Genomic DNA, 57,671 nt, shown 5'->3' with positions numbered 1-57,671 from the left:
CTTCAACAGTGAGAATTTTTTCGATATCGATAAGGATGATGAACCTGTTTTCTTTTTTTCCAACACCTGTGATGTAACGAGAGGAAATCCCTTTTACAGAAGGAGGTGGTGGATCCACTTGGTTGGCTGGAAAATGTACGACATGGGACACTTTGTCCACAATCACACCAATCGATTTACCAGACACATTGATCACAATCGCACGGTCTGCAGACTCTGTTACATTTTTGATATTCAATCGTTTGGCAAGGTCAATCATTCTTACCACTTTGCCTCGGATGTCCATGATCCCTGCAAAGTAACTTTTCGATTGTGGAACGCGGATTAAATTTGTGATTTTAACAATTTCTTCAACAATTGTGATGGGGATGGCATACTCTTCATCTCCCAAATTGAAAATGATGTATTGCTCATGGATGAATTGGTTTGCTTGGGATGTTTCTTTGGCCATATCAATTTCTACTGCTACGTCTAAAAATAGACGTAGCCGTTGTAGAAAAAATATGAACCGAAACTGAGAAATGACAACACTTTTGTCATCAGTACAGAACGTTTTCTCACAAGAAAATCAAGTAGGCCAGCGATCATCCCTAAGACTGCTAAACTGAGTCCTAATACGACATAATCATAATATACATAATAGACCAAACAACCAAATCCAACGCCAAGACAAACATCCTGCAAATCTCCCCAGACCCTTCGTTTGAAACGCGTCCAGAGCGATCCTCGCGCTTCTCTTGCCTCTCTCCGTTCCCGTCTCCAACGTTGGAACCGAGTTTCACGAATAATGCCAAAAATGGAATCATACCGAGTGGAGGGAAATAATGCCGACTCCAATGGTCCACGCGAAGTCCTGGATTTTTCCGAAACCTCTGGTTGGAAAGGAGGGTAAATTTCATACGCTCCACCGATGCTAACCAACATGTCTTTGTCAGGGAGAGAACTGAAGTATTCCCGAAAGGGCCAGATCTTACGAAAGACGGGGTAGGCACGCCCAGAAGTAATATCCTTCTCAGTTTGTACGGTACCGTTTTTCACAGTGGCTCCGTACATACGTCCCTTCTCTTCTTTGATTTCGACAGATAGACGAACGAGTCGTTCGTGAAAGTTGAACTCAGCCTCCAGGACATCCCCGAGAGGTGTTTCCATGGTAAATGCTCGGATGAAACCGGGGGTGCGGGGTTTCTGTTTCCTCCAGACTTGTCTCATAACAAATCTATCGGAGGAAACATTAAGTCACTGAAGAAAGATTATTTCTTCTTTTTGTGTCTGTTGGCTCTGCGTTTTTTCTTACGTTTGTGGGTTGCGATTTTTCTACGCTTTCTCTTTTTTCCGGAAGGCATTCCTTCCTCCTTATATCAAGCCTGTTCTGTCAAATTTCTAGTCGAGGTACTTTTGTAAAACTTTATTTTTCCTCATATTGGATAACATCGCTTTGATATCACCCACACCTTCACGTGAAGTGATGAGGAGTACATCTGGTTCTTCCACAACGATCAGGTTCTTCACACCAAGAAATGTGATGAGCTCTTTTTGAACGGAAGAAATATTCCCTGATGCTTTGTGGTAATGAACTTCTTTTCCTTGGTGGTGGTTTTTCTCTTTGTCCCCTGGCAAAATGCGTTCGAGGGACATCCAAGATCCAACATCATCCCAATTGAAAGTAGCTTCCACCATACGGATACGATTGGATTTTTCCATGATCGCAGTGTCGATGGCTTCGGAAGGTAACATCTGGAATGCAGTTTTTAAATCCCCAAAGTTCTTAAATGGAAACCCGTTTTTTAAAGGACCTAGGATATGAGGGGCATGGCGTTCCAGTTCCGACAGAATGGTTTCCGTTCGGAAAAGAAAGATCCCCGGATTCCAATAAAAATTCTTTTTTTTGATGTATTTGAGTGCGGTTTTGAAATCAGGTTTTTCAAAAAATGCCTTTACCGTGTAACCTACATCAGTTGGTTTCCCTGTGCTAATGTATCCATAGCCAACTTCAGGTCGGTTTGGTTTTACCCCAAGTAAAACCATTCCATTTTCCGTTTCGAACAAGGCTTGTTCGATGGTTTTTGTAAACTCTTTGACAGGATCAATAAACGCATCTGCGGAGAGAACGATAAGGTTGGGATTTCCGTATTTTTTTTGGAAGTAAAGTGCAGAAAGGGCAATGATAGGTGCTGTGTTTTTTCCCTCTGGTTCGATGATAAAATTTCCAGATGGGAATTTAGGATCTTTTTTGAGAATTTCGGCCTTCAGAGTTGCATTGGTACCAATGTAAATACGATCCAATGAAGTGATGGTTAGGGCTCTGTCGATTGTCTCTTTGAGAAGGGTTTTGTTAGAATAAACTTTCTGGAGCTGTTTCGGGGAATTGGTGCGGGAACGAGGCCAAAACCTCTCCCCTTTCCCTCCTGCCATAATCAAAACAACAGGGGTTTCTTTTGGTAATTTTGCCATAGGGTTTGGAACCAGAATTTAGAAAGGGAAAGAGAGGAAAACTAGAAAAGAGTTATGCCCCACCTGCTTCTTTCGGAGTTTCCTCGCTGTGAAGTTTGATCGGTTTTGCAGGAATGATGGTCGAAATGGCATGTTTGTATACCAAATTCTGTTTGTTTTCATTTTCTAGAATGATGGTGAAATTGTCAAAACTGACAACTTTTCCTTTTAAAGGAACTCCATTTAACAAGTAGATGGTGAGATCAATTTTCTCTTTTCTTGCTGTGTTTAAAAGTTGGTCTTGGATGTTATTTTTTGCCGACATTGGAAATCCCGAGTGTTCTCTCTATCTTTGTTCTATATTTGTATACAATTGGACAGCGGCATCAAAAGAAATGGGCGAAAGGAATGATTCTTTTTTGAACCAAGTAATTTGCCTTTTTGCATAATTTCTGTGACTTTGCGCCAACTGTTCAATGAATGTATTAATGTCTATCGTTCCATTTAAGAATGCAAGCGCAAAATTGTAACCCAAGGTTCGTAACCCAGGACAGTTTGGTCCGTACTTCGAAATCACTTCTTTCGTTTCCTCTAACATACCACTAACGATCTGATTCACTCGGGCATTGATGCGTTTGTAGAGAATGTCACGTGGCCAATCCAACCAGTGCCCAATCATTTTCACTTCTGGATGGTCTTGTAAATATCCGCCTACAGTTTGTTTTGATACCTCTGACCACAAAACTCCTGTGAGTACAACTTCCAAAGCACGTTTGATGCGGTATCCATCTTGCATAGACAGACTTTCCATTGCTCTCGGGTCTTTTGTTTGGAGCATCATCCTTGCTTCTTCTAATGGAAGTTCCAAAACATAATCTTTGGTATCTTTTGGTACATTTGGTACGGGAAACATCCCTAATAGAAATGCGCGGAGATAAAATCCTGTCCCACCAATCAGAATGGGAATTTTCCCTCTGCCTTGGATATCGGAAATGGCTTCTCTTGCCAGCAGGGAGAACTGATTGGCATTGATGGATTCGTTTGCATTCAGAAAACCAACAAGCCAGTGACGGATATGGGAAAATTCTTCGGGAGTGGGTGCCGTTGTGCCTACCGGTAAATCCCGGTAGACTTGGCGAGAGTCAAAAGAAACAATTTCGAAACGTTTTGGGTCGAGGGCTTGGGTAAGCGAGGTTTTTCCGGAACCGGTAGGTCCACCAAGGATGGGAAGGATCACTCCTCTTCCTCGGCAACGACCTCCTCTTCTTCGGTCTCTTCCAATTCCTCAGTTTCTTCTAAGAGTTCATCATCTTCAATAACTGGTTCTTCCTCTTCTTCCACTTCATATTCCGAACTGCGAATGGCAGCCATACGAGATTTGATCGCTGGTTTTGCCAACTGGTCAGCTCCGCATTTCGGACATTTTTTTTCAGGTTTGTTCAAATCATAAAACTTCGTTCCACAGGAGTAACAGTTAAACTTCTTTCCGAGTGGGTTGTTCGGATCAATTTTCACAGCAGGGGCTTTGGCTTGTGGGGCCGGTTTGTCCTTTTGTGCTGTGGCTGTTTTAGGCGCAGGTACAACCTTCGCCTTCGTAGCCGGGGATTTAGACCCAGTTACGGCCTTTTTTTTGTCTTCCTTCGGGGAAGAGGACTTGGCGTCCTTACTTGGTTTTTCTTTGGCAACCGCTTTCTTTTTGGGCGGTGCTTGTTTCTTTGCTGCTTTTTTTGCGACCATAAACGTACTTTTGACAGTTTTGGAAATCCCTTCTCTGGGACAACCTTTTTGAAATTGGACGGTTTTCTCCTGGATGAAAATTAAAGGAAAGTTTTTTTTTTCCTATGACCCAATTAAGTGTCAATGTCAACAAGATCGCCACTCTCCGCAATTCTCGGGGAGGATCCATTCCAAATGTTCTGAAATTGTCAGAAATCATATTAGATTCTGGTGCCCACGGGATTACAGTTCACCCTCGATCTGATGAAAGGCATATCACCAAACAAGATGTATTCGAATTAAAGGAATTTTTAGAATCTTACAACGAAAAAATTACTAAATTAGGAATTTCTAAAAAAGAATACAATATTGAGGGCGAACCAAGTGAACGTTTTTTGGAGCTGGTCCTTGAAGCAAAACCAGACCAAGCCACTCTTGTTCCCGTGAAACCAGGCGAAATCACATCGGACCATGGATTTGATTTCAGGGATCCGAATACTTTTATGACGCTAAAACCGATCGTAGAAGCATTCCGAAAAGAAGGAATCCGAGTGTCTCTTTTTATGGAGACTGATTTTACATTTTATAACCAAGTCACTCTACTCGGTGCCGAACGGATTGAACTTTATACAGGTCCTTTTGCCAACGCATTTGACGCAGATGTACAAAAAGGCATTCAAATTTTTGAATCCTATAAACAGGCTGCGATAGAAGCAAATAAACTAGGGTTAGGTGTCAATGCTGGACATGACCTTGATACGAAGAATTTACAAGTATTTGCAAAACTTCCTTTCCTTGCAGAAGTTTCGATTGGCCACCGTCTTATGGCCCAAAGTTTGGTAGATGGATTAGGGAATACGGTACAAGAATATCTTAAAGTTCTTTCGCAAGGAAACGAATCTTAACGTAACTCGGGTCTTGTTCGAGTAATAATTTTGCTGCTCGCTCTAAGGCGGTTGCCATCATCGCTTCCGACTTACCTTTTGTTTTGGAGAGACGTACTTCGGAAATAAATTGTTTAAAGGCTTCTTTTGCCTGGGTTTCATTCCCTGAAAGAGAAGCAAGTTTTACCTTACGCCATGCCTCTGTCATTGGAGAGGGGTGAATGGACCCAGAAACGAGCGAAGGACTCACTTCTGAATTCGAAGAGACAGTTGCAGAAACTGCACCTTGTGTTCCACCCACCATTACCTTTCCCAATTCTCCTCGGTGGTAAGAGGAAGTATCCCAAATTTTGGTAAATGGATCCGACTTCATCTGGTCCGCATACAACCGTTCCTTATAGGATACATTTGGATTTCGGATTTGTTTTTGGAGAGAAATTTGTTCGTTAGGTTCTAATTTTTGGAAACAAGTCGAAAAACTACCACGTTTTAAGGATTCCTTGGTGAATACACCTCGTTCGATCAAAAATTGAAAGGTGGAAATGTTTGGGGATTTTTCCTCTTTGCATTGTTTATCCAATTCAGAAAGCGAAGCGAGCACTTCCCCATCATACGAATGAGCTTTTAAATCCGCTAGGTTTCCCGATTTTTCGGCGGATAAACGTAACATGTTTTTGTAAAGAGTGTCATTGGGATTTTTTTCTAAAGCTTTTCGAAAACCGGCATAACTTTCATTGTAATTCCCACGTTGGAATTCCAAAAGTCCCCACATGTAACATAAATAACCATCGTCAGTATCTTTTGTTCGACAAACATATCTTAGCCGAGACATTGCATCTTCTTTTGCCGATGGATTTTCCCAAACATCGAGTAATATCTCTTCCAAAAAAAGAAGGGTTTCCAAACTATATGGATCACGATTTGGGTTCTTTTCTGGCTCGGAGGAACAAAACCAGAGAGAAAGGGCAAAAATCAGGACAACGAATGAGCGCATGTCACCGTCTATGTTATGCATGTGTCCTGGATTTGTCCCAATTTTTTTTGTCTTGCCTAGGCTGGAAATTCGGAAATTCTTAGGATAATCTATCCACGAAACGAGAGATCCCTTGAAACGATTTGTTTATCTACTATCCTTTTTCACCCTTCTAAGTTTTGCTTTACCAGTTGGTTTTATTTCCTGCGAACCAGAAGCGAAAAAAGCGCAAAACCGCGAGACCAATTTCACTTATGTCGACTTTGAAACTGTCATTCGAACAGTAGACAAACTGTACATAGACAAACATATCAATGTAAATCGTGCTTATACCGATGCAGCAAGTTTTGCTTTTTTAAGTTTACCCCATCCACTTTACATTTACCCAGAAAGTTATTTCAAAGAGAGAGAGAAATATGATGATAAGGAAGATCTCTGGCCAGGGACTACTTTCAAAATCTCTCCATCTGACAAATTTGTCGTTTTTGATCCTGATTACACCCAAGTGGAAAAAATCCAAAAAGAGAAACGGAAAAAAAATGAAAATCGTAAGTTGTCTGATGCAGAACTCAAAAAACTGATCGAAAAAGAAAAATTAAAAAAATCAGTAATCTCTGCTCGTTGGGAAGAAATTAATTTTTCGAGAAAGGATTTTGATCGGGTTGTCACTTACATCCAAGACAATTTGGATAAATACAAAACTCCAGTATTAAAAGGACTTGTGGAACTTGATGGTGAACTTCCTGACGAAGAGGAAGAAGACAAAAAAGAATTCCGCATGGAACAAGTGTTTGTTGCTGCTGCGAATGGTTATTTAAACTCTCTTGACCCACACTCCAATGTCTTTTTGGAAGAAGTTTGGGAAGAATCCATGTCCAAAATCAGTGATGGATCTTTTGAAGGGATTGGTGCCATCCTTTCTGGTGGTGGAAGTCGTGAAGTCATCGTTGAAAATCCATTGGAAGGAAGTCCTGCACTCAAAGCTGGGATTCGCAGTGGAGACAACATTGTTGCCGTTGATGGTAAACTCATCAAAAACTTATCTCTTGATAAAGTAGTCAAAAAAATCAAAGGACCAAAAGCAACAAAAGTTGTCCTTACCATCTCACGTAAAGGGAATACAGGAAAAATTGATATTGAAGTGATTCGTGATAAAATCACAATCAAAAACGTAACCTATCACTTAGTAAAAGAAAATCCACAAGTTGCTTACATCAAACTCACTGGATTTGTAAAACCTGGAAACGGTGAACCACCGATTGATACACAAATAGCAGAAGCTTTAGCAGAAATGGAAAAAACTGCCAAAGAGAATGGCAAACCTCTAAAGGCAGTGATTTTAGACTTAAGAGGAAACTCAGGTGGATTTTTGGATTTAGCAGTGGATATTGCTGATATGTTCATCGAAAAAGGACTGATCGTTTCGACAAAAACTCCTGGTAGAAGTGATGATGAAAAATATGCAAAAATCAAGGACATCACAAAACTTCCGTTAGCAGTGCTCATGAATTCAAAATCAGCATCTGCTTCTGAAATTGTTGCCAGTGCGATCCAACACCATGGCCGTGGAATTTTACTTGGTGAAAGGACATTTGGAAAAGCAACTGTGCAAACATTAAAAAAATTGGACAACAATCCAAATTACCTTTTGAAAATCACAAATGCTAGGTATTACTCTCCTTCTGGAAAAACCATCCAAGTGGTTGGAGTTTCACCTGACATTGAAGTTTCTGAAGAACCAGATGGAACCTTCCCTTTCCGATACCGAGAAGAGGATATGTGGAATCACTTACCTCTCATTCCACATGAAGGGATTGTGAAATCAAAATTCAATTTGAATGCGATTAAGGATTATGCCAAAAAAAATGGCAAGGCTGATACGTATTTAAAAGAACATGCAAACGATGCAATCAAACCTGATTATATGTTAATTAGAAGTTTGGACTTTATCGAAGGGATGTTGAATGCGAAATAATGATTCTACATTTTAGAATCATTATTTTTGAAACTAATCATTAATTGGATGCAATGTGACTCGAATTAAATCAGATTTTCTGATCATTGGAAGCGGAGTGAGTGGTCTCTTTACCGCATTAAAATTAGCTCCGCTTGGTTCGGTTGTGGTTGTTACCAAAAAAGCAGACTACGAATCGAATACCAACTATGCACAAGGTGGGATTGCATCCGTTTTTGATGATAAGGATAAATTCGAAGAACACATCAAAGACACTTTAGAATCTGGAGCAGGTTTATGTGATCTGGAAGCAGTTCGTGTTTTGGTGGAAGAAGGTCCTACCCGAGTCAAAGAACTATTGGACTTGGGTGTTCCTTTCACAAGAAACCAAACAGGGGAATTGGATTTAGCACGAGAAGGTGGTCATAGCAAAAATAGAATCATCCACTCTCTGGATAGAACAGGAAGTGCCGTCGAACAATCGTTACTTGATCATGTTCACGCCAACCAAAACATACGAATTCTAGAAAACCATGCATGTGTAGATTTAATCACCAAACACCATTTAAAAAATAAAGAAAATTTACCCTTACGATGTTATGGAGCCTACATAGTCGATACAGAGACTGGTGAAGTATTTCCAGTCCTAGCCAAAAAAACAATTTTGGCAACTGGGGGTGCAGGCCAAGTATATTTGCACACAACCAATCCAAACATTGCCACCGGTGATGGTGTAGCTAGTGCATATAGAGCTGGTGCCATTGTCAAAAATATGGAATTTTACCAATTCCATCCTACTTCGCTTTTCCATGAACAAGGGAATAGTTTTTTAATTTCAGAAGCAGTGAGAGGCCATGGAGGCATCTTACGCGAGATAGGTGGCAGACCATTTATGAAAGACTATCATGAAATGGGAGAATTAGCACCTAGAGATATTGTGGCACGAGCCATTGATGATACGATGAAAAAAAGAGGGGAACCACATGTACTCCTTGATATCACTCATCGACCTGCCAATGACATCATAAGCCATTTTCCTTCGATCTATGAACGTTGTAAAAAACTAGGGATTGATATCACAACCGATCCGATTCCAGTTGTTCCTGCCGCCCATTATATGTGTGGTGGAGTTGCCACTGATCTCTTAGGTCGAACAAACATTGCAGATTTATATGCATGTGGTGAGACAACTTGTACTGGTGTCCATGGTGGTAACCGTTTAGCATCCAATAGTTTATTGGAATGTTTGGTATTTTCCCATCGGATTGCAAATGATATCAAATCAGAAGGGAAACTAGAGTATTCCTCTGAAACCGATTTGATTCCAGATTGGAACAAAGAAGGAACCACTAACACGGAAGAATGGGTATTAATTTCCCATGACTTAATCGAAATTAAAACCATCATGAGTAATTATGTTGGAATTGTTAGGTCTGATATGAGATTGGAACGTGCCCTTCGTCGATTAAAACTGATTTCACAAGAAGTAAAAGATTATTACAATCGAACCACAGTTTCTTTGGGATTATTAGAACTTCGTAATTTAGTAAAAGTTGCGGAACTCATTGTCAGATCAGCGTTATTACGAAAGGAAAGCAGGGGCCTACATTTTAGTACGGATTATCCTGAAGACCGAACTCCATCTAGGCAAGATACAATCCTTTCCCATCAATTGTAGCATTCCTGCGCCAGGGACCGAAGCGGAAATCCTTTCTCAAATTGAGAAAGATTGCAGCGTAGGGCCCGGTCCATTTTTGTATTTTGTTCTTTGATTGAATTGATTGGAGGCGCCCAAATAACTAGCGTTATCTGAAACTAACCCCTTAAACCTAAAATTGTGTACACAATTCCTAAAACGACTGGTAAGATGGAATAACTAAAAACATGGATGAAGTATCCTCTTTTTTCGCCCCATTTTTGTTTCATTGGTTCTAGTTTCCAAAAAAATCCTGGTTTGTAGAGACGTAAAATATAGGTAGTGATTCCATAAAGGATAAAAAAGATTCCTAATCCGACTGTGACTAAATTCATATAACTCCCAAAGATTTCAGTTTGTGTTATAGCATGAACTTTCCAAGAAAAAAAAATCCTTAAATTGATTTTCGTTTGTCCGTTGGCCTTGCTCGTGATAGAGGGAACGTATTGGGTGGCGGGTCTAGAACCCCACCCTAATCAGGGCGGGGATATTAGATTCTCCCCCCCAAGCCCTTTCCAATCACCAACATTTTCCTCTCATCCTGAAAAAAGCGAAGGAATCTCAGGACCAAAACTGTTAGCCCCCACCTATTCTATTGAATCAAACTAAGTTAGGTGTTTTATGATCAAACTCAAATACAAATCAATTGATAAACGATTCCATTTATATTTTCCGTATTCGGAATTGTATATCAAAATCGCAAAATCAATTCCAAAGGCAATTTACCACCCTGAAGATAAAAGTTGGTCCTATCCTAATGATGTTATTTCCATTAAACGCGTGTTACTTGATTTTTCAAATTTCGATATTCGGTATTTAGCAAATGAGATTCCTAAACAATGTGGGATTTTGGAAGATTTTTTCCGTTCGGCGAGGGAAAGGAATTTTTCATTTTTCACCACCAAAACATATTATTCACATCTATACAGGCTGTTGCTTTTCACAGAAAAATTGCCTATGAATATTGTTTCGAGGGATATTGAAAACTATTTGGACTTCCAAGTAAAAGAAAAATCATTACGTTCTGCTTCAATCCGAAGTGCAAGGCAAGCATTCATTTTCTATTTTCGGGAAGTCCGTAAGCAGATGAAAAATCTCAAATTCCCAAAAATGAAAACTGATACCAAATTACCTGAAGTATTATCGGCGGAAGAAACAAGAGCGATATTCAATGCACTTCCGAATTTAAAACATAAAATATTACTTCTAATTAGTTACTCAGCAGGATTGCGCGTTGGAGAAGTGATTCATTTACAATTAAAAGATATCGATTTGGAACGCAACATGATCCGAATCACCCAAGGAAAAGGCAAAAAAGATAGATACACAATTCTTGCCAATTCCCTCATACTCGAACTCAAAGAATACTTACAAGTGAGAGAATACAATTTACTCTTAAAATATAGTTTTAATGAGGTAAAAAACATAACTTGGTTATTTCCAGGAGCAGGAAAAAAACCTCTTCACATCAGAACTGCTGAATCCATTTTCAACCAAGCGGCCGCTAAAGCAAAGATTACAAAAAAAGTCACCTTTCATAGTTTGCGGCATGCATTTGCGACACATTTGTTGGAACTCGGAACGGATCTAAGAATGATCCAAACTCTACTCGGACACTCAAGTGTCCGAACCACACAAATTTACACCAAAGTTGCTAGGAGTCGATTGGAAAATATCAAAAGCCCTCTTGACCAAATGACAAAACCAAAAACTTAAAAAAAACTCAATTTTTTCCTCCTACAGCATAACTTCATCCATACATCCATCCCTTCCATCTTTTGCTTTTAAAATCGAAATTCAGTTCCAGGATTTCATTGACGAATCTCAAACTCTCCTATAAAATCGAACCCTGATTCAGTTACTAAAACGGAACACACAATGAAACAACTTCCCTCTCTAGTTCTACTTACATTTTTTTTATCCCATGTTTTTTTACAGGCACAAGTAAAACCTCAATTGGAAAATGAATGGGCAGTCGCAAAAAATTTAGGTCCTATCATTGATGGAACATCAGTTCGCTGGAGTTTTTTAGCGATGGTAAAAACTGATGAAATCAATTCAGTTCGTGGTTTTGAAAGGAATGGAGAAGACAAAAAGGAATACTTTATCCAAGACAAAAACATAGAAAAAGGAAAATTATACATTGAGAGTAATGCGTTAAACGAAGCGGAATACCAATGGATTTTTGAATCTGGAAATACTAGCAAATTTTTTACGATTGAATTGAAAAACAAAGAAGGTGAATTAAAATCCTTACACATACCAATCAATTTTTCCGAACAAAATAAAGAGAACTTACGTTTGGTTTTAGATAAAAATTTTGGAATCAAAAAAGAATTAACCAAAGTTCCTTTCCATCGAAATTTTGACGGAAGAAAATGGGTCATTGGACACTCAGAAAATGATGAGAACATTTCGATGATAGAATTGTTCCCAGGAGGTGTCACAAACCAAAGTTGGAAAGAACTCTATCGTTTTACTTTATTAAAAAAAATCGGCACTTCAAGACGTAATGTTTTTGTGACAGCTGTACAAACAGAGTTGGCAAAAGATTGTAGTGATTTATATTTTAATATTCTCAAAGAAACAGATTCGGAAATTATTTTTGAATGGTCACATGATGGATGTGGTGGATATCCGACAGGTTCCGAAATTAGTAGAATGGTATCAAATGAAGAACAATCATTTATATTTACATTTGCCTCTAACCAATCAAAACATTCTAAAAATCAAAAGGAAATTTATTTAAGTATTCTGGAAAATGAAAAGTAAAGAGTTGATAGGGCGTTCCTATTATATTGAAGCAGATGATGGAAAGAATCAAGGTCGGGCCAATCCGAGGTTCGCTTGCGCTTCCGTCACCTACCATTCCAATGGCAGGTGACCAAGCCCTTCTTGTCCCTAACGCAAAATAAAATTCTATAAGATTGCGTTAAGAAAAACTTTGAGTTTATTTACCTTTTTGTGCCCAAAAGTAAATCAATACCAATAATCCAATCCCTGTAAGGCCAATCAATTGCCACCAGCCACTCATTCCTACGTCATGTAATCTTCTTGCTCCAACACTAATACTTGGTAAAAAAACTGCCAAAGAAAACACCATTCCTAAGATGGGAAGGAACATCTGTAAGATAAAACTAACTACAAATGTAAATGCGACCCAATACCAGAATTCTGGACGTTTTGCATTTCCATTAAAATCGACATATTTTTGAAAGCAAACCTTGATTGCATCTTGGAATGACATAAATTGAACCTACCTAATTGAATTTGAGTATGGTAAAACCAAACTGGCAAAATAGGATTCTCATTCCTAAAAAAGTAAAGTAAAAAAGTGAATCAAATGTAATTTATTCATCAGCTAACAAATAAACGGTGAACCTGGTTTTTCCAACTTCACTTTCGAATTCAATTTTACCGTTCATTTTGTAAGTCACTTTTCGACAAATGTCCAATCCTAATCCAACTCCCTCACCCTTCGATTTCGTTGTAAAAAACGGTTCAAAAATTCGATCTTGGATATTTTTTGGAATCCCACTTCCATAATCTACAAAACTGACTTTGATCCAAGGGCCCTCATCTTCTACAAAAATTTCAATGATACCTTCAAATGAAATTGCATACAGGGCATTGTTCAATAAGTTAACCAAAATTAAATTTAAGTTATCCCGATTGCCTTTGCACTTCCGATTTGATAAAAAATGTTTTTGAACATTTACTCTGTGGTTGATATTATAATAATAAAGAGTTAGAATCGTTTCGATTTCGTTTGTGATATCAATTTTACTTTGATCTGAATTATTAAGATCATCAGAAATTAAGTAATTTTTTAATGATTTTAAAACATGAGATGATTTTTCAGATGCAATCGAAATAATCAAATTTGATCGGTAAACATTTGCGATTTTTGATCCCCACTGTAAAATTTCTTTATGACGAGGATTTTCTAATATCCAATGTAATCTCTCGCCTAGACGAAACGAATCAGATTCCAAAAGTAAATCCAATAATGTATCTTCCTCGTTTCCTTGATAATTGATTTGGTGAGTTTCTAATTTGAATTTTAACTCTTTTTTCAATTCCCTTTCTTTTTTCCCACTGTATAAAACAATTTGTGTCTCAGTATAATGTTTTACCAATGAATCAAAACATTCTTTGACTTCTGTAGATGATTGCTGCAATTGATCTAAAATAGATCCAAATTGATTTAGAAAAAAATCTTCTATCGATTCATTAGAGGAAACGATCGCACCAAGAGGTGTATTCATTTCATGTGCCATTGCTGCGGTAATATTCCCAACTGTAGCCAACTTTTCGGATATTAATAATTTTCCTTCTGCCTCCTTTAACTCCTTCAACTTTAATTCTAAAAATTGATTGGTCGAACCTAATTTGTCATTTATTTCTTTGAGCTCTACTGTTCTTTTGAACACTTCAGATTTTAGATTCTCAGAATATTGTTTATTCCATCGATATCTTTGAACCAACCAAGCGACTAACAAAAAACCGATTGCTGAAACTAATACGGAAACAATCCATACATAATTCCGATTTGGATTTGGATTGTACAAAAATCCATTTAAATTCAAATTCTGAGGAAGCATTCCAAAGTCAGCATAAACTTCTGATATATGTTTCCATCTTCCTTCATACATATATCCCATTTCTACTAAATTTGGTTGAATTAGAGGTTCCATTTGTTCTGCTTCATATAACAATTGTTCCTTTGTCACATTCTCAGAATATTTTTCATAGATGAGATCCACAATTTCCTCTTTGTGTTTCATCGCATAAGTCCAACCGCGAAGGCTTGCTTCTCGAAATCGTTTCACTCGGTCGGGATGGTTTTGAATTTCAATTTGACTTGTGAAAAGATTGTCACCATAAAAATCAATTCCTGATGTCCTTGGTGAATAAATCATCACGGGTATTTTAGATTTTTGGAATTCATACGTTTGTGTGGTGGAATAACCATCTATAACATCTGCTCGTCCTTCAATTAAATCTATGCTTCGAAAACTATGTGGGATTTCTTTGAAATCCTTTAACTCTAATTTTTCTTTCTTAAGATAGGCAAGAATCTCATAGACATGTGGTGTTAACATCAATCGTTTGCCCTTCAAATCTTGAATCCTTTGATAGGGATGTGTTCGTTTGGTAATCAAAACTGCGGGTGAATGTTGAAAGATGACAGCAATGACAACAATTGGTTTTCCAGCGTGCCATTGTAATAATACCTCGTTGGTTCCAACACCATAACGTGCTTCCTTTTCAGAAACAAGTTGGTGGAGTCCCTCCAATCCCTTCGAGCTATGATGAATGTTGACATCCAAACCTACATCTTGGTAGTACCCCTTTTCCAAGGCCGTGTAATAACCAGCAAATTGGAATTGATGATACCATTTTAAATATAGGTCTACCGATTCTTTGGCTTCCATCGGGTGAGAAAATAGGAGCCCTATCAAAACGAAGCAAAATTGGAAGAAGTATTGCATTTTCTTATATTGAATTGAAATAATTCCCACTCTTATTTCTCTACGAAGCTTTTGGTTCACCAAAGCATCTAAGATTCTATCGAGAAGAAAATTCCATGCAAGTGAGAAATGGAAATGTTTTCAAAATCTGATTTGATCTGAATGTAAGAAAAATGATTGATCAATGAAAGGAAACCAGGGTGTCAATCTTCGGATTATTTCAAATATTTAGATTTGCAATTCTTATGGAATGTTCGTTGCCTCCGATGGATTCCCAAGATCAAATTTAGAATTTATGAGAATTATTTTTTTCGAATCAACCACTCGGCAAATAAAAAGTTAATAAGCCATCCTGCTGCCATCATCAAATCTCTTGGAATCCCTGATGGTTCGCCTCCCACGAAAACAAACCAAGGAAGATGTGTGAATACTTGTGTGCCAGCACCTAATCCAATCGCATAACCTCGGATCATCCAATGGCTATGAGTGCGGAATTGTTTTGCCATAGCAAAAACAAAACCAAGTATGATGCAGGCCAACATCCAGACTCCGATCACCATTCGAATTCCAAATAACCAATCTCCATCAGTTGGAACTCTTGGGTACACCCAGGTTAACCAAAGCCCAGTACCCGCCGTGAGAAGTCCTAAAACTACAAGGATCCTTCCAGAAATTCGGTGCCAACGAAGGTGACGGCTTCGAAATCCAGGGGCAAATTGGAATGACCCTAAAATACTATACAATAAAACAGCTATGATATGTAGGATTACTGGAATTGGGTCATTAAAAAATCGTTGGTTTTCTACCGTATAACCAGAGCCAGTTGTTAGTTGGAAAATTCGAACTAGTCCCGCGATGCTCGGAACCAAACTAAGAAATAATAAAAAACCAATTATCCTATAGTCTTTTTTTGTAGTGGTATTCGTGGGCATATAGATTCATTACTGAAATTAATTTCTGTAACGGCAAGAAGGAATTCACATCTTAGAAATAAATAATTTCACATCCTTCTTTCCTCTTTTAAATCAAATGAGACAATGTAACGAATGTCTGTCGAGTCTCCTATACAGATAGTAACAGATTGTATCCATCATAGTTAAATATATAGAGGTTCCTATAGATTCTCAATCAACACTCGTTTCAAACGAATTGGCAATCGTTGCAATCGTTTTTGCCACACTACTAATCGTGACACTCACTCGGTTTAGATCTTCCGAACTTTGAGCAAGTTCTTGGGCACTACCTGAAAGAGAATTCACACTGACTACCATATCTTCCGAAGTTCGTTTTTGTTCTTGGCAAGAGGTTTCGATTGATTCTGCCAAAGATTGTAGTTCTTTAAGTTCGTCAGATACATTGGTTAAACTATTGGATTGAGATGAGATTTCACCCTTTAGTTTTTCAACACCTGTTTGAATCCGATTGGATTGGCCAACAATCTCATTCAGAACTTTTACTGTATCATTCACATGATTCACACCAATGTTGACTGCTGAATCACTCTTTGCAATTAATGTCATAATATTTTTTACAGAAGTTCTTGTTTTATCGGCAAGTTTTGAGATCTCTTCCGCTACTACAGCAAAACCTCTTCCCGCATCACCTGCTCGGGCCGCTTCGATACTGGCATTGAGTGCCAGTAAATTTGTTTGTTCAGAGATATCCGTGATCAAATCCACGATCCCAGAAATTTCTTTTGTTACCAATCGGATCTCTTCCATTGAATTATCCGTACTTCGGATCGATAAATTTCCATTATCCGCTAATTGAGTTGATGCAACAGCTTCAATCGATAACTGGTTGAGTTCCTTTTCAATATTCACGATGGAATATTCAATATTTCGAATTTCTTCTGCAATTTTAGCAATGTTTTTGGTTTCGTCTGAAATGGAACCAAACATTACTTCGAAAGAGGATGATAATTCTTCTAAGGAAGCGGCAGCCTCTTCTGAAGTGGAAGCGAGTCCAGATGCATTATCAGATACCGATAGAGCATCATGTTTTAATTGGTCAGAACTTTTTTCAACTTGGTTCACTGAATGTTTCAGTTGCACAATGATATCATGTAATTGGTTTACAAAACGATTGATGGAACCTGAAATTTCTCCAATTTCATTTTCACCAAACGAAGGTAGTTTTTTTGTGAGATCGGCATCACCACTCGATAATTCCTCGACTTTCATTAAAACAGTTTTTAATGGAAGGTTGATACTTTTAAAGATGAGAAAAATCAAAAGTATGGAAACACTCAGAGCCAATACTAGAATGAGGATATTGACCAAGCGGTGGAATTTTTGTTCTGACAAACGATCTTTTATCAGGTTTTCAAAAACTAAAATGGAAAAATTTTGAATTTCCGATCCTAAAAATGTTCCTTTATGAATGATATTGAATAATTCATCGGATGAATCCGGTTTGTTCACTTCAGTTATCAATATTTTTTTCAATTCATCAACATAGGCATTACAAGCTTGGTTTGTTTGGTCTATGTTCTTTTGCATCTCTCCTTGATTGGTTGGCGCATTCTCCATTGTTTTTTTATAAGAACTTGTTATATTGATACAAATGTTCTCAATCGCATTGATTGATATGATCGATTTTGTATAACTGATATTCGAAAAAGTTTTTCGTTTTCGATTTTCTCCTAGATATTCATCCCGAATTAATTCTTTGAGTTGTCCGACGTGTTTCCATAACATGGGAATTTGGAACAGAATGATATCCATTTGGTAATAAGATTCCAGTTTAGGATCCAATATTAAATTGGAATGGTCTCCAATCTTAACTGCCAACTCTTGTGTATCTTCCAAAAAATTGCGAGTTGTTTCTTGGTCAAATCGTTCGTAAGTTAAATACGTATTCCATTTTTGAATTTGTTTTGAATCTTCAGAAAGGATTCCTGATTTGAGAATGGTTGCTTTCCCTTCTTCAATCATAGGTTTTAAATCATCTACATTCTCATTCCCAATTTTGAATTTCGGTAATGCAACTTTAAATGCAAAATAAACAGGTTTGATGATCTCGATACCTTTCTGTTCTTTCACAGAGAAATCAATTTCCTTGTTTTGCGATTGAATGTACAAAACGAGCACAATCAATAAAAACAATAGGACAGGAAGAGGCAAAAGGATCAGTCTGAGTCGAATGGATATATTGGAAAAATAAAAATGCATACGAGTGATTTCCCTCTTTCAGTAGTATGCAGTTTATTACCTGTAGAGAATTAGAAAATAAAATAATATCGAATTCGAAAATTATGAAATCAATTTAATGCCTTTCCTTCTCCCTACGTTTCAAAATTCGGTGTAAGTACTAATTTTAAAAAATTATGTCATTTGCATCCAACAGCGTTTGAAAGAAAAACTGAATCGAAATGGTAAGGAGAAGGTTAAAATGGATTTCTGGAACCGTCATTCAAAGTTTCTCCCATCCCAATCCTTAGGTTTCTGTGACTTCATTGTTTGGTTGTTTTCTAAAAATGAGACCAGGAGGATATGATAATAGTAAGCCCTTTTGGGACTTAAAATACTGATTCTACGTTAGATTTGATAAATATTTATATTCCGCAGCTTCTAGTTGTAGCAATCAATTTGTATTTAGCCCTCAGATAACAAAATACTTTATCTATTTCATTTTGAGATAGTGCAGAATCAAAATAGAAAAATTCAGCTATATCACCATCCATGTTTCCATTGGAAAGGGATCCAATTGTGCCTGTCACATAACTTTCTATATTTGAGGTTGCATTCCCTTTTAAATCACCATTCCAATACTCTTGCCAACTAACAGTAGTGTTTTGAACACTTGCAATAGCTATGAATGCAGTGACAGGAATTGAATTTACGGATGGAGGAGTAAGTCCAGACCCATTTCGCCAAAGAAACAACTCATTTCCAGGTGAAGCGCCTATATTAATCTCTCTTCCATTTGCAGGACCGACTAAAAGCAAATTTGTGGCAGGATGAGTTTGTGGCATCTTAAATACCAAAAAAAAAGATCCACTATTAATGGATGAAAATCCAGTTCCACCACTATAACTCATCGAAGTCAATGATGCTTGTGCAAAATTGAGAGCAGGAAGACCATTTACCTGATTCAATCTATAAATTGGTTGTCTTGATGGGTAAGTGACTTGTGTAAGATGATTTCCTCTTCCGCTAAAATCATTCCAGGTTTGAACATTTGCACCATCAGATAAAATAAGACTGTCTGCCTTAAACCAAAGCACTAAAGATAAACCTCCATAAGTTCTTGGAGCAGTAAGAGTGACAGTATAATCCTGACTCGTGCCATCGGTTGCAGTTACGGTATATAAAAGATTGGATGAAAACGAATTTGAGGTTACCTCACTCGTTTGTGTTACATTACCTATTGAAACACTTTCCCCTGTGGTTGTAAACTTAGCAACTAACGGAGTAAAAGATGAGAGTGTATCTGACACGAGACTGATATTCGTATCTGAGATAATTCCAGTTATTCCTAACGAAGGAATTGAGTATGATGTAATTTCTTTTCCTGCTACGGGACCGATTCCACAAGTTACACTTTTATCATTCAATGCAAACTTTAAAAAAATAGTCTGATTAAATGCTTTGCTCTGCGGATCACAAGCATTGGAAAAATTTTCTCCTTTGCAATGAGTGAAAAAATATAGAGTTTGGAAAGCAAAGAAAAAGTAGAGTATCAATCGATGCCAAAGAATTTGAACCTTTATCATTTAACACCTCCAACTATCTCCTTCTGATTTTCAATAGTTCATCGTAAACTTATTAAGAAGGTTTTCATGGAATCCTTGATGAACTCCCCATTATTGAAACTGGACTGAATTCAAGGCGAATCTATTTTTGCAAAAAATTTCCAAAATTGAGAAAAATCAGCTGTAGTAAATCCGGATGAAATCTCGTTTAACGCCAATTAGGCAAGGTGTCTAACCAAAATAGCTTTTCGAACTCTATATCAAAATCGTTCGAATCCCAATTCAATTCATTCTTAAGTAAATTCTATACTTGTACGCAATTTCCCAATGAAATCGAAGTTTTTTCCCAAAAAGTCCACGAACGCCGCAAAGCATCCACGGATGGATGCGGGCGAGAGCTTTGGCCATGGAGAGCCAAGCGAACGCAAGGCGCTCGTGGACTTTTTGGGAAAAATTATATTCGTTAAAGGGGAAATTCACAATTGGGTGGATGACGGGATTCGCCTTCCACGGTTCTCCCATCCAGGTCGAACTCGTTCCAGGCCGTCTTTTGCGAGCCCTCGCACATCCTTGCGCTCGGTCGTTCTCGTTTAACGCCAATTAGGCAAGGTGTCTTGCCAAATTGGCTACTCGAACTCTATATCAAAATCGTTCGAATCCCAATTCAATTCATTCTTAAGTAAATTCTATACTTGTACGCAATTTCCCAATGAAATCGAAGTTTTTTCCCAAAAAGTCCACGAACGCCGCAAAGCATCCACGGATGGATGCGGGCGAGAGCTTTGGCCATGGAGGGCCAAGCGAACGCAAGGCGCTCGTGGACTTTTTGGGAAAAATTATATTCGTTAAAGGGGAAATTCACAAGTGGGTGGATGACGGGATTCGAACCCGCGACGACCGGTACCACAAACCGGGGCTCTACCGCTGAACTACATCCACCGTTTCTAGAACAATCATCGACCCGAGAGGGATTCGAACCCCCGACCAACTGCTTAGAAGGCAGTTGCTCTATCCAGCTGAGCTACCGGGTCAGATAGAACCAACTGATTCGGGATGACAGGATTTGAACCTGCGACCCTCTGTACCCAAAACAGATGCGCTACCACTGCGCTACATCCCGAGAAAGTCCTTGAAACACCAGTGTTTTTGGAAGAAGGACTGTGTCAACAAAAGGGAGATTTATTTCTTCAGGTTCTTGAGTCTTTCGAGGAGGACTGGGTGATTTGGGTTCTTTTGTAAGGCCTTACGATATGCCTTCCAAGCTTCCTCTGGTTTCCCATTGGTTTGCAAAAAATACCCAAAGCTATCCAAATAGGCCGGATTATTGGGATCCAGTTCTAAGGCTTTTTTTAAGGAACGAATGGCTTCTGCTCTTTCTTCTGCTGTTAGTTTCTTTTTTAAAGCGAGTAAGTAACCAAGGGAATTCAAACTATTTTTATAATCAGGATTGGCTTTTAAAATCCGCCTATGGATGTTGATTGCATCTTCCAAACGGTGGGTGTATTCATATACATGGGCTAAAAACGAGAGGAGTTTGGCATCATCGATCGCAATTTGTAATCGTTCTTTGATGATCCCTTCTGCAGATTCCCATTCTTTGAGTTCCACAAGGGAAAACACTTTTAAACGGTACACATTGTCCAGTTCTATGAAACCTGGGTATTCGCTTAAGATCCGATCTAAAACTTGGATCGTTTTTTTAAAGTTTTTCGTCTGGAAACAACACAAAGCAAAATTGTACAAGAGGATAGGATCTTCTGGATTTTGCAACAATGCTTGGTCGAGAAGGTTTAAGGCCATGGCATAATTGCCTTTGTTCATATAAGAAAGGTAATCGTTGTCTACTGCCATAGGTTTTATTTGGATTGTAATTCCTTCAGTCGAATTTTTTCTGTTAGGTCCAATTGGATCGGTGTGACAGGAATTTTTCCTTGGTAATAGGCTTCAAAGTCGGTTCCTGTTTCTTCATCATGTCCCAATAAACTTCCGTTTAACTGAAATTCGCTGACACCTTCAATGATTTGTTTTTTTTCATATTTTTCGGAATAACGCCTGCGACCGAGTCTTGTAAAAACAAGTTCACTGATGGTTCCCGTTCCACTGACTTCAGGAGGGAAATTCAAATTCCAAATTTCTCCTGACTGGATTTGGGATTTGTATTTTTCTAAGAAAGTTAACACAAGTTCGGCTTCCTTTTCATACCCATCATCAGGGTCAATGCGACCAGAACTCACAGCAAGTGAAGGGATACCGTGTAAGGCACCATGTTTTGCCGCACCAACTGTCCCTGAATAATGCACATCGTATCCCATGTTCACACCTCTGTTGATCCCAGAGATGACAAAGTCAATTTTTGGAAATATGTCTGCATACAAACCAATGTTCACACAATCTACAGGGAATCCATCAGCGATGTAATGGTTGTCGTTGATTCGTTCGACTCTCATCCCTTGGAACACAGTGAGTGCCATGGATGTTACAGATCGTTCTTTGAGAGGTGCAATGAGGTATGTTTTGTAGGATTTGCCGAGGACTCGTTCCAAAGCTTTGATACCGGCGGAAGAGATTCCGTCGTCATTTGTGATGAGTAAATTCAATTAAAAACCGCCTGATACCGATTGCAGGACACTCGTTGCTGTGTACAAATTCATTAAAAATGGGAACAAAATCGTTAATCCCAATGCATAAAAGGAAAATCGAATCGAATCCCGATTTTTCAGTTCATAAATGGATTTGAGTCCACGTGCAATGACCAAACCATACAACACAATGAATGTAAGTAATAAAAAAAATCCGGAACCAACACCTGATAATCCAATCGCATGGATCACGATACAAATGGGAGCAAATAACAAAAAGAGTACGGTCGCATGCCTTGCAAACATTACAAGGAACAATAGTTTTTGTGATCTTCCTTTTTTTTGTACGTAATAATCAGCAACCAGTGAGTAAAAAAATGGGAAAAATCGAAACAAAATCAAATTAGCAATAAATCCAAAAAACAAAAACGACAAAGTAGAGAAAGTATAAGGTGCAGATAGAATACTCATCCCCACTGACAACGACAAGGCGGACAAAATGGAAAACAACCAACTGGAACCCGGACTTAGGGCAAAAGGAATTTCTTTTACTTCTTCTGAATAACGGAGTGGATCTAAAAAGACCAACTCCAATGTATCTACCAAATCAAAGAAAAAATCTCTCATAACATCAATTTCCCAAGGGAAGTAGGAAGGATCACGAGAACTTGCGATTGCAAGAGAGATCTTATTTTTGCAGTTTGAGATCCTTCACCCAAAAACTTAACACCGAGCGAACGTATCATTCGTTCAAACGGAGAATATTCCTGTTCAAAAAGTGGGATTTCACCTTCGAATTGGCAAAGTTCTGAGAGTTTTTTATGGGCTTCTCGTCTTCCACCAATATCATCTACTAGTTTGTTGCGGAACGCGTCTTCCCCAGAATAAATTTTTCCTTCAGCCAACTCTTCAATGGATTTTACAGTTTTGTTTCGACCTTTTGCAACATCTTCGACAAATTTACGATACGTATCTTGGAGTTGTTTTCCAATCATATCATCTTCTTCGTTTGTTGAGTCACGAAATGGAGAATACATATCTTTGTATTTTCCTGCTTTGTAGGTGCGAACTGCCACGCCGTACCGATCAAGAAGTCCCTTTACATTCGGAGCAAATGAAATAACACCGATGGATCCCGTGATGGTCCCGTTTTCAGCAAAGATATAATCGGATGCAGAGGCGATATAATACCCACCAGAGGCAGCTACATCTTTCATACTCACGACAATTTTTTTGGTTTTACGTAAATGTAGAAGTTCGTTAAAAATCTCTTGGGATGCAGCAACGGTTCCGCCCGGAGAATTGATTTCGAGTAGAATCCCTTTGATGTTACCGTCCTCTTCCAGATCACGTAATTGGCGTAAAATGGTGTCGGCTCCAGTCGAATCAAATGTGGATTCCCCAGAATGGATTTCGCCTACGATCGGTATGACGACAGCACCGATTTCACTGGCTTGGAAAAGACTCCCACCCGTCCCACTCGAATAACGAGCAAGGCTTGATCCAGAGAAAAGGATCGCAATTCCGAGAATTGTGGCAATGGTGGAGAACAAAAAGGAGAGAAAGAGAAGAAATTGGTTTCTTTCCATAAACTCTCACTAGCAAAACTGCGCAAAAACTCGAGTCAACTTTAATAATTCTTTACTTTTTTTTAGAAAAAGTTTATTTTCCTTGTACGGGTCATCCGAAAATTAGACAGGTAGTCACAGGATTTATGTCCAGGCACCGCCGAGACATAAGGCCTTTACCAAGGAAGGTAGGACATGGATGTTCGTCTCAATCGTCTCCTCAACTCAGCCGAAAAATTAATCCAGGACAAAAAAGACACCAAAGATGTCTCTGGAAAAGCAGGAAACCAAGCCCAAAAGGCAGATGAAAAATCTGACTTTGTGGTAAGCCTTCCTGTTCAGTACCACAATATCCAATCACGGCTCACAGAATTACAAAAACAACTTTCCAAGGAACAATCTCGCATTGGACTTTTGGAAGACAATACCCAAGAAGAAAACAAACTCAAAGAACTTTTGTTTGAGGGAGAACCACTCTTTCCAGAGTTAGGTGAAGGAAACAAATCCAAACCTGAAATTTTGGAAACAAGTAAAGCGACGGTTTCTGGCCTTCTTGCTGAACTCAGGAAAAAAGAAGTAGAAAGTGAAAATATCTTTTCACTTGGGATGATGTTAAATCCAGAAGAGTTTAAGGGAAAAATTGGATCGGTTTCCACTGCTTCCATGAAACCAATTTCAGAAACAATGGTCAAACGTCTCCTCGGCGGTTAATTGGAATTAAAACGTAGCCTCAATACTTTTGATTCCATCTCCGTTTTATTCTCATCGATGGTGGGATCGGGGATTTTTTTCACTTCTGGGTATTTAATCAAAGAAACAGGAAACCTTTGGATTGTACTACTATGTTGGATCATCGGTGGTCTCCTTGCTTTATCCGGATCCATTACGTATGCTTACGCTGCAAGACTGCTTCCTTATGCGGGAGGAGACTATGTATACTTAAAAGTTGCCTATTCTCCAGCGATTGCGTTTATGAGTGGTTGGTCCTCTTTACTCACCAATTTTTCTGCCTGTGTTTCTGTTCTTGCGTTAGCTTTCGGTAAGTATGTACAAATTTTATTCCCCGAACTGCCCTACTTTGAATCACCTACTTATACACTGTTAGGTCTTGATTTACAAGTGAGTTCCCGTACAATCATTGGAATTTTTCCCATTCTCTTTTTTAGTGGATTGAATTATTTTGGAATTAAGTCAGCAGTTCGTGTACAAAATGTATTTGCTGTTTTAAAAATCACAGGACTACTTTTATTTTTGGCACTTGGGTTCACGATTGGTTCCACACATTGGAATTACCTTCTTCACTCTCCATTCCCAAATATATTAGAACTTTCCTTTTATTCCAAAGTGCTCATCGGAATTGTACCCGTATCCTTTTCTTACCTTGGGTGGAATATGATCACGTACATTGCCGAAGAAGTGAAAAACCCTGAAAAAACAATTGTACGATCTGCCATCACAGCTTGTTTTCTTGTCGCTGGACTTTACTTTGCGATCAATTTACTTTTTGTAATATCTGCGCCTATCGATGAATTAGCGGGCCAAGACGGGATTGGTGCCATCGCCTTTCAGAAGTTATTCGGAGTTAATTATTCGATATTAACTACAAGTTTTATAGCTTGGGTGATTTTAGGATCAATGTCTGCGATTCTCATAGGAGGAAGTCGAGTCTACTTTGCCATGGCAAGGGATGGAGTGTTTTTACCTTCGTTTTCCAAAGTCCATCCCAAATGGCATAGCCCCTATGTATCGATTTTCTTTCAGGGTTTTGTCGCGATCCTCTTTTTGTTTGTAAAAGAAATTGAAGCCCTGCTTTATATGATCACTTGTTCGATTCTTATTCTGTCTTGCCTCACCGCAGCAACACCGTTTCGATTTGAAAAAATGGGAATGACGTCCGATTATAAAATACCTCTTTACCCACTTCCAATCTTTTTGTATATCTTTGCCAACATTGCTGTGATGGTGATTTTATTTGTCGAAAAACCAATCACCGCTTCTTGGGGTCTTATGATCACTCTTATCGCATTGCCGGTGTATTATCTACTTCGTTTGGACAAAAAACAAGTTTCTTCTAAAAAATAATTTTTACAACCTAACAAAAAACTTTGCTAGGCGATTGACATAAAAGTTTTGCCTATGATTGGCATTACATCGTCTTTTGCTAAAACCCAAACAACATCCCCACCCTTCACTTGTGTGTTTCCTGATGGAATGAGGAATTGTTCTCCCCGAGCAATGAGTAGGATATGTGACTGGTCTGGTAATTTAATTTCAAACAAAGCTTTATCAACAACACTGGAATTGTAAGGAACAATTAACTCTTGTAAGGTCATTCCTGGAAATTCAATGTTATCAAAGTCTGTAGGACGATAAATTTTACGATCTGGATCTACTTTTAAAATCCCGAGCCACTGTGCCACTCTTGGAATGAGTGATCCTTGGATGAGAAGGGATACAAGAACCACAAAAAATACAATATGAAAGAGTAAGTCTCCCCATACAAGCCCTTGGGCAATTGGGAAGGTTGCAAGGATGATTGGAGATGCACCTCTGAGTCCTACCCATGAGATAAATAATTTTTCTTTGATCGGTAAATTGACTCTAAATAAGGAAATGAAAACGGCAAGTGGTCTTGCTAATAATATGAGTAATACCCCAATCAGAAGTCCAGGAACCCAAATATTTGCCATTCTTGTTGGATACACAAGTAATCCAAAACAAAGAAACATACCAATTTGTAGGATCCAAACATAACCGTTCAAAAACCGAAAGATTGATTTTTTGTGAATGAACTTATTGCGTCCAACGATAATCCCCGCGATATAAACTGCTAAAAATCCATTCCCTTGGAATACAGTTGTGACAGCATATATGAAGGGAACAGATGCGGTGATGAATACTAAATAAAGACCGTCATACCCAAGTTTGACGGAATTCATTAAATACAAGATGAGAATTCCCATACTATATCCCATCATCATACCAACAAGTACTTGCATCACAAAAAAGCGAAAGAATTGGAATCCGCTAAAACTAGCGTCCGCTGTGATGAGATTCATGAAAATTGTGGTGAGAAGGACACCAACAGCATCATTGGATCCCGATTCAAATTCGATGATTTTTTTTATATGAACAGGAAGGTCAGAAGAACCTGTTTTAAAAATATTAAATACGGATGCTGCATCAGTGGCACTGACAATCGAGCCAAGTAAAAAGGATTCCATAAACCCAAGTACTGGAAATAAAAGATGAATGAGTACTCCTAAGATGAGTGCAGTTAAAATGGTTCCGATAATAGAAAGACGAATTCCAACTGATAAGAAGTTTTTTAAACTATCCCATTCGCTTTCAAGACCACCCAAAAACAGGATATAAATTAAAGCAAAAATTCCGATGGATTGTGCTAAACTATAATCACTAAAGTCTATCCTACCTGGCCCATCAGCACCAGCTAACATACCAAAGGTTAAGAAGATAAGTAAAATCGGAAAACCAAAACGGAAAAAAAGTTTACTCGATAGAATGGAGAAAATAACAAGAGTTGAAATAACGAGTGCTTGTAAGGTAAAACTATCGATCATGTTTAGTCCTTAGACGAATCCAAACTGATTAATGTTTGGAAGAAAGTATTTCGAGAGCTTTTGCTTTTAAGATGGGATGGACTTTAAAATCATCAGGATTTAAAGTTGAAGTGGAATTTTGTTGTGCTTCGTTTGATTGATTGGCAGATGCCGGAACTTTCCACTTATCGCGGCCTAACCAAACAGAAAGTGCATAGACCATTCGTTGGTAAATTTCATCAACCTTGTCTTGACGACCTGCTTTTTTGTAATACCCAAAGGCCAACATGGGAAGTTTACGGTCGTACATAAAATGGTCACCCAAACGGATGAGCCCGTCTTTGTAGTCTGTTTTCAGAAAGAGTTCACGAGCTTTCCGGATATCACCTGCATTAAAGGCAGTATTTCCTTCCCGGATGAGTTGTACCCTTTCTTTCGAATCCATATAATAAGTATCGAACCATTTTCCGAAATTGACAACTGAAAATTGTCTAAAAGAATGAATTTACCAGGAGTGCAAATTATGTTGGAAGTAGGGAAAAAAGCCCCCAATTTTACAAGTGTCAACCAAAACGGCGAAAAAGTGAAACTCGCCGATCTAACAGGAAAAAATGGAGTCGTTGTTTATTTTTATCCAAGAGACATGACCCCTGGATGTACAACAGAAGCCTGTGACTTCCGAGACAACTTTGCCCGTCTCAAAAAATTTGGTTATAACGTCGTAGGAATTTCCAAAGACAATCCCAAATCCCATACCAAATTCATCGAAAAACAAGAACTCAATTTTGATCTTATCTCCGATGAATCTGGAGAAATCTGCGAAGCCTATGGTGTGTGGCGCGAAAAAGTATTTATGGGACGTAAAGGAATGGGAATCGTTCGATCGACCTTCCTTCTCGACGGTTCTCTCAAAATTAAAAAAATCTATGACAGCGTGAAGGTAAAAGGACACGTTGAAGAAATCATTAAAGACATTCAGGAAATCCAAGGGAAATGAAAATCGAAATCTCTCCACTCCAAATCCAAATCGGAAACTTCAAATCTGGTTCCTTTTATAAATTAATTCCTATTTTCCAAGAAGATGTGAAAGAGGAACTCGGAAAAAAATTCCCAACACAAATCGAAACCAAAGTGTTTTCAGGAGAACTGGGAAAAGAATTTCGAGATGAGGCAGAACAAACCATTTATCTTGGATTAGGCGAAAAGGATAAATTAAACTTCCGAAAATTCATTTCTCATTTTTTTAAGTATGGAGAAAAAATCCTAAACTATGATGGTATGGGATTGGAAATTCATATTTCGAAAACACTTTCCAAAAAGTTTTCTGCTGACCGAATTGCCTATCAAATTGCCAATACACTCTATATTGGAAGTTATCCAGTTTCAGTATTACAGACAAAAAAGAAAGACAAAGAAAAAAAGAAAGTAGGAGCTGTCTTTTTAAAATTTGAAGACAAATCAGCTAGTAGTTTAGCAGAAACTGGACTATCAAAAAGTAAAGTTGTCGCAAAACATGTGAATGGTGCTCGTCACATCGCTCATTTACCAGCAAATTACTTCACTCCAAATGACTTTGTTTCTCGAGCAAAAGAAATAGCCAAAGAATACAAACTCTCTGTAAAAGTGTGGGATGAAACCCAACTCAAAAAGGAGGGGTTAGGTGGTATCCTTGCAGTCTCTCGTGGTTCTGAGTTAGAAGGCAAAATGGTGATTCTGGAATACAAACCGGCAAAAGCCAAAAAGAAATTCGCCATTGTTGGTAAAGGATTAACCTTTGATACAGGTGGTATTTCCTTAAAACCACCAGGTGAAATGCATGAAATGAAATATGATATGTGCGGAGCCGCGGCAACCATCCATGCCATCGGAGCTATCGCCGCTCTTGAGATTCCTATCCATATCATTGCAGCCATTGGTGTTGCGGAAAACATGCCAGATGGAAAAGCAATTAAACCAGGTGATGTTTATACTGCTTATAATGGAACTACTGTGGAAGTGCAAAACACGGATGCAGAAGGTAGACTTGTGTTAGGTGATGTCCTTTCATATGTGTCCAAAAACTACAAACCAGATTATATGGTGGATTTGGCAACACTCACTGGTGCTGTCATCATTGCCCTTGGACATGAAGCTGCCGCCATCCTTACAAATTCTGATCCTTTAAGAGAAGCACTTTTTAAGGCTTCTGAGGCATCTGATGATCGAGTTTGGGAACTACCTCTATGGGAAGAATATGGGGAAGACTTAAAATCAGATATCGCTGATCTCAAAAACATCACTGGTGGTGGAAAAGGAGCTGGGACAATTTCTGCTGGAGTATTCCTCTCGAAGTTTGTTGATGAATCCATCAATTGGGCTCATATTGACATTGCAGGAGCAGCTTGGAGAAAGAAAAAATCTGGAACCCAATTCCATGGACCCACTGGTTACGGCGTACGTTTGTTAGTGGATTTAGCAAAGGAATTAGCAAGTAAGTAATCTACAAGATTCCTATCAAAATTAAATCTCACCCGTTGGTCACCCATGACCAATGGGTGGGAAAATCTCACCTTTTAGCTGAAATCATTTCATTCACTTTGTACATTAACAAAATTGTACAAAAAATCGCTGTCGCCACCACATAACCTAAAACTTCATATCTCTCTAAATAACCACTCGGAGTTTGGATGACTATGAGTCCAGCAACCGAAGCCGCAATTCCACCTGATATCTGTTGGATGGAAGAACTAATCGCCATAAAAGCCCCACGATCATGTAGTTCTGGAACTGCTGAATTCATTGCATTTGCAGAAATCATTCTGGCTGCAATAAAAACAAATAATAGAGAATTGATAATGATTACCGTCGGGAGTGGAGTCACTTTTAATCTTGTAAAATAAAGGATTATGATCGCTGCAATTGTTGATGCTCCAAAAAACATATTATATTTTCCGATCGAATCACTCAATCTTCCCATGAGTGGACCACCTAACATCGAAACTATACCAGTTACCATATAGATGAAAGGTAAGTCTTCTAACCGAACACCTAAATTGTGAACAGAAAATGCGGAACCAAATGGCATCAACATAAACCCACCTGTCGCAAGTAAGGTGGTTGCAATAAAGGCGGGTAAATATCTTGGTTGTGTTAATGTAGTTACCAAATGGTGGAAAGCATGAGTATCAGTTTTGTTATCTAAATGTTTTGTCACAGGTTTTAGAAAGAAGAATATAAAAAACCCAACTACTCCACTGACACCTGCGATCATTAAAAATGGAGATTGCCATCCCCAAATATTAGATATATAAATTCCAATGGGCAGTCCAAACACTTGGCTAGCAGCAAAAGCCGTCATGATAAAACCCATAACTCTTCCTCTAACTTGTAAGGGAAATAAATCAGCAACAATCGCAAATGAAATCGAAGACAATACACCTGCAAACATCCCAGTTAAAATTCTTACAAAAAGTAAAAATTCATAATGAACGGCAATTCCGCAAAGAAATGTAGCGACTACGAATCCAATATAAAAAAACAAAAGTAATTTTTTACGATCAAAACGATCGGCAAAACCAGCGGAAAGTAATCCCGAGATCCCCGCACTAAATGCATAAGCTGAAACTACATATCCAAATTTTTCAGTTGGGATTTGTAGTTCACTCATGACCAAAACACCTAGTGGTGAGAGTATCATGAAATCTAGTACAACAGTGAATTGCAAAAAGGCTAATAAGCCAACGACAAAGATGTGGTAAGGTGTAAATTTGAAATCCATACAATTTCCAAATTTACATTGATTCTAAAATTTGTCTTATCTTTAACTGTATATAGGGTATTGAATATAAACTAAAATTTAGAAATAGATTAACCAATAAAGAACAGATGAATGTTTTTTCATATTAGAAGAAGGAAAATTTGCTGGAAAAGGAGTGATGGAAGCGGGGAAACTTATTACCCGCTTCATCTTCAAAATCTTAATTTTAGTAAAATACTTCTGCTGTATCTAATTGTATATTTCCATTTTGCCCACCAACGACAATGATGCGATTGGTATCGGGTGCTATGGCAGAAGTACCATGACGCGCGGAGTTCATTGGGTATTCTGGTATCCACTGCTCTAAGTTAGGATCATACTTTTCCACTTGTGCCAAAGAACCACCACTCCATCCACCAATTGCATAAATCCTTCCTCGTAATTTTACAACATCAAACAATGCTCTTGCGGTATTCATTGGACTGTGAAGTGACCAGGAATCCGATTGAGGATTATAAGATTCAACTGTGGTTGTATAACTCGAGTCACCTGTCCTTCCACCAAAAACATATAAATTATTTTCATGGAAAGTACAAGCAGTTTCTGTCCTAGCACTGGTCATTGTTCGTTTGTAGGACCATTGGTTTGTCTTAGGATCAAATTCTTCAATTGTATTTAACAATGTATTTCCATTATTACCTCCAATTGCATACAGTTTATCATTATTTACGCATAGAGAAAGATAAGCCCTTGGAGTATCCAGTGGAGTCCCTGCTGTGAATGTACCAGTTGCTGGGTCGTAAATTTCAACTTCTGAAAGCGAAGTAGTTCCACGAATTCCACCTACCAAATAAATTTTATTTCCTATTACTGCAGCTTTAAATCCATGTTTTGCATTTGCTAAATCACCAATTTTTGACCATGAATTCGTATTCATATCATAAGTTTCAATCCAACTTGAAGATGTTCCGCCGCCATAACCACCAAATACAAAATACTTATCATTGTAGATTGCAGAAGCGAAAGAATTCCTTGCTTGGCCCATCCTCACTTTCAAATGAGTGCTTGTTTCAGCAACTGGATCATAATAAGCGACAACACTATACCATCCGCCTATCCCATAAATCCTACCATTTGCATACCCACCCATGGCGTATGAGAGATTTGCACCTTCAGGTAACGAAGGTTTTACCGTCCAAGAATTTGTACTTGGAGTATATTCTTCGATCGCTCTTGAGTTGTAATAATAATTACCACCCAAAACATAAATTTTATCTCCTACCACAGCAGTAACTGCATAAATCCTAGTTGTCGGCATGTTAGTTTTCTGACTAAAAGTCAATGTTGCTGGGTTAAATTCAAAAACATTATTGAAGTTACTATTCAAGTTGGAATAACCTGCAAAGAAATAAAATTTATCTTGGTAAACTTGAATTGAATAATAGCTTAAGATTGGAGAATTTGTTAAAAGGCGACTCCATTGGTTGGTAACAGAATCGTAAACATCCACAATTCCTTGTGAAAATAAATAGATTTTTCCATTAAATGCAATAGACGAATGAAATGAAGACGACATTAACATCTCGGCACCCTTCGTCCAAGTATCTGTGGATGTATCATAAATATATACTGAATTCACGTTTCTAGTTAAATATCCGTATTGAGGAGGTGGATCAATATACTGTAAACAAATCGAAAAGATTTGTTGTGCACAATAAGGAGGCGGATCATAACTTACTCCATAGTAGTATCCCAATCCTCCAAGAATATAGATCTTATTTCCAATTGTTGCAGAAGAGGATCCAAAACGAGACTCAGGCATATCTTTCAATTTATTCCATCGCGATGTTACGGTGTCGTAGGAATAAGCGGCAGACCCAGTTCTACCTACATCCTGATTACCAAAAATATAAATTTTGTCTCCAATCGTCTGAGATGTTGAGGAAGAAAAAAATCTAGGTAAATTACTTAGTGATGCCCATATATTCTTTAATGGTTCTGGTGGAGGTATGAGTGGTTCTGAAGGAATGCCGCCGGCATTATTATTGGGATTGTCAATTGGATTGCCATTACCAGTGCAATTCCCGCTACCGTTACCATTTCCATTATTACCATTACAAGTATTCGATGTTTCGCCTGGTTTAACTAGTCCCAACAAAGCTAAGGTCCGCGTATCTTGAAGTTCTTTTTCTAAGGCTGAATTACCGATTAAGCCAGACAACTGGTTACAATTGACAAATCCAATGACAGATAATGTTAGGCTAAATAAGTAAAGAAAGGTTGATTTTCGATTTTGGTTCGTTGAATCCATTCGCATCCCATCCGTTTTTTGCATATAACAAGAAACACAGAAATGCCTCAAATTTTCAACAATTTAGAATGGATGTGACGGTCGTTCAAACCGCTAAAAACGTTAAAAAGGCGTTTTTAGAACGTTTTAAACGGTTTTAGATAAAAAAATTTAAAAATTTGGACCAAAATCTGGAAATTTTACCTACTTGATTTCCTCTTCCAATAATTCCTTTAATTTGATCACCTGAGGGTGTTCAGGTGTAATCATTGCTAGCCGATGAAAAATCTTTTTAGCACGGTCTACATTTCCTATCAATCGATAACATTCCACTAAATTGATCAGGTTCCTTATGTGTTTTGGATCCCTTGCACGTAATCTTTCCCCAAGATCGATTGCTTTTTTAATGTTTTTCGATTTGCGGTATGCGAAACTTAGTTGCAATAATATTTCATTGTCTGTGACAAAGAATGGAAAAATAGATTCTAAGGATTCCACGGCAACATCGAACTTTTTCAGTAGTAACGAAATTCGGGATTTTTCTCGAATTAAGTTAATCCTGATATCATCATTTAACGACTCATTCGATAATAAGGATTCGATGTTTTGGTATGCTTCCTCACCATTTCCAAGATCTAACAATAGTTTAACTTTGGCATATAAATAATCATCTGTTGTTAAATTGGAGAGTGTGTCTTTTGAGACTCGTTTGAATGAACCTAACCATTCAATCCGAAGTAAGGTAAGATCATCCGAAAATGTTCCAACTTCTAATAAGTTTTCTACAAGTAAATTTAAATCACCATTTGATTTCTCAACTACTTGTAAAAACTTTGTTTCATCTTCATTGATTAGGCGATTTCCATCTCCGCTTTCCTCTAAAACTAGATCATCTCTACCGTCCGATCCAATGAATAATATATCTCCTTTTTCTAACGGAAATATCCGGATTCGTACATCACCATCCATACCTTTTGTTCCAATCTTTCGAAGTTCCAATTCCTCTTCGATGAAAGAAGCCACTCCATCGCGATACAAAACTGTCCATGGATGTTCGGCGTTCAAATAGTACAAAACACCAGTGTCTTCTTCCACAAGACCTAAAACAACAGAAACTAACATCGAACCATCGAATGACTCGAAGATGGTTTGCAATTCGTAAAAACATTCTTTGATCCAACGTTCTGGTGATTTGTTTTGGTTATCCAAAATCATTTGAGTGCGTTTGATAAATGACAAAAACACAACTCCTAAAACGAGTGCACCACCAGCACCTTGAATGGACTTACCCATAGCATCACCATTGATGAATACTAAATAAGATTTTCCATTTAAAGTTATGCTATCGCTGATGATGATATCACCACCAATTTCTCTTTTTTTTCCGCGAAACTCAAATTCCTTTTTTTGTTTTACATAAGATTGAAGCAAAACTTTTGTAGATTCAACTTTTGTTTGGCTAAGCGGATCTAATAGTAGAGATGTTAAAAAATAATCACCATCCTGTTGGACTTTCAGTTCCTGGACTTTTGTGAGAGTATTTTGTAATTCATTTGTCCGCTCTTCTACTTTTTTCTCTAAACTCAAATTGAGTTCTTCCACCTGCCTATGCACACGTAAAAAACGATTAGCTAAAACAACTGCAATGCCTAAAACAAAAACCAAAAAACCAAATCGTAATAAATTAAGATTTTGAATCGGAAGAAGTCCAGAAGCCCCTAATATATCCCAAGTTCCGGTACCAAGCAAAAACAAAACGCCTATTAACAGACGTTTTGCGTCTTTGTTTTTAGCACGCACTGCGGAGATCATTAAGTAAAGCAAAATCACCCCAAAAACTAAAACGGAAATTTGCCATATGCGAAGTAAGGTAACGGAAGTTGCTCGGTTGACAAAAATCTGACTGACCGCCAACACTAAACTAAATAGAAAGTAAACCTTTGATACAATGCTAATTTTGGAACGGAAAAATACATCTGTAAATAACAACAACCAAACTGGCGTTAGAAATACTACGAAGTACTCTATTTTTGTTTGTGTGAATGGTTCTAAACCAAATGAATACACTCCTTGGGAGCGAAAGATCATATAAACTGCTAAAAAGATAGAAAACAATGCATAATATAAATTATAGGTTTCTTGTCTCCGTTTCCAATAAAACAAACCATGATAAATACCAACAAAAATATACAAAAACAACAACATGTATGTTTCGTATTCATCTTCAATTTTAAGATGCTTAGAGGCAAGGTCGATATTGGCTGGATAATCATTAAAGAGTTTGTATAAATTTAATTCCTCTCCTTCTTCAGCGGCAATCAGAATCCGAATTTGGTTTTGGCCAATGTTCAAATGATTTCTTTTCATTCTGATGAGTATGTGCCGTCTATACCCACTTTTTTCTATTGTTTCATTTTTGATTTTACCATTAGAGGAAACAAGAGTTTGGTTGATGTAAATTTCATAATAGTTAGAGATATATGGTATGTGAAGGCTAAAGGCATCGTCTTCCGTTTTTTGAAAATCAGTTTGTGATAACAAAAAAGACTTTGCCATCGTTACCTTTCGAAGTTTTCCTTTTTCCCATTCAAATTCAGAAATTATTGATGCTAAAGGCAAAGATTCTAGTGTTTTCCATTTTTTACCATCAGGGTTTTCTGTGGTTTCAAATCCTTTGGTAACATACCAATTTTTTGTTAAATCAATGGGAAGTGCGAAAATTGCATGGGAAAATAATATAAAACAACAAATAAAGGTTAAAGTTTTCTTCATATTGGATGTAAGTGAAATTCTAAATTTGTACCAAATGTATCTTCGAATAAATCTTTTTTTTCTGACACAGACCAAATTTCTAAATTGGGATCTTCTCCTTTTTTGAAATACAAACGACAATTCACTTTTCCTTTTTCAATAACTGCATCCAGTCGTTCAATGATGGATTTTTCAGATCGATCCAATCCATCTCCGATTCGTAAAAAAGATGATAACTTACGAACCAAAAGTTGGTCTTCTGGCCGGAGGGTTTTAAACTCTTCGTGTTTGCCTTTTGGGCCACCTTTTCTATGGTAACGGGCAAGAAGAGCAATGATTTCAATTTCTGAATTGGAAAAACCAACCATAGCTTCTGAGTTACGGATGATGTAATAACTATGTTTGTGGTAGTTATGGTGCGATATACAAAGCCCCACTTGGTGGAGGTAACAAGCGGTTTCCAAATAATCCCTTTCTAAGTTTCCAAGACCATGTAATTCCTTTAAATCATCAAACAACTGTAAGGTGAGTTTTGCAACAGTTTCGGCATGATGTTTTCCTTGTGGGTAAAGGTTTGCAACTGTTTTAATCGCTTTTTCTCGGATGTTATCGAGTCTCGGAAGTGAAGTGTCCTTATGTCTGTACCAAGATTCTATGGTATCATACACAATTCCTTCACGAAGGGCAAAGTCACTTACGGTAAATGCAGGTGCCTTAATCCTTTGTAACACTTCATCCAATACCAAAATCCCACCAACAATGATATCACCACGTTTGGCATCAAGTCCTGGGATTTTTAATCTTTTTTTGAGGCTCTCGGCATCTAATATCTGTTTGCGGATCTCTTTAAAAGAATCGATAGGAATCTCAGTTCCATTTAACCTTTCTCGTTTTTCTCCCTTTTTTTCTAAAACCATGGAGGTCACAGAAGTGATGGTTCCCGAACTTCCTACCACCATAAAAGGTTTCCAAGTTTCAATTTGAGGTAAAAATGCAGATAAAACAGATTCAATATGGATCCTACATTTTTGCAAATCAGTGGCCGAAATTGGATCTTTCTTTAAGTATTTCTCCGTTAAACGAATGGCACCTAACTTCATACTGGTGGAAAAAAGGATATCCCCTTTTTCCCCTATCAGAAGTTCTGTGCTCCCTCCACCAATGTCAATGAGAAGGATCCGTTTTTCATACACAGGGAGTCCCTGTAAAATCCCAAGGTAGATGAGCCTTGCCTCTTCGTTTCCTGAAATCACTTGGATTTGGATACCCGTTTCCTTCTCCGCTCGGTCCAGAAAAATTTGCCTATTTTCTGCTTCCCGAAGTGCACTTGTGGCTACAGCTCGGATTTCCGCTTTGTAACTGTCGGCAAGAGTTTTGAAACGTTTCAAACAAGCAAGACCCCTATCCATAGCCTCGTTTGTAATGACCGCATAATCACTGCTACCGCTTCCTAAGCGAACGGATTCCTTTTCTTTGGTCAGGTATTCGAGTGTACCATCCGGTCTTAGTTTTACGACGACAATGTGGAAGGAATTAGTGCCCAAATCAATGGCAGCAAGGATCTTTTCCGTGCGAAATGCCTGGTTTGGTTTGCGTAAGATTTGTGAGAAAGGAAGCATTTTGTATCTAACTAGCCTATCGAAAATTTTTACGGTTGAAAGCAAAAACCAGCCGAAAATTATGGGGAACGGGCAGAATTGTAAAGTTTTGGTGTTAACCCACCGTAAATTCCCCCCTTCGTACTTCTTTCACAGGATCTGATATGATATTTGATAATCTTTATGGACTTTTCTCGAACGATATGGGAATCGATTTGGGAACCGCGAACACCCTCGTGCATGTGAAAGGACAAGGGATCGTCCTATCAGAACCGTCGGTCGTGGCAGTCCAAGCCTCTACTGGTCGAGTCCTCGCTGTAGGACAAGAAGCAAAACGGATGCTAGGAAGAACTCCTGGTGACATCGTTGCCATCCGCCCCATGAAAGACGGGGTGATCGCTGACTTCGAAACTGTGGAAAAGATGATTCGTTACTTCATCGCAAAAGTCCACAACCGCACTACATTTGTAAAACCGCGCATCGTGATCGGGGTTCCTTCAGGGATTACCGAAGTAGAAAGACGTGCTGTTCGTGAGTCTGCTGAACAAGCAGGAGCCCGCGAAATTTTCCTCATCGAAGAAGCACTTGCTGCTGCCATTGGCGCCAACATCCCGATCCATGAACCAGCAGGGAACATGATTGTGGATATCGGAGGGGGAACCACAGAAATCGCTGTGATCTCTCTTGGTGGTATGGTAATCGCAGAATCCATCCGAACAGGTGGGGACGAATTCGATGAAGCAATTGTGAAATACCTTCGTAACCAGTACAACCTAGTCGTTGGAGAAAGAACCGCAGAGGACATCAAACTTACGATTGGTAACGCGTTTGCTGACAAACGTGTCGACACAATGGAAGTAAAAGGTCGTGATGCCATCTCTGGTCTCCCACGCACCCTCGAACTCGATTCCAACGAAATCCGTAAAGCCCTCAAAGAACCAACAGACGAGATCCTAGACGGGATCAAATCGGTTCTTGAGCGCACTCCTCCAGAACTTGCAGCCGACATCGTAGAACGAGGAATCGTTCTTACAGGTGGTGGTTGCCTCCTTCGTGGTCTCGAACACTACCTCACCAAAGAAACAGGAGTTCCAGTATTCCGTGCGGAAAACCCACTCACTTGTGTGGTTCTCGGAACAGGACGTTACTTGGATGAGTTGAAATACATCAAACCAGGAATCCGATAAACATCGGTTACATGGTTAGGTAAAAAAGGGGAACTTAGGTTCCCTTTTTTTTTGGGCGCACATTTCCGGCTATCCGCTCCAATCTTTGCATTCGCAAAGGATTTCCGCTTCTATCCGGGGCGCGGGGGATATTGTATATGGGGACTTGGCATTAGAAAAAATCTTACCATTTTCTTATGTGGTCAAAATAATTTTGCATGGATGCCATGAGTATTGGGAAAATTTTTGGTTTCGCTAGACCCTTAATGATTCCATAAAAACCTTCATGTGCCATAACGATAAAATGGGCTGCTTCGGTTACGTCAACGTGAGGTTGGATCAACCCAGACATTTTTGCCCGAAGTAGATGGTTTTCTAATCCACGAATCCATAAATTCAATGCGCCTGTTAGGCGTCTCTTGAAACCATTATCGACTGGAGACATTTCCTGAATCAGGTTATTGAGCGGGCAGCCATAGCGTAAAAGAGCTGGGGGTGTATTTCCAATATTCTGTTGCATCAGAAATAAAATGCCCGCAATGGGATCTTCATAAGCATCAAGAGGTACGATCCATCGATCCAAAATCAAGGGAGAAATCACCTCTTCTACGACTGCATAACCTAATTCTAATTTTGTGGAAAATTGATGATAAAAGGCTCCTTTGCTAAGAGTTGTCTTCTTCACGAGGTCATCCATGCTTGTGCCTTGGAAGCCCTGCTTAAAGAAAGTTTCAAAAGCTATGAGTAGGATCTTGCGCCTGGTAATCTCCAGATTTCTCTTTCCCATAAAAGGTTTAGAGATAGTTTTTTTTGCTTTTTTATTCTCTTTTGTCATCATTATATTAAGATTTATTATATACAACATACTAAATGGTATGTAAAATAACTATGAAAAAATTGAATTTTTCAGTAAGGAGATATCATGTTACCAATCAATCTTGCGGCAGTTGTCGTATCAGCTCTTTCGGCCTTTGTTCTCGGATTTCTTTTCCATGGCCCACTATTTGGTAAATTATGGATGAAACTAGCGAAGATACAACCGACAGGAAATGAAAAATTTTCAGATATGGTAAGACCGCTGATTTTCAATATGCTCACAAATCTCGTAACAGCTTACGTGCTTGCCGTTATCTTTTTGTTTGCATCGACTTCTCCTTACTTGGGTGGTGAGGGAGTTTGGCGAGGTGTATTTTGCGCTCTCTGGATTTGGGTAGGTTTTTTAGTGACTACAACGTCGATTGAAGTCATTTGGATGGGCAGGAGCATACAATTATGGTTGTTCGAAACGATTGCTTCTCTTGTTGTTATGTCCGTCATGGGCGCCATTATTGCTGCATGGCCATAAATAGAAAGTAACCTGCGGTTGTATATAGGCACTACAAGTAATGGAGGATCGACATTGATCCATTCAATTACTATTTTAAAAATGCAGCGATTGGCTGTTACGTTACTCTATTTTGATGAATACAATATAATTGATCATGGACAGCTAAATGTTCCGTAACGTTTTCCCAAATAACAGTCTATCCCTGCTGCATTTTCATCCGAAACTCGATTGTCAAAATACAAAAGCTCGGCAAGATCCATTTCTGCTCCTCCCATTCCGAGCCCCATATTCCCTGCCGCATATCCTGTAGCTGCTGGAACCGTGGAAACGACTTGCACTCCATCAAATTTGATAACAACGTTTGTTGACCCATTTTGCAAAATAGAAACCTGATGTATCGAATTCCCCACCCAACCTGCGTTATACGTTGCAACTGCTGTTGATCCAGATTTATTGAGTGCAACAACTCCCAAACTAGTGATTTGAACTTCCCTCCCTCCACCACCTGTGGTTCCAATTGTGATTACATTGCTGTTTACTGTTAAAGGAACTTTTACTACAAAAAATACACTCCCAGAATCGGAAGTACTCACTCCTATCGGAGAAGCTTTTAATAAATTACTTCCAAGTCCATATTGAAAACGGGCAACTGGTTTTCCATTGATTGTATTGGTGGCAGAATAAAAAGTGGGGGCAACTCCAGGAATTAAGTCATTCCCAGTTCCACTGAGATCTGTCCAATTTGTCACCGCGGTACCGTTTGTATAAGGAAGCCCTTCTGCACGAATCCACAATTTTCTTCCAGGAACCTGATTCAAATCAAAAGGAGCAGAGGTAGTATTTTGATAACATACACTAGAACGATTGATGAGGCATGTTATGAATTGAGTTTTATAGTATTCATTGGTTCCAAATTCATAAGGACTATTTAAGTCCAATTTGCAGTTGAGAATAAATAGAAATAAGAATACCTTGCAGGTAAGAGAGATTCTGAATCGAATTGCTAAATACTCTTTCACTTTTTTTTGATTAGATAAAATCCACTCCAGACGTCGTTTTTAAGTCCAAGTAGCTTAAATTTCAAGGTTTTTTCTAATCATCTGAAATTGCCTAGTTCTTATCCTAATGCACATTGTCTCTAAACGAGGTTAACCCAGAAATTCATCCTTAAAATTTGAATTAGGATAGAATAGTTCTCAGTTAAAAAATTTTTATATACATATTTCCCTATTTCTTCTGTCTGATTTTGCAAATGCAAAGACATTTTTCACAACAGTTCATCAGGAAGATTTCCACCTTACAACGATTATTGAGTAGAGGTATTGGCATAACTCTAAAATTGAAGTCCAATCACTTCTAATGTTAGGCACTGAAATCGATTTGGTTCTTAAAACTCTATCTTGTTTTTGTTTGTTTCTATCCTTCCATTGATGTGAAATTTTTCATTTGCTTAAAAAAAATAGAGTCGCTTTCAGGCTCATTCCATTTCCATGATCGACATTGTGTCGCGATTTTTTGTACACCTACTGAAGCAGGGAACGAAGTCGCAATAAGGTTTATATTCATTTGCTATGCGGTCAAAAACAACAGCTCCAACCCTAAAACAAATCATTTCCAGTACTGATTTATTCTTAAACCTCTCTACTGAAACAAAAGAACATCTGGAGCGTTCGTTCCATAAAGTTAAATTTGTTAAGAACAAAGTTGTGATCAAACAAGGAGAACTTGGCAATGCTCTTTACCTGGTTGCGACAGGAAGTTTTAGCGTTTACATGACAAATGACGGAAAAAAGCAGAAATTAGGTGAGGTGAAACCTGGCAGTTGTTTCGGAGAAGGAGCTCTCGTGACGGACGAACCTAGAAACGCCACAGTTGTCTGCGACCAATCTGGCATCGTCTACCGCATTGGTCGTAATGAATTCAAAAAGGCCTTTAAAGATCGTTCGGAAGAGCTGAAATCATTTGTCAGACTCATTAGCCGAAGGTCGCGTGCTCTTCATAGAAGTGTGTTTCGTCCAGAACCTCAGCGCATCAAAGAACTCATCTCTTCAGTATCACTTTTCCAAGGGGTGGGAGCAAAACTCATCTCGGAATTGGAAAACCAGATGGAATGGATTTTTTTGCCAGGTGGCGAAACTCTGATGCGGCAAGGAGACAAAGCCGACGGAATGTACATTGTCGTTAACGGCAGTTTGGTGTATGAAGTCAGAAACGACCTAGGCCTAGTGGTATCAACAGGTACTTTTTCCAAAGGTGATATCATTGGTGAGATGGCTCTATTAACAGGGGAACCGAGGACTGCAACGGTAGTCGCAACTTTATCCTGTGAAATAGTAAAAGTTAGTACTGCCGCTTTCGAGTCTGTGTTTTCCAAACATCCGCCAAGTATGCTTGCGATCACCAAACTCATCGCAGATCGATTCACCAAGGACCGAATGGGAAAACGAACTGTCAAAAAAACAAGGAGCATCATCACTCTTTTCCCACTCCAGAAGGATCTTTCGGTTCGCGATTTTGCCCATAACCTCGCAAGCGCTCTGAAAAAAATCGGACGTACGACGATCGTTGAAAGTAAAGACTTCAAGAAAATCAAGGCAGACCGCGAACACGCAGTTTCAGACATCCTCGAATCCTTATATCATTTGCAGGACTCACATGACTTCCTGATCCTATGTCCCGATTTTGAAGACAAACTTTGGACAGAAACAATTCTCCATCATACAAATCGTATTTTACTGTTAAGTGATGCGAAAAAAGCAGATGCCCTTTCTCCAGAAGAAATCCGTTTTCTTGGAGATTCGGAAGAAACCCATGGTCCCATCCGAGAGCTTGTATTGCTCTACTCTGACCCAAATGAAAAACCACAAAATATTTCTAACCTAACTAAGATTAGAAAAACAGATGTTGTCAGACATATCCGCACTTATAGTCACCACGGATTTGAAAGTCTAACTCGCTTCATCACTGGCCGTTCCATTGGACTTGCTCTGGGTGGCGGAGGTGCAAAAGGTTTCGCACATATTGGGCTTATCAAAGCCATGCAGGAAGAAAATATTCCCATCGACATGATTGGTGGTACAAGTGCAGGAGCCCTTATGGCAAGTATCTATGCTTTGGGCAACGATGCTCCCAATTTGGAACGGATTGCGAAGTCTCTCATGAGTGACAAAAAAACGTTAAACGATTATACAGTTCCCGTTGTATCTCTCATTCGTGGTAAAAAATTCAATACTGTGATTAAGAGTTTTGTCGGTGATACGATGATCGAAGATCTCTGGCTACCCTATTTTGCTGTCGCAACAAGCCTTTCAAAAGCACAAAAAGTAATCATAGACCGTGGTCCATTATGGAAAGCACTCCGCGCTTCCGCTTCGATACCAGGTATATTACCTCCCTTCTTCGAAAACAATGAACTGTTAGTCGATGGAGCAATGTTAGATAATATTCCAGGTGCTGTGATGCGGGACAAGGGAGCAGATTTTGTGATTTCTGTCGCCCTTACTTCAGAAGGTGATTCCGCAGCTGATGAACTCTTTGGTGGCATTTATCCCAAAAACAATTCGGGTGCATTACCCTCGGCACTTCGATTGCTCTTCAAACGACTCTTCAGTAAATCGCAGAATCTAAAAGAAGCCCCGAACCTTCTTAGCCTTATGATGCGTGCGACTTTTGTAGCTTCGGATGCTGCAATGGCGCAAGCAAAAGCTGAGTCTGATATTTTTGCGGAGTTACCAGTCGAACAGTTTGGACTCTTCGATTGGAAAAAGTTCTATGAACTGGTTGAAATTGGATACCGTTATGGAAAGACACATGCAAAGAATTGGAAAAAACAACTTGGGATTCAAAATTAAAACATAAGAAAAGAATCGCTGGACTGCTTGAGAATTTGAATTGTTTTTTAACAATCATTCAATTCGAAATCAAACTCTTTGATAAAACGAATTTAGATTGGATGGCATTTCTCTTGTGCGGACTTATCCTAATTATTATCAACTAGTCAGAATAAGTTTATTCACTAGCTTGGCAGATTTAGTTAAGAATCGATATTATAAAAACGACAATTAATCACTTGTATATGCTTCGCTCAACCCACTGATAGGATTCAAGTGAATCTGGATAATGCATATCAAAAATAATTTATTAACCAATTGATTTTGATCGTAAATTAGTTGAGTTTTCTTATTGGGTATTGTTTGCTCGAACATATTCTATAGTCGAAAATTGCCCATTTTTAATTTTAGGGATAAGTACGAGATTGACTCAATCACAAAAAGACTTCAACATGAAAGTATCTAGAATATTATCAGCATATCGAAATATTCATCGCTGCCTCTGTTCATTTGCATTACTTTGTTTCCTATTAAACTGTAAACCAGCTGACCTCAATGCTGCTTGTGACCCTGCATCAAAAAATTTCTTTCTCTCAAAATTATTATCACCGAATCAATCTTGCTTAGGACAAATAGACCCTTCCAAGTCGCAACCGATACATTCCTTATATTTATCAGATGTTTCAAATGGTCTCCTGTATACTTTTAATACAGGTAACGATGGTGTTCTTTCCTTAAAAGGAAGTATTGCAACTACTTTAACAAATCCATTTACGATTTTATGGAATGGAAAACATCTCGTAATCAATGGTGGAGATACATTTAAATCTTATCTCAGAAATTCTGATGGTACGTTATCCTTGAAAAATACCTATGTTGCAAGTGTAACTCCTGTAGTCATACAAGGGACCACAGCATTTCATCCTAGTGGAAAATTTTTTTATTACACAGTGAATACGGCTACTGCCATTACATCTTTTTCAAAACTACAACTAGACTCTGAAGGAACTTTTTCTGGTGAAGCAAATACCGTGACGGGACAAAATTGGTCAGTGATGGGCCCAATCCATCCAACGGGAAATTATTTTATGACATTTCACAAACTAAGTGCAGCAACAAGAATGTTCTATCCCATAGCGGATGTGAATACTGGAGCCGTTGGAACTCCAACAAGTAATGCAACAGTGACTGATACTACCCTATATCCCGAAAACGGACATTGTATCTACTCTTCCAATGCAAATTTTATGTACTGTGCGAACAATTCAGACCAAGGGAATAATGGTTCAATCGTTCAAATGTCTGTTACTTCAACATCGAATGCTGTCCTTGCTCCATCATCGGTTTTGGTTCAAAGTCCTACTGCATATTTATCTCCAAAATCACTAGTTCTTCACCCCTCTAGTCAATATATCTATGCTTATGGGGAAACCAATATCTATGCTTATGCAGTTGATCAGGTAACGGGCGTTATTAACCCAACAGTTCTCAGTTCTGTCCCGACTCCCGGTGGTGCTTCCTGTACATCAAACTCAAATGTAACCAGACTAGCAATTCATCCGCTTGGCAATATGTTATATGCAGTTTGTGTCTCTACAAACGGTTCAAATCGTTTAGGCTCCTATCCAATCAATAGCTCTGGACAGTTGAGTCTTCCGACATTAACTACAATTCCCAATACCACAAATAGCATGAATCTTCTTTTTGTATCAGGAAATTAATTTACTTTTACAAATCAAACAAAACAACGTGGTCTTGCGTTTAGCATATGATAAAGAATAATTTTACATATAAATATTGTTTCATTTCAGAACTAAATGAACCATTCAAAAGTATTTATCTGAGGAAGTTTTTATGCAATTACGATTGATCATCATTTATTTCTTATGTATGGTAGAGATTTTCTCCCAAACTTCAGAAAACTGGAACAAAAAAGGGATCGATGCCCTCAAACAAAAAGAATTTCTCATTGCCGTAGAATCATTTAAGAAAACATTAAATGACAAACCAGATGATGCATTTGCAAATTATAACTTAGCATGTACATATTCACTTTTACTCGCACAATGTGAAGATATTGAAAGTGATGTCCATATATACAATCTAATTCAGAAAGCGATCAAATCGAAACCTTCTTATCAAAAAAAGCTACTAACAGATTCAGACTTTTTCATTCTCAGAGGGAAATACCATTTTCAGAAATTAGCAGGTAAAACAAAAAAAGAAATTCTAACAAGTATTATCTGGTTTGGACCAAGTCCTTGAGCCTATGGCCCAATTGATCAATTTCAGTTTAGGGAAGATGGAAGTTTTATCTATAGCAAACTAGATATGACAGAATCAAATCCCATTGGAAAACTAGAATTTACAGGACATTATAAATGGATCAACGATTCAAAATTGGAAATCCAATTTTATGATCCAAGTCCAATGAAGGAAGGTGGAAAAAACAAAAATTTAAGAGTTAATTATACCGAAGGTAAATTGGAAATACAGGGTTTTGATCATCAATTTACCGATGATAATGACCGTTGTTCTGCTTAACCATTCCTTAATAGTAAATGATACAGTCAATATCTAGACAGTATTTTCAATAAACTCTCATTAAATTCATGTTTGGTGACACCTAACGCAGAAAAAAAATCGTGATCGAAGGATTCTACTTTTTTTACTGCATTTTTTGTAATCAATTCACCACTCTTAGTTAAACTCACAATTTTTGCTCTGGTATCTGTACTGTGTTCCTTTCGATCAACATATCCTTTTTGGATTAATGTGCGAATGACAGTGGACGTAGTCATCGGATCGATCTTTGTATGTTCTGACAAAAGAACCTGAGTCACTTCCTTTTCTTGTTGGGTCAACCAAAGGATACTTGCTAACAATACAAATTGTGAATGTGTCAATTTTAGTGGTTCAAGTGCATAACGAATCTCTCTTTGCCAAAGACTCGTTACTTGCCATAACAAAAATCCAGAGCTATCTTCTGCCTTATTGACACTAAAGTCGCTCTTAACAATTGCACTATTTGATTTTTTTTGCTTCATTGATTTGTAGTTTCACATCTTCTGCGAGATGACTTACGATATTTTTCATGACAATCATATTCCATAAAAATGCAAGTGGTCCGGAGATCGACATTGTAATTGTAATTTTGAGTCCCTCAGATGTTTTCTCATAAAAATGTTCACCAAACATTTTTGCCAAAGGAAATTTTGTAAAGTCCTTGAAATAAGAATTGGGTCTCACTTCTATCAATTGAATTTTTACATCTGGTCCACCAGAGGGGCGAATCATAAAAAAATTCCCAGCTTCGAATTTACCCAACATTTCCGATTTTTCAAGAGTAGAATCCCAATCTTTCCAACGATTCACGTCTGACATCAATTTCCAAATTTGTTCCTGTTTAATTTCGTTCGTAGTGTATGCGTACGTATTGACGATCATAAAATCTCCTATAGTATGTACACTTACTATATTTATACATATAATAGCAAACAATTATTTCCCAGCGTATTCGATTGAGCCAGTAAGTACGAGTTTCAGTTTAAAATCCTTTCCTGAAAGGTTTTCACCACCTAAATTTCCTGACAAGTGTTGAGTATTTCACCGAAAGGATGAGGATTTTTGTGTCATTTGGTGATTTTTTAGAAATATTTATGACATTTAAATAAATATTTGACATACTTTCACCAAATTTATAAGTCTGGGCTACTTGAAAAAGGAGAGAAAGATGAAAATTACAATCAACCTATTACTGGCATTGCTGTTTGCGACGAGCATCAGTGCCGAAACTTACACCGTGTTCATTCACGGCAAATCCAGCAAAAATCACGACGGGGTGGGAACTACCGATGTAAACAGTTATTGGGGGACAAACGCAAATGCGGTTTCTGGCGCCAAGATATTCATTGGTTACGATGGAAGCACTGACCCAAGAACGTACGGATCTGCGAGAGCCCAAACAAATATCACAACTGGTCTCATGAGTTATTGCAAAGGAACAAACACTTGTAAGATTGTGTGCCATTCCGCTGGATGTTATGCAATTGAATATTGGTTAGCAAGTTTAGCTGATACAACAACTTCCAAAGGATTCAATATCACAAAAGTAACTGCACTTGCAGCCGCTTCAGGTGGTTCTGAACTTGCAAACGTAATTGGTGGTGGCGGAAACGCGATGGACCAGTCACTTCAGGTAACAACAGCACGAGGAGCATACAACCACAACTTGACTGCATCCGTTACAATTAACCATGTTCCAGGATATAAAAGTAAGTTTGGTGCTAATTTTATCCTACCTGGTGCTGATGATTATGCAGTTGCGTTTCACTCTTCTTGCGGATACAATCGTGCAGGTGGTCTAGACAAGTGCCAAAGTTCCTTTGTGAGTGGAAACACAACCTACACTCAGTATTCTGGTCATGTCAGAGCACCTTCTTTAACAGCAGCAGGGCTCAACAAAAATCATAGTGAAATCATGAACGAAGGCGCAAGATAAAATAATCTCCGTTGTATTGAATTTTAGTCTGGCAGTGGAAATTGTCAGACTAAAAGAATGCGGGGCGCACATTTCCGGCTCTCCGCTGCAATCTTTGTTTCCACAAAGGATTTCCGCTTCGATCCGGGGCGCGTTGATTTGTTTTGTTCCCACCGAAAAGATTTTCAAAAGAAATTAACCTATAGGAGAAATACGTAGATATGTCTTCGGAAAATTGAATTGCATCTGACCTAGTTGGATACAATTTGTTCCCTACGTTTCAATCGGTTCTCAATTACCAATCATTGAATCATTCTAACTCATACACCAATGAACGATAACAATATTCAATTAAACGTTTTATTAGTAGAAGATGAAGCAATCCTTGCCTTAACACAAAAACGAAACCTAGAATCATATGGATATTCTGTACTTTGGGCCTCCAGTGGTGAAGATGCCATCGAACTGTTTAAGAACGATTCTTCTATCAATATCATCCTAATGGATATCAATTTAGGAAAAGGAATGGAAGGTACGGAAGCAGCAAAAATTATTTTAAATCACAAAGACATTCCACTCATATTTGTCTCTTCCCATACAGAAAAAGAAATCGTCACAAAAACAGAAGGGATCACTTCTTATGGATATGTAGTCAAAAGTTCAACGATGACTGTATTGGATGCCTCTATCAAAATGGCATTAAAACTTTTTTCTGCGAATCAAAAACTAAAAGAGTCAGAAGAGATGTTTATGAAGGCATTCCAATTTTGCCCCACTCCGATGGCCATCCATGACTATTCAAACCGAAATGTATTTATGGATTGTAACCCAGCTTTTATCGCGATAACCGGATTCACAAAAGAAGAGATCATTGGTAAAACCGCACTCGAATTAGGGCTTTATGTATTTCCAGAAGAGAGAGACAAAATCTTAAGCCAATTCCAAAACCAAGGGTATTTGCGAAATTTCAAAAATACTTTAAGAACGAAAACAGGGAAGGAACAGATCCGATTTCTATCTCTCAGTAAAATCTTAATTTCCAACAAGGAACATATATTTTCAGTCCAAACCGAATCACCCATTGAATATTTTGATATTTAATTTACTTTCTTATATAAACCATTTACATTTAGAATCGTATTAGGAATTTAATTTTGAACGATCAACAATTGATAGAAGCATATTTGAATCGTATTGGTTATCAGGGCCCACACAATCCTACCCTAGAATTACTTCACAATATCACATTAGCCCATGTTCGCAGTATCCCTTTTGAAAACTTGGATATTCTCTTGGGAAAAAGTATCAACATTAGTTTGGATGCAGTGATTGAAAAATTAATCAATCAAAAACGTGGTGGGTATTGTTTTGAACAAAATGGACTTCTATTGTATGTTTTGCAAATTCTCGGATTTCAAGTGACTCCCATCAGTGCGAGAGTTCGATTGGATAGACCAAGGGATTTTACTCCTCCACGAACACATGTTTTTCTAAAGGTAGAACTTTCTGGAACCACATGGTTTACTGATGTTGGTGTAGGAGGGGTATCACTCACTTCTGCAATCCAATTCCTTCAAGATACAGAACAAATCACAAACCACGAGACAAGAAGAATTGTTTCTGAAGGAAATCGGTATTTCCATCAAGTTCTATTTCCAAATGGATGGGTCGATGTTTGCGAATTTACATTGGAAGAAATGCCTGAAATCGATCGTGAGTTAGCCAATTGGTATACGAGTAACCACCCCAAATCACATTTTAAAGATCGCTTAATCGTTGCTAGAGCAGGAGAAGATGGAAAAAGGATTACACTCGTCAACAGAGAATTTTCAGAACGTGATAAAAACGGATACGCTCACAAATCAGTCATCAATTCTCCGAAAGAATTAATCCATGTTTTGAAGGAAAAATTTAATCTTTCCTTTCCTATCGATACAGAATTCCAATCACCTGGATTACAATGGAATTGATCCATTGTTAAACTAAAAAAAGTCAGAAAATGAGATTTTTTTGAATCTAACAGTTGCAACTCCTTTTTTAATGTCCCACTCATAAAAGAAGTTAGGGCAATCATAGTTTTTGATTGCAATTTATTTCCATCCATTTAGAGATGAACCCTCCAGGAGAGATTTTTTGAAAATCAAACAACTTCTACCAGTCACCTACCTACTCTTAAATTATAAGGGCCGAATTGATAGAAAAGTGTATTGGATCGCCTCATTGTTTATGTGGTCCAATTTTTATGTATTTTACCAAACTTTGGATTATTGTTTGGGAGAGACAAGTACCTGGATCATTTACCCGCTTATGCTTTGGGGGATTCTTGCTGTTTCCGCAAAACGATTTCATGATATTGGAAAGTCCGGATATACAATTGTACTCACACTGATACCCATTGTTGGTCCTTTGGTTGTGATCTATTTTTTGGCTTTTAAAAAGGGAGACCCACAAAACAACCAATATGGTTCCGTTCCAGGCTCAGAAATTGATTATTACAAAAACGATGATGGTACAAGTATCCCTCACTTAAAATCAACAGAGGTCATCATCAATGATGTGACTCGCTTAAATCCTGTAATTGTGTCTTCCGTTTTTCGCCCCGTATCATTAGATGAATTGATTCAATTTGTTAAATCATCCAATACTCCCATCTCTGTGGGTGGTGGTCGATTCAGTATGGGTGGCCAAACGGCAAGTCCAGGCTCAGTGCATATTGATATGCGAAAACTCAATCAAGTCATTGATTATAATCCATCTGAAAAGTGGATTAAAGTCCAAGCGGGAATCCGTTGGTGTGACATCCAACATTATATCGATAAAGATGATTTGTCTGTTAAGATCATGCAAACATATGCAAACTTCACTGTGGGTGGTGCATTGAGTGTCAATTGCCATGGACGATATATGGGATTGGGCCCGGTTGTTTTATCAGTTCGATCCATTGAAGTGATACTTGCAGATGGAAGTTTGATAAAGGCAAACAGAAAAGAAAACTCAGATGTATTTGCTGGGATGATTGGTGGTTACAATTCCGTTGGTATCATAGCAACAGTAGAATTTGATTTGGATGACAATGTCAAAGTCAAACAAGTAAGCAAAAAAATGAAAAAGAACCAATACTTCCAGTTTTTTAAATATAACATTCGGGAAGACAAAAAAGTAATTTTTCACAATGCAGACATTTACCCTCCTCAATACCAAAACATTCGAGCTGTTAGTTGGGAATTTACATTAGACAAACCTACTGTGAAATCTAGATTTATGCCTTTGCAATCCTCCTACCCAATCCATCGTTATTTTTTCTGGGATTTTACAGAATCTCCATTTGGGAAATGGAGGAGAGAATACATCGTGGATCCACTTCTATTTTTTGCAAAAAAAGTCCATTGGAGAAATTATGAAGCAGGTTACGATGTTTTAGAATTAGAACCATCTGCGCGTGAAAAATCAACCTATGTATTACAAGAATACTTTGTACCCATTGATAAATTTAATGGGTTCTCAGATCGATTGTGTGATATTTTAAAACGACACAAAGTAAACATGGTGAATATATCCGTTCGTCATGCAAAAGCAGATGAGGAAACGTATTTGTCTTGGGCACCCAAGGAGAGTTTTGCATTTGTTTTGTATTATAAACAAAACGTAAACGAATCTGATAAACTAAAAGTAGCAGTCTGGACTCGAGAACTCATGAATGCAAGTATTGAATTCGGAGGTAGTTATTATTTACCTTACCAAACCCATGCATCCAGAGAGATGTTTCAGAAAGCATATCCAAAATACAAAGAAATTTTTGCCCTAAAAGAAAAGTTAGATCCTAAGTTTCGATTTAAAAATATTTTCTGGGATACTTATTACAAAGAAAATCCAAAACCAGAATTGCTTGATTCTGCGTTTCACCGAATTTTTGCGAATGTTAAATGGAGTGATGCACTTTATCGATTTTTGCAAGTGATCTTTAATCTTTATCCAGAAGAAAAATTCTTCCAATTGATTTACGATACCACCAAACAGTATAAAACCGATGAGGAAATTTATTCGCAAATTGTACAAAGATTAAATTCAATAAAACCTTTTCATGCGGATTTAACTTATGCATTACCTGCACTCTTCAAACAAAAAAGAGATTTGTCTCTTCAGATTTTGGAACTTCTTGGAACCAATACTACCGTTAACGGGTATTTGGAAATTGGAACCACGGGAAGGTACATTTCGAGCTTACAACATAAGCTAAAATTCAATCAAAACATTTATCTTGTAAATTCAGTTCCACCAAAAAACAATCCCGCTGATATACTCGAAAGAGGTGGGATCAAAAAAATTGGAACATTTTTCCCTCTCAATGATTATGATCCAATTAGCAATGAAATACCATCTGAGAGCCTAGACCTTGTTACATGTCTCATTGGTTTACACCATATACAGTTACATAAATTAGATGCGTTTATCCAATCAATCCATCGTGTTCTCCGTGTGGGAGGTAAATTCATATTAAGAGATCATGATGTAAAAGATCCAGAAATGTTTGAATTTGTTTCCATAATCCATACAGTTTTTAACGCAGGTTTGAAGGAAAATTGGCAATATGAATCTGCTGAATTTAAAAAATTCCGTTCCATTGAGGAATGGGTAGAGATTCTTAAAAAATTCAATCTCGAAGCAGGACCAGAAAGACTCCTACAAAAGGATGATCCATCTGATAATATTCTTATGATTTTTACAAAGGTATCAAAATGAGCCGATTGATCTTCACAACTCTAATTTCCTTTTCCCTTAGTATTTGTATATGGACAACAAAACAATCAAGCACCGAATACATTGAAAAAGTCCCAAGTGAATGGATGGCAAATGATACAAAAACATACACTCCAAAAGAGCACATTCGTCCCGGTGACCAAACATTTTTAACTTTTCCAGAGTGGTTTTTGGTTCATAGTCCCAATGAACAGGCAATGTATTTTAGATCGAATACATCTAGCACCTTTCCTTATTGGGAACATGTTTTACAATTATGGAAATCATATATGATTGTTTCGGATCAAATATTAGATTCATATGAATTTAACTATGGATACCATGTAATGATTGTAGTATTGACAGTCAGCACAACAGTTGAGTATGGAGCAAAGCAGATTTATGAAAAGATGATTGGTCGTATTACCTCAAGCAACGATGACCAGGCACTCACTGAAGAGGACAAATTTAATGCAAAATTCACACAATCTTATGTAGATTTTATCTTACAAACCCCTTGGTATGAATATAATTTTTTCCAAGAACTCAAATCACTTTGGACAGAAGTTCCATTGTTTGGCGATCATATGATCCGAAAATGGGAAAGGCGTTATTATCTGACCACTGATATTTTTGTAAAAGCAGTTTATGGTTTTTTGATTAAAAAAGCAACAAAAGCAACTTATGAAGATCCAATCTTAGGAACTGCCATTGTATTGGATGAGAGTATCCCAACCAATGATAAAGTAAAATTACTAAATGGAAATGATCCATTTCATTCTGTGTATTTGGTCCCTCGGTATGCCGATTTCCATCCCACATTGGAATCGATCCTGATAGGCAAAACCGTCGAATTACACGAGATAGCTGGGAATACTTCAGCGACCTTAGTGACCATTTTATTGAAAAAAGATAAAAGTTTACCAACAATTCCCAATACAAAAACGGTATTCAGACAAGACATCCTGACAAGGCCCGGTGAAAATCGTTATGCACTTGTCTCAAAAGTTCAAAATTTAAAAACCATGTTGGAAATTTTAAGAGAACAAAACATAGAAATCGAACATATTTACGATTTTTAAGAAACCAGTTACGTTAGGATTATATGAAACTCATTCAGTATTTTGTTTTGATTGTTGGACTGTTTATTTTCTCAGTTTTTGCCTTCTATGCCAGTTTACGATTGTATCGAGAATCCCTTTCTCCGGAAGAAATTGCACCTAAAACTGGAAGATGGATCCAAAGTAATGATGTAAACATCTACATCCAAGAGATGGGAGATCCAAAAAATCCAGCAGTTGTTTTGATCCATGGAATGGGTTCATGGAGTGAACTTTGGAGAGAAACGATGATTGCTTTATCACAAAATGGATATTATGCGATAGCAATTGATTTACCCCCTTTTGGTTTTTCTGAGAGACCTAAACCTACAGAATTAAAATCAATCCAACAAGGAAAACGAATCGTCTCAGTGATTGATGCATTAGGATTACAAAATGTACATTTACTTGGACACTCATTTGGAGGTGGTGCGACTCTACATACCGCACTCCTAATTCCAAAACGGATCCTTTCCTTACAATTGGTAGATATCGCTGTTAATCTAGAAGAAAAAATAGACTCAACTCCATCCGAACCAAATCTATTCGAAACATTTTGGAATTTTTCTCTCTTACGAAATAGACTCCTGGAAGTAACAGCAACTAATCCTCATTTAACCAAATTCTTGTTTAGCCAGTTTGTTCATTCATCTGATTGTATCACCGAAGAAAAGGTAAAGGTAATTCAATTGCCAATGCGAATCAAGGGAACCACTTCTTTTTTAGGTGATTGGTTAGGTGAATTTATTTTCCACTCTGATGATCTCTTAGCCAAAGATACCAAACAATATGGAAAAAATCTAACAATGCCCATTGATTTAATTTGGGGAGATTTGGACACTGTGACACCATTAGCAGATGCTAAAAAAATCAATTCCATACTCACCAATTCTCGTTTGCACACCATCCAAGGAGTTGGCCACATTCCTCAATTAGAATCACCCGAAAACTTCAACAAAGTGTTGTTAAAGAATCTGAAAGATGTAGATTCTAGATGAAAACATACTTACGAATAGAAATCAATAGAAAGAAAGGACGATAACTCGATTATAATCAGTTTGGATTTTGGTATGCAGATAAAAAACATTTTTCTCAAATTCTTAATACTCTCACTAATAACAACATTAGATCCCTATCAACTTCTCTCTCAAACAAAAGGGAATGAGAGTAACAAAACACTTCCATTGCCTGGCGAAATGTGGTATGTAACTAGCCCTCGCGGATTGAATCTAAGATCAAATCCCTCAGAAAAATCCCAAGTGGTATCAAAACTTCCCAACAAAAGTAGTGTCAAAATTTTAAAACAAAATCAGGAATTAGTCCCATCAAAAATTAAATTCTTAGATGCGATCACACCGGAAACTAACAAACCAAGCCAAATCCTTCTGGAAGGAACATGGGTCAAAGTAGAAAACAATGGAAAGGAGGGGTATGCTTTCAGCCCACTCCTTAGCCCTTACCAACCAATTCGAAATGACGAATTTAGGACTGGTTATGATATCACTCCTTACCTTGTTAGGATCTTTGTTCTCAAAAAAATTTCCACTGATAAAAAACAAATCAAAGAAGACCAAACCAACTACTCACAAATATCCGAATCATACAAATCAGAATTAGGTGTTACTCTGAATGTAGAACAAAGTGAAAATGAATATGGTTGGGGAAAAGCTGTCTTATTTTTACCGAATTGGAAACTCGAAACAGCATTCGTATTTTTTTATTCCATCTTTTCATCACCTGATTTTAAAATAAAAGATTTAAGTTATGAAAAAGAAACATCGGCTGAATATTCTTTAGATGAAATTCCAAACACAATTTCATTCCGAAAAAATAAATCGGGTGTTACGATTGAATGGGCCTGGGGTGCAGATTGATGTTTTCAATGGCCTCCACCTCCGTGTCCGCCTCCACTAGATCCACCACTACTCCCTCCACCGCCACCAGATGATGAATGCCCGCCGCCGCCTGAAGAAGAATGACCACCACCCGAGCGACTTCCAGAACGAGATGATGTAGTTCGGGAAGAACCAGAATGGTATTTTGAATCACAACTGGAATAACAACCCATATACAGAACTGGACAAGTAAGATTCAGTTGGTTTGAATTTGCAGGTGAACTTTGCATCGTAATCAGATAACAAAGTGACTGGTCTGCGACACATTTTCTCCGACAACTATCGATTGAGTGATTGGAGAATGTATTGGAACATTGAACGGTCAATAATAAGAACATGAGAGAAATGAATAATTTAGGTGAGACAATGAGGGATTTCATTGCGCACCTTTCTCCTTCAATAACTTAACGATCTCTTCCCTTTCTGAAAGTAAAATTTCAGACAAGGCTGTGTGACCTTCATTTGTGACTAAATTTGGATTTGCTCCTGCTTGGAGTAATATTTTTACAATTTTCGGATAACGATTGTAAGCTGCCATCATTAAGGCAGTATGTCCGTTTCTAGTTTTTGCATCTAAATCAACCTTCATGGAAACCAAGAGTAATACAATTTCCGTGTGACCTTCTTTAGAAGCGATCATAAGCGGTGTTAATCTTTCAAAGGTATCTTCAGGTGTGTTTAAATCATAACCTTGTACGATTAGTTGTCTAACTCTTTCTGTATTTCCAATTGCAACTTGGTAATACAGATTATAAAAACGATCGTCTGACCTAGTTTGTATGTTGGCACATTGAATTGTCAATAGCAGGAAACTAATTGAAATGAAAATGGTTCGCTTCATGTTTTCATTTTCACATGACCAAACCAGTTTCGAAATAGTGGATTTCCGCAAATGTGGGAAACTACTATGTGTTCATTAACAAAATAGTTTTAAAAACCGAAAACAGATCTTTATCAACTGTTTCTCTAAATCCATTTACTCCAAGGAACAGAACCAAAATGATATAAACCTGACCAAATGGTAAACACCATCCCTAATGAACCGAACACAAAACAGATGATCCACTGTTTCCATTCGATATGATTGTCTCTGAGCGCAAGGTATGTTAAGTACATGTAGATTGGAAAATATAAGAAAATAGCAGTGAAATAACCAGGCGAATACGCGTTAAATTGAAATTGAGTATAAATATGGAATACGAAATTCCAAAACTGTTGTCCCGATACCCAT

Annotated in this window: 51 protein-coding genes, 3 tRNA genes and 1 pseudogene (2 of these 55 running past the window's edge); 22 read left to right on the top strand and 33 right to left on the bottom strand. The window is 38.0% G+C overall.

The window, feature by feature from the left end; genetic code table 11:
- The 6 genes from ND812_RS05160 to ND812_RS05135 all read right to left on the bottom strand — a co-directional run.
- Positions 1-451 carry the 5' portion of a chemotaxis protein CheW gene (locus tag ND812_RS05160; RefSeq protein ID WP_265374562.1) on the bottom strand. Its footprint begins 26 nt before the window's first position, so the window shows 451 of its 477 coding nt (coding positions 1-451); its start codon is at positions 449-451; its stop codon lies beyond the left edge, outside the window.
- 20 nt (positions 452-471) lie between these two features.
- Positions 472-1,149: a hypothetical protein gene (locus ND812_RS05155; RefSeq protein WP_265374561.1), complete on the bottom strand. Its 678-nt coding sequence runs from the start codon at positions 1,147-1,149 to the stop codon at positions 472-474.
- Positions 1,150-1,380: 231 nt separating this feature from the next.
- A complete protein-coding gene (locus tag ND812_RS05150; protein ID WP_265374560.1) occupies positions 1,381-2,451 on the bottom strand; it encodes a mannose-1-phosphate guanylyltransferase in 1,071 nt (356 codons plus the stop codon).
- Positions 2,452-2,503: 52 nt separating this feature from the next.
- Positions 2,504-2,755, bottom strand: coding sequence for an RNA chaperone Hfq (gene hfq, locus ND812_RS05145; RefSeq protein ID WP_015676555.1), 252 nt, complete (start codon positions 2,753-2,755; stop codon positions 2,504-2,506).
- Positions 2,756-2,776: 21 nt separating this feature from the next.
- Positions 2,777-3,667 carry a tRNA (adenosine(37)-N6)-dimethylallyltransferase MiaA gene (gene miaA / locus ND812_RS05140; RefSeq protein WP_265358861.1) on the bottom strand — a complete coding sequence of 297 codons (891 nt, stop codon included), beginning with the start codon at positions 3,665-3,667 and terminating at the stop codon, positions 2,777-2,779.
- A complete protein-coding gene (locus ND812_RS05135) occupies positions 3,664-4,167 on the bottom strand; it encodes an FYDLN acid domain-containing protein (protein ID WP_265374559.1) in 504 nt (167 codons plus the stop codon). The genes miaA and ND812_RS05135 overlap by 4 nt, the downstream gene beginning before the upstream one ends.
- A gap of 104 nt (positions 4,168-4,271) precedes the next feature.
- On the opposite strand from ND812_RS05135, the gene ND812_RS05130 reads away from it, so the two are divergent.
- Positions 4,272-5,051, top strand: coding sequence for a pyridoxine 5'-phosphate synthase (locus tag ND812_RS05130; protein WP_265374558.1), 780 nt, complete (start codon positions 4,272-4,274; stop codon positions 5,049-5,051).
- Here ND812_RS05130 and ND812_RS05125 read toward each other — a convergent pair.
- Positions 5,020-6,045, bottom strand: coding sequence for a tetratricopeptide repeat protein (locus ND812_RS05125; RefSeq protein ID WP_265374557.1), 1,026 nt, complete (start codon positions 6,043-6,045; stop codon positions 5,020-5,022). The two genes, ND812_RS05130 and ND812_RS05125, sit on opposite strands and share 32 nt — an antisense overlap.
- A 91-nt stretch (positions 6,046-6,136) precedes the next feature.
- On the opposite strand from ND812_RS05125, the gene ND812_RS05120 reads away from it, so the two are divergent.
- The gene (locus tag ND812_RS05120) at positions 6,137-7,978 is read left to right on the top strand and encodes a S41 family peptidase (RefSeq protein WP_265358865.1); all 1,842 of its coding nucleotides are present in this window, start codon (positions 6,137-6,139) and stop codon (positions 7,976-7,978) included.
- A gap of 55 nt (positions 7,979-8,033) precedes the next feature.
- Complete coding sequence (gene nadB, locus ND812_RS05115; protein ID WP_265374556.1) at positions 8,034-9,635, top strand: L-aspartate oxidase; 1,602 nt, start codon at positions 8,034-8,036, stop codon at positions 9,633-9,635.
- 137 nt (positions 9,636-9,772) lie between these two features.
- Here nadB and ND812_RS05110 read toward each other — a convergent pair whose 3' ends face one another.
- The gene (locus ND812_RS05110) at positions 9,773-9,988 is read right to left on the bottom strand and encodes a hypothetical protein (RefSeq protein WP_265374555.1); all 216 of its coding nucleotides are present in this window, start codon (positions 9,986-9,988) and stop codon (positions 9,773-9,775) included.
- A gap of 286 nt (positions 9,989-10,274) precedes the next feature.
- On the opposite strand from ND812_RS05110, the gene ND812_RS05105 reads away from it, so the two are divergent.
- Both ND812_RS05105 and ND812_RS05100 read left to right on the top strand, forming a co-directional pair.
- Positions 10,275-11,369 (top strand): tyrosine-type recombinase/integrase, encoded by a 1,095-nt coding sequence (locus tag ND812_RS05105; protein ID WP_265374554.1) that lies wholly within the window; start codon positions 10,275-10,277, stop codon positions 11,367-11,369.
- A 162-nt stretch (positions 11,370-11,531) separates the two neighbouring features.
- On the top strand, positions 11,532-12,425 hold the full coding sequence (locus ND812_RS05100; protein WP_265374553.1) for a hypothetical protein: 894 nt from the start codon (positions 11,532-11,534) through the stop codon (positions 12,423-12,425).
- Positions 12,426-12,603: 178 nt separating this feature from the next.
- Here ND812_RS05100 and ND812_RS05095 read toward each other — a convergent pair whose 3' ends face one another.
- From ND812_RS05095 to sppA, 12 genes and pseudogenes are all read right to left on the bottom strand, one after another.
- Positions 12,604-12,900: a DUF805 domain-containing protein gene (locus tag ND812_RS05095; protein WP_100718502.1), complete on the bottom strand. Its 297-nt coding sequence runs from the start codon at positions 12,898-12,900 to the stop codon at positions 12,604-12,606.
- A 103-nt stretch (positions 12,901-13,003) separates the two neighbouring features.
- Entirely contained in the window at positions 13,004-15,148 is a 2,145-nt protein-coding gene (locus ND812_RS18390) for an ABC transporter substrate-binding protein (protein ID WP_322113642.1), read from the bottom strand.
- A gap of 281 nt (positions 15,149-15,429) precedes the next feature.
- Entirely contained in the window at positions 15,430-16,059 is a 630-nt protein-coding gene (locus ND812_RS05080) for a DUF2306 domain-containing protein (protein ID WP_265374552.1), read from the bottom strand.
- A 192-nt stretch (positions 16,060-16,251) separates the two neighbouring features.
- Positions 16,252-18,300 (bottom strand): methyl-accepting chemotaxis protein, encoded by a 2,049-nt coding sequence (locus ND812_RS05075; RefSeq protein WP_265374551.1) that lies wholly within the window; start codon positions 18,298-18,300, stop codon positions 16,252-16,254.
- A 383-nt stretch (positions 18,301-18,683) separates the two neighbouring features.
- The gene (locus ND812_RS05070) at positions 18,684-19,844 is read right to left on the bottom strand and encodes a hypothetical protein (RefSeq protein WP_265374550.1); all 1,161 of its coding nucleotides are present in this window, start codon (positions 19,842-19,844) and stop codon (positions 18,684-18,686) included.
- 846 nt (positions 19,845-20,690) lie between these two features.
- Positions 20,691-20,762, bottom strand: a tRNA-His gene (locus ND812_RS05065).
- 18 nt (positions 20,763-20,780) lie between these two features.
- Positions 20,781-20,854: transfer RNA gene (locus tag ND812_RS05060), tRNA-Arg, on the bottom strand.
- 17 nt (positions 20,855-20,871) lie between these two features.
- Positions 20,872-20,943, bottom strand: a tRNA-Pro gene (locus ND812_RS05055).
- Positions 20,944-21,002: 59 nt separating this feature from the next.
- Positions 21,003-21,674 carry a tetratricopeptide repeat protein gene (locus ND812_RS05050; protein ID WP_265374549.1) on the bottom strand — a complete coding sequence of 224 codons (672 nt, stop codon included), beginning with the start codon at positions 21,672-21,674 and terminating at the stop codon, positions 21,003-21,005.
- Between the two features lie 5 nt (positions 21,675-21,679).
- Complete coding sequence (surE, locus tag ND812_RS05045) at positions 21,680-22,420, bottom strand: 5'/3'-nucleotidase SurE (protein WP_265374548.1); 741 nt, start codon at positions 22,418-22,420, stop codon at positions 21,680-21,682.
- Entirely contained in the window at positions 22,421-23,029 is a 609-nt protein-coding gene (locus tag ND812_RS05040; protein WP_265374547.1) for a hypothetical protein, read from the bottom strand.
- 118 nt (positions 23,030-23,147) lie between these two features.
- Positions 23,148-23,943 (bottom strand): annotated as a pseudogene (sppA, locus tag ND812_RS05035) (signal peptide peptidase SppA); the annotation flags it as partial.
- A 222-nt stretch (positions 23,944-24,165) separates the two neighbouring features.
- Between sppA and ND812_RS05030 the strand changes: the two are divergent.
- Both ND812_RS05030 and ND812_RS05025 read left to right on the top strand, forming a co-directional pair.
- A complete protein-coding gene (locus ND812_RS05030) occupies positions 24,166-24,681 on the top strand; it encodes an LIC10415 family protein (RefSeq protein ID WP_265374545.1) in 516 nt (171 codons plus the stop codon).
- Positions 24,682-26,052 (top strand): APC family permease, encoded by a 1,371-nt coding sequence (locus ND812_RS05025; protein ID WP_265374544.1) that lies wholly within the window; start codon positions 24,682-24,684, stop codon positions 26,050-26,052.
- 26 nt (positions 26,053-26,078) lie between these two features.
- On the opposite strand, the gene ND812_RS05020 is transcribed toward ND812_RS05025, so the two are convergent.
- Complete coding sequence (locus ND812_RS05020; RefSeq protein ID WP_265374543.1) at positions 26,079-27,551, bottom strand: potassium/proton antiporter; 1,473 nt, start codon at positions 27,549-27,551, stop codon at positions 26,079-26,081.
- Positions 27,552-27,579: 28 nt separating this feature from the next.
- Entirely contained in the window at positions 27,580-27,975 is a 396-nt protein-coding gene (locus ND812_RS05015; protein WP_265374542.1) for a hypothetical protein, read from the bottom strand.
- Positions 27,976-28,053: 78 nt separating this feature from the next.
- Here ND812_RS05015 and bcp point away from each other — a divergent pair, with 78 nt between their 5' ends.
- A complete protein-coding gene (gene bcp / locus ND812_RS05010) occupies positions 28,054-28,527 on the top strand; it encodes a thioredoxin-dependent thiol peroxidase (protein ID WP_265375905.1) in 474 nt (157 codons plus the stop codon).
- The gene (locus ND812_RS05005; RefSeq protein ID WP_265374541.1) at positions 28,524-30,008 is read left to right on the top strand and encodes a leucyl aminopeptidase; all 1,485 of its coding nucleotides are present in this window, start codon (positions 28,524-28,526) and stop codon (positions 30,006-30,008) included. Before bcp ends, ND812_RS05005 begins: the two co-directional genes overlap by 4 nt.
- A gap of 67 nt (positions 30,009-30,075) precedes the next feature.
- Here ND812_RS05005 and ND812_RS05000 read toward each other — a convergent pair whose 3' ends face one another.
- The 4 genes from ND812_RS05000 to ND812_RS04985 all read right to left on the bottom strand — a co-directional run bounded on the left by ND812_RS05000 (position 30,076) and on the right by ND812_RS04985 (position 37,926).
- Positions 30,076-31,287 (bottom strand): MFS transporter, encoded by a 1,212-nt coding sequence (locus tag ND812_RS05000; RefSeq protein WP_265374540.1) that lies wholly within the window; start codon positions 31,285-31,287, stop codon positions 30,076-30,078.
- A gap of 205 nt (positions 31,288-31,492) precedes the next feature.
- The gene (locus ND812_RS04995; RefSeq protein ID WP_265374539.1) at positions 31,493-33,577 is read right to left on the bottom strand and encodes a Kelch repeat-containing protein; all 2,085 of its coding nucleotides are present in this window, start codon (positions 33,575-33,577) and stop codon (positions 31,493-31,495) included.
- Between the two features lie 183 nt (positions 33,578-33,760).
- Complete coding sequence (locus tag ND812_RS04990) at positions 33,761-36,328, bottom strand: SpoIIE family protein phosphatase (protein ID WP_265374538.1); 2,568 nt, start codon at positions 36,326-36,328, stop codon at positions 33,761-33,763.
- Positions 36,325-37,926 carry a Ppx/GppA phosphatase family protein gene (locus tag ND812_RS04985; protein ID WP_265374537.1) on the bottom strand — a complete coding sequence of 534 codons (1,602 nt, stop codon included), beginning with the start codon at positions 37,924-37,926 and terminating at the stop codon, positions 36,325-36,327. Before ND812_RS04985 ends, ND812_RS04990 begins: the two co-directional genes overlap by 4 nt.
- Positions 37,927-38,069: 143 nt before the next feature.
- Here ND812_RS04985 and ND812_RS04980 point away from each other — a divergent pair, with 143 nt between their 5' ends.
- Entirely contained in the window at positions 38,070-39,092 is a 1,023-nt protein-coding gene (locus ND812_RS04980; protein ID WP_002972591.1) for a rod shape-determining protein, read from the top strand.
- A 163-nt stretch (positions 39,093-39,255) separates the two neighbouring features.
- Here the strand turns inward: ND812_RS04980 and ND812_RS04975 are convergent, their stop codons facing one another.
- The gene (locus ND812_RS04975) at positions 39,256-39,906 is read right to left on the bottom strand and encodes a TetR/AcrR family transcriptional regulator (RefSeq protein WP_265374536.1); all 651 of its coding nucleotides are present in this window, start codon (positions 39,904-39,906) and stop codon (positions 39,256-39,258) included.
- Positions 39,907-39,993: 87 nt separating this feature from the next.
- On the opposite strand from ND812_RS04975, the gene ND812_RS04970 reads away from it, so the two are divergent.
- Complete coding sequence (locus ND812_RS04970) at positions 39,994-40,416, top strand: DUF1761 domain-containing protein (protein ID WP_238760388.1); 423 nt, start codon at positions 39,994-39,996, stop codon at positions 40,414-40,416.
- Between the two features lie 134 nt (positions 40,417-40,550).
- Here the strand turns inward: ND812_RS04970 and ND812_RS04965 are convergent, their stop codons facing one another.
- On the bottom strand, positions 40,551-41,417 hold the full coding sequence (locus tag ND812_RS04965) for a hypothetical protein (RefSeq protein ID WP_265374535.1): 867 nt from the start codon (positions 41,415-41,417) through the stop codon (positions 40,551-40,553).
- A 552-nt stretch (positions 41,418-41,969) separates the two neighbouring features.
- Between ND812_RS04965 and ND812_RS04960 the strand changes: the two genes are divergently transcribed.
- The 4 genes from ND812_RS04960 to ND812_RS04945 all read left to right on the top strand — a co-directional run bounded on the left by ND812_RS04960 (position 41,970) and on the right by ND812_RS04945 (position 46,772).
- Positions 41,970-44,249, top strand: coding sequence for a cyclic nucleotide-binding domain-containing protein (locus tag ND812_RS04960; RefSeq protein ID WP_265374534.1), 2,280 nt, complete (start codon positions 41,970-41,972; stop codon positions 44,247-44,249).
- A gap of 431 nt (positions 44,250-44,680) precedes the next feature.
- Positions 44,681-45,949 carry a lactonase family protein gene (locus tag ND812_RS04955; RefSeq protein WP_265374533.1) on the top strand — a complete coding sequence of 423 codons (1,269 nt, stop codon included), beginning with the start codon at positions 44,681-44,683 and terminating at the stop codon, positions 45,947-45,949.
- A 133-nt stretch (positions 45,950-46,082) separates the two neighbouring features.
- Positions 46,083-46,493, top strand: coding sequence for a hypothetical protein (locus ND812_RS04950; protein WP_265374532.1), 411 nt, complete (start codon positions 46,083-46,085; stop codon positions 46,491-46,493).
- A gap of 66 nt (positions 46,494-46,559) precedes the next feature.
- Complete coding sequence (locus ND812_RS04945) at positions 46,560-46,772, top strand: hypothetical protein (RefSeq protein WP_265374531.1); 213 nt, start codon at positions 46,560-46,562, stop codon at positions 46,770-46,772.
- A gap of 26 nt (positions 46,773-46,798) precedes the next feature.
- On the opposite strand, the gene ND812_RS04940 is transcribed toward ND812_RS04945, so the two are convergent.
- Both ND812_RS04940 and ND812_RS04935 read right to left on the bottom strand, forming a co-directional pair.
- On the bottom strand, positions 46,799-47,275 hold the full coding sequence (locus ND812_RS04940; protein WP_265374530.1) for a MarR family winged helix-turn-helix transcriptional regulator: 477 nt from the start codon (positions 47,273-47,275) through the stop codon (positions 46,799-46,801).
- Complete coding sequence (locus tag ND812_RS04935; RefSeq protein ID WP_265374529.1) at positions 47,253-47,675, bottom strand: SRPBCC family protein; 423 nt, start codon at positions 47,673-47,675, stop codon at positions 47,253-47,255. The genes ND812_RS04940 and ND812_RS04935 overlap by 23 nt, the downstream gene beginning before the upstream one ends.
- 286 nt (positions 47,676-47,961) lie before the next feature.
- Between ND812_RS04935 and ND812_RS04930 the strand changes: the two genes are divergently transcribed.
- The 7 genes from ND812_RS04930 to ND812_RS04900 all read left to right on the top strand — a co-directional run bounded on the left by ND812_RS04930 (position 47,962) and on the right by ND812_RS04900 (position 56,419).
- Positions 47,962-48,729, top strand: a complete 768-nt coding sequence (locus ND812_RS04930; RefSeq protein ID WP_265374528.1) for a hypothetical protein — start codon at positions 47,962-47,964, stop codon at positions 48,727-48,729.
- Between the two features lie 309 nt (positions 48,730-49,038).
- Complete coding sequence (locus ND812_RS04925) at positions 49,039-49,809, top strand: response regulator (protein WP_265374527.1); 771 nt, start codon at positions 49,039-49,041, stop codon at positions 49,807-49,809.
- 53 nt (positions 49,810-49,862) lie between these two features.
- Entirely contained in the window at positions 49,863-50,678 is an 816-nt protein-coding gene (locus tag ND812_RS04920) for an arylamine N-acetyltransferase family protein (protein WP_265374526.1), read from the top strand.
- A gap of 163 nt (positions 50,679-50,841) precedes the next feature.
- Positions 50,842-53,448, top strand: a complete 2,607-nt coding sequence (locus tag ND812_RS04915) for an FAD-binding protein (protein WP_265374525.1) — start codon at positions 50,842-50,844, stop codon at positions 53,446-53,448.
- Positions 53,445-54,527, top strand: coding sequence for a hypothetical protein (locus ND812_RS04910; RefSeq protein WP_265374524.1), 1,083 nt, complete (start codon positions 53,445-53,447; stop codon positions 54,525-54,527). The genes ND812_RS04915 and ND812_RS04910 overlap by 4 nt, the downstream gene beginning before the upstream one ends.
- Before the next feature lie 23 nt (positions 54,528-54,550).
- Positions 54,551-55,543 (top strand): alpha/beta fold hydrolase, encoded by a 993-nt coding sequence (locus ND812_RS04905; RefSeq protein ID WP_265374523.1) that lies wholly within the window; start codon positions 54,551-54,553, stop codon positions 55,541-55,543.
- Positions 55,544-55,615: 72 nt separating this feature from the next.
- Positions 55,616-56,419: an SH3 domain-containing protein gene (locus ND812_RS04900; RefSeq protein WP_265374522.1), complete on the top strand. Its 804-nt coding sequence runs from the start codon at positions 55,616-55,618 to the stop codon at positions 56,417-56,419.
- A gap of 5 nt (positions 56,420-56,424) precedes the next feature.
- On the opposite strand, the gene ND812_RS04895 is transcribed toward ND812_RS04900, so the two are convergent.
- From ND812_RS04895 to ND812_RS04885, 3 genes are all read right to left on the bottom strand, one after another.
- Positions 56,425-56,820: a hypothetical protein gene (locus ND812_RS04895; protein WP_265374521.1), complete on the bottom strand. Its 396-nt coding sequence runs from the start codon at positions 56,818-56,820 to the stop codon at positions 56,425-56,427.
- A complete protein-coding gene (locus ND812_RS04890) occupies positions 56,817-57,281 on the bottom strand; it encodes an ankyrin repeat domain-containing protein (protein WP_265374520.1) in 465 nt (154 codons plus the stop codon). Before ND812_RS04890 ends, ND812_RS04895 begins: the two co-directional genes overlap by 4 nt.
- A 125-nt stretch (positions 57,282-57,406) precedes the next feature.
- Positions 57,407-57,671, bottom strand: the 3' portion of a protein-coding gene (locus tag ND812_RS04885; protein ID WP_265374519.1) for an HXXEE domain-containing protein. 242 nt of this gene lie beyond the right edge of the window; the window shows 265 of its 507 coding nt (coding positions 243-507); the start codon falls outside the window, past its right edge; the stop codon is at positions 57,407-57,409.

This window comes from Leptospira limi, assembly GCF_026151395.1.
In the GTDB taxonomy this organism is placed as follows: domain Bacteria; phylum Spirochaetota; class Leptospiria; order Leptospirales; family Leptospiraceae; genus Leptospira_A; species Leptospira_A limi.
Note: the sequence above shows the minus strand (reverse complement) of the source record. Positions and strands in the feature narration are given on the sequence as shown.

Coding starts and splice junctions, on each gene's coding strand:
- ND812_RS05155 (WP_265374561.1), bottom strand. CDS start 1,149: ATGGAAACACCTCTCGGGGATGTCCTGGAGGCTGAGTTCAACTTTCAC.
- ND812_RS05150 (WP_265374560.1), bottom strand. CDS start 2,451: ATGGCAAAATTACCAAAAGAAACCCCTGTTGTTTTGATTATGGCAGGA.
- hfq (WP_015676555.1), bottom strand. CDS start 2,755: ATGTCGGCAAAAAATAACATCCAAGACCAACTTTTAAACACAGCAAGA.
- ND812_RS05135 (WP_265374559.1), bottom strand. CDS start 4,167: ATGGTCGCAAAAAAAGCAGCAAAGAAACAAGCACCGCCCAAAAAGAAA.
- ND812_RS05130 (WP_265374558.1), top strand. CDS start 4,272: ATGACCCAATTAAGTGTCAATGTCAACAAGATCGCCACTCTCCGCAAT.
- ND812_RS05125 (WP_265374557.1), bottom strand. CDS start 6,045: ATGCATAACATAGACGGTGACATGCGCTCATTCGTTGTCCTGATTTTT.
- ND812_RS05110 (WP_265374555.1), bottom strand. CDS start 9,988: ATGAATTTAGTCACAGTCGGATTAGGAATCTTTTTTATCCTTTATGGA.
- ND812_RS05105 (WP_265374554.1), top strand. CDS start 10,275: ATGATCAAACTCAAATACAAATCAATTGATAAACGATTCCATTTATAT.
- ND812_RS05100 (WP_265374553.1), top strand. CDS start 11,532: ATGAAACAACTTCCCTCTCTAGTTCTACTTACATTTTTTTTATCCCAT.
- ND812_RS05095 (WP_100718502.1), bottom strand. CDS start 12,900: ATGTCATTCCAAGATGCAATCAAGGTTTGCTTTCAAAAATATGTCGAT.
- ND812_RS18390 (WP_322113642.1), bottom strand. CDS start 15,148: ATGCAATACTTCTTCCAATTTTGCTTCGTTTTGATAGGGCTCCTATTT.
- ND812_RS05080 (WP_265374552.1), bottom strand. CDS start 16,059: ATGCCCACGAATACCACTACAAAAAAAGACTATAGGATAATTGGTTTT.
- ND812_RS05075 (WP_265374551.1), bottom strand. CDS start 18,300: ATGCATTTTTATTTTTCCAATATATCCATTCGACTCAGACTGATCCTT.
- ND812_RS05070 (WP_265374550.1), bottom strand. CDS start 19,844: ATGATAAAGGTTCAAATTCTTTGGCATCGATTGATACTCTACTTTTTC.
- ND812_RS05050 (WP_265374549.1), bottom strand. CDS start 21,674: ATGGCAGTAGACAACGATTACCTTTCTTATATGAACAAAGGCAATTAT.
- ND812_RS05040 (WP_265374547.1), bottom strand. CDS start 23,029: ATGAGAGATTTTTTCTTTGATTTGGTAGATACATTGGAGTTGGTCTTT.
- ND812_RS05030 (WP_265374545.1), top strand. CDS start 24,166: ATGGATGTTCGTCTCAATCGTCTCCTCAACTCAGCCGAAAAATTAATC.
- ND812_RS05020 (WP_265374543.1), bottom strand. CDS start 27,551: ATGATCGATAGTTTTACCTTACAAGCACTCGTTATTTCAACTCTTGTT.
- ND812_RS05015 (WP_265374542.1), bottom strand. CDS start 27,975: ATGGATTCGAAAGAAAGGGTACAACTCATCCGGGAAGGAAATACTGCC.
- bcp (WP_265375905.1), top strand. CDS start 28,054: ATGTTGGAAGTAGGGAAAAAAGCCCCCAATTTTACAAGTGTCAACCAA.
- ND812_RS05005 (WP_265374541.1), top strand. CDS start 28,524: ATGAAAATCGAAATCTCTCCACTCCAAATCCAAATCGGAAACTTCAAA.
- ND812_RS05000 (WP_265374540.1), bottom strand. CDS start 31,287: ATGGATTTCAAATTTACACCTTACCACATCTTTGTCGTTGGCTTATTA.
- ND812_RS04995 (WP_265374539.1), bottom strand. CDS start 33,577: ATGGATTCAACGAACCAAAATCGAAAATCAACCTTTCTTTACTTATTT.
- ND812_RS04990 (WP_265374538.1), bottom strand. CDS start 36,328: ATGAAGAAAACTTTAACCTTTATTTGTTGTTTTATATTATTTTCCCAT.
- ND812_RS04985 (WP_265374537.1), bottom strand. CDS start 37,926: ATGCTTCCTTTCTCACAAATCTTACGCAAACCAAACCAGGCATTTCGC.
- ND812_RS04980 (WP_002972591.1), top strand. CDS start 38,070: ATGATATTTGATAATCTTTATGGACTTTTCTCGAACGATATGGGAATC.
- ND812_RS04975 (WP_265374536.1), bottom strand. CDS start 39,906: ATGACAAAAGAGAATAAAAAAGCAAAAAAAACTATCTCTAAACCTTTT.
- ND812_RS04970 (WP_238760388.1), top strand. CDS start 39,994: ATGTTACCAATCAATCTTGCGGCAGTTGTCGTATCAGCTCTTTCGGCC.
- ND812_RS04960 (WP_265374534.1), top strand. CDS start 41,970: ATGCGGTCAAAAACAACAGCTCCAACCCTAAAACAAATCATTTCCAGT.
- ND812_RS04955 (WP_265374533.1), top strand. CDS start 44,681: ATGAAAGTATCTAGAATATTATCAGCATATCGAAATATTCATCGCTGC.
- ND812_RS04950 (WP_265374532.1), top strand. CDS start 46,083: ATGCAATTACGATTGATCATCATTTATTTCTTATGTATGGTAGAGATT.
- ND812_RS04945 (WP_265374531.1), top strand. CDS start 46,560: ATGACAGAATCAAATCCCATTGGAAAACTAGAATTTACAGGACATTAT.
- ND812_RS04940 (WP_265374530.1), bottom strand. CDS start 47,275: ATGAAGCAAAAAAAATCAAATAGTGCAATTGTTAAGAGCGACTTTAGT.
- ND812_RS04935 (WP_265374529.1), bottom strand. CDS start 47,675: ATGATCGTCAATACGTACGCATACACTACGAACGAAATTAAACAGGAA.
- ND812_RS04930 (WP_265374528.1), top strand. CDS start 47,962: ATGAAAATTACAATCAACCTATTACTGGCATTGCTGTTTGCGACGAGC.
- ND812_RS04925 (WP_265374527.1), top strand. CDS start 49,039: ATGAACGATAACAATATTCAATTAAACGTTTTATTAGTAGAAGATGAA.
- ND812_RS04910 (WP_265374524.1), top strand. CDS start 53,445: ATGAGCCGATTGATCTTCACAACTCTAATTTCCTTTTCCCTTAGTATT.
- ND812_RS04905 (WP_265374523.1), top strand. CDS start 54,551: ATGAAACTCATTCAGTATTTTGTTTTGATTGTTGGACTGTTTATTTTC.
- ND812_RS04900 (WP_265374522.1), top strand. CDS start 55,616: ATGCAGATAAAAAACATTTTTCTCAAATTCTTAATACTCTCACTAATA.
- ND812_RS04895 (WP_265374521.1), bottom strand. CDS start 56,820: ATGAAATCCCTCATTGTCTCACCTAAATTATTCATTTCTCTCATGTTC.
- ND812_RS04890 (WP_265374520.1), bottom strand. CDS start 57,281: ATGAAGCGAACCATTTTCATTTCAATTAGTTTCCTGCTATTGACAATT.